General features: G+C 61.3%; 50 protein-coding genes and 1 tRNA gene. 27 read left to right on the top strand and 24 right to left on the bottom strand.

Features of this window, described 5'->3' with window-relative positions:
* The first annotated feature begins 50 nt into the window (after positions 1–50).
* Positions 51–1022 carry a DUF808 domain-containing protein gene (locus A2I95_RS00255; RefSeq protein WP_291726549.1) on the top strand — a complete coding sequence of 324 codons (972 nt, stop codon included), beginning with the start codon at positions 51–53 and terminating at the stop codon, positions 1020–1022.
* A gap of 96 nt (positions 1023–1118) precedes the next feature.
* The gene (locus tag A2I95_RS00260) at positions 1119–1700 is read left to right on the top strand and encodes a hypothetical protein (protein WP_291726551.1); all 582 of its coding nucleotides are present in this window, start codon (positions 1119–1121) and stop codon (positions 1698–1700) included.
* 102 nt (positions 1701–1802) lie between these two features.
* Here A2I95_RS00260 and tkt read toward each other — a convergent pair whose 3' ends face one another.
* The gene (gene tkt / locus A2I95_RS00265) at positions 1803–3824 is read right to left on the bottom strand and encodes a transketolase (RefSeq protein WP_291726553.1); all 2022 of its coding nucleotides are present in this window, start codon (positions 3822–3824) and stop codon (positions 1803–1805) included.
* A 243-nt stretch (positions 3825–4067) separates the two neighbouring features.
* Here tkt and A2I95_RS00270 point away from each other — a divergent pair, with 243 nt between their 5' ends.
* From A2I95_RS00270 to A2I95_RS00285, 4 genes are all read left to right on the top strand, one after another.
* Complete coding sequence (locus tag A2I95_RS00270; protein ID WP_291726555.1) at positions 4068–4901, top strand: colicin transporter; 834 nt, start codon at positions 4068–4070, stop codon at positions 4899–4901.
* A complete protein-coding gene (locus A2I95_RS00275; RefSeq protein WP_027259042.1) occupies positions 4901–5302 on the top strand; it encodes a cell division protein ZapA in 402 nt (133 codons plus the stop codon). Before A2I95_RS00270 ends, A2I95_RS00275 begins: the two co-directional genes overlap by 1 nt.
* Positions 5303–5486: 184 nt before the next feature.
* Positions 5487–6377, top strand: a complete 891-nt coding sequence (locus tag A2I95_RS00280) for a calcium-binding protein (RefSeq protein ID WP_291726558.1) — start codon at positions 5487–5489, stop codon at positions 6375–6377.
* Between the two features lie 183 nt (positions 6378–6560).
* On the top strand, positions 6561–7730 hold the full coding sequence (locus tag A2I95_RS00285) for a calcium-binding protein (protein ID WP_291726560.1): 1170 nt from the start codon (positions 6561–6563) through the stop codon (positions 7728–7730).
* 94 nt (positions 7731–7824) lie between these two features.
* On the opposite strand, the gene grxD is transcribed toward A2I95_RS00285, so the two are convergent.
* The 5 genes from grxD to A2I95_RS00310 all read right to left on the bottom strand — a co-directional run bounded on the left by grxD (position 7825) and on the right by A2I95_RS00310 (position 12959).
* A complete protein-coding gene (gene grxD, locus A2I95_RS00290; RefSeq protein ID WP_291726562.1) occupies positions 7825–8187 on the bottom strand; it encodes a Grx4 family monothiol glutaredoxin in 363 nt (120 codons plus the stop codon).
* 144 nt (positions 8188–8331) lie between these two features.
* A complete protein-coding gene (locus A2I95_RS00295) occupies positions 8332–8568 on the bottom strand; it encodes a BolA/IbaG family iron-sulfur metabolism protein (RefSeq protein WP_019297755.1) in 237 nt (78 codons plus the stop codon).
* A 65-nt stretch (positions 8569–8633) separates the two neighbouring features.
* Entirely contained in the window at positions 8634–9152 is a 519-nt protein-coding gene (locus A2I95_RS00300) for a hypothetical protein (RefSeq protein ID WP_291726571.1), read from the bottom strand.
* 101 nt (positions 9153–9253) lie between these two features.
* Positions 9254–11419 carry a phosphoribosylformylglycinamidine synthase subunit PurL gene (gene purL, locus A2I95_RS00305; RefSeq protein ID WP_291726573.1) on the bottom strand — a complete coding sequence of 722 codons (2166 nt, stop codon included), beginning with the start codon at positions 11417–11419 and terminating at the stop codon, positions 9254–9256.
* Between the two features lie 634 nt (positions 11420–12053).
* Positions 12054–12959: a LysR family transcriptional regulator gene (locus tag A2I95_RS00310; protein WP_291726576.1), complete on the bottom strand. Its 906-nt coding sequence runs from the start codon at positions 12957–12959 to the stop codon at positions 12054–12056.
* Between the two features lie 169 nt (positions 12960–13128).
* On the opposite strand from A2I95_RS00310, the gene A2I95_RS00315 reads away from it, so the two are divergent.
* The 10 genes from A2I95_RS00315 to A2I95_RS00360 all read left to right on the top strand — a co-directional run bounded on the left by A2I95_RS00315 (position 13129) and on the right by A2I95_RS00360 (position 24917).
* Positions 13129–16548 carry an indolepyruvate ferredoxin oxidoreductase family protein gene (locus tag A2I95_RS00315; protein ID WP_291726578.1) on the top strand — a complete coding sequence of 1140 codons (3420 nt, stop codon included), beginning with the start codon at positions 13129–13131 and terminating at the stop codon, positions 16546–16548.
* A 252-nt stretch (positions 16549–16800) separates the two neighbouring features.
* Positions 16801–17679, top strand: coding sequence for a lysophospholipid acyltransferase family protein (locus A2I95_RS00320; RefSeq protein WP_291726580.1), 879 nt, complete (start codon positions 16801–16803; stop codon positions 17677–17679).
* Positions 17680–17688: 9 nt separating this feature from the next.
* Complete coding sequence (locus A2I95_RS00325; RefSeq protein WP_291726582.1) at positions 17689–18498, top strand: glutamate racemase; 810 nt, start codon at positions 17689–17691, stop codon at positions 18496–18498.
* Between the two features lie 114 nt (positions 18499–18612).
* Positions 18613–19641, top strand: coding sequence for an N-acetyl-gamma-glutamyl-phosphate reductase (gene argC, locus A2I95_RS00330; protein WP_291726584.1), 1029 nt, complete (start codon positions 18613–18615; stop codon positions 19639–19641).
* Positions 19642–19683: 42 nt separating this feature from the next.
* Positions 19684–20127: a cytochrome c maturation protein CcmE gene (gene ccmE, locus A2I95_RS00335; RefSeq protein WP_291726586.1), complete on the top strand. Its 444-nt coding sequence runs from the start codon at positions 19684–19686 to the stop codon at positions 20125–20127.
* Positions 20128–20303: 176 nt separating this feature from the next.
* A complete protein-coding gene (locus A2I95_RS00340) occupies positions 20304–20915 on the top strand; it encodes a holin-associated N-acetylmuramidase (protein WP_291726588.1) in 612 nt (203 codons plus the stop codon).
* Positions 20906–21481 carry a holin family protein gene (locus A2I95_RS00345; RefSeq protein ID WP_291726590.1) on the top strand — a complete coding sequence of 192 codons (576 nt, stop codon included), beginning with the start codon at positions 20906–20908 and terminating at the stop codon, positions 21479–21481. The genes A2I95_RS00340 and A2I95_RS00345 overlap by 10 nt, the downstream gene beginning before the upstream one ends.
* A 110-nt stretch (positions 21482–21591) precedes the next feature.
* Entirely contained in the window at positions 21592–23556 is a 1965-nt protein-coding gene (locus tag A2I95_RS00350) for a heme lyase CcmF/NrfE family subunit (protein ID WP_291726592.1), read from the top strand.
* Complete coding sequence (locus A2I95_RS00355) at positions 23556–24032, top strand: cytochrome c-type biogenesis protein (RefSeq protein ID WP_291726954.1); 477 nt, start codon at positions 23556–23558, stop codon at positions 24030–24032. The genes A2I95_RS00350 and A2I95_RS00355 overlap by 1 nt, the downstream gene beginning before the upstream one ends.
* Positions 24033–24137: 105 nt before the next feature.
* On the top strand, positions 24138–24917 hold the full coding sequence (locus A2I95_RS00360; protein ID WP_291726594.1) for an enoyl-CoA hydratase-related protein: 780 nt from the start codon (positions 24138–24140) through the stop codon (positions 24915–24917).
* A 43-nt stretch (positions 24918–24960) separates the two neighbouring features.
* Here A2I95_RS00360 and A2I95_RS00365 read toward each other — a convergent pair whose 3' ends face one another.
* Positions 24961–25770, bottom strand: a complete 810-nt coding sequence (locus tag A2I95_RS00365; protein WP_291726596.1) for a hypothetical protein — start codon at positions 25768–25770, stop codon at positions 24961–24963.
* A gap of 333 nt (positions 25771–26103) precedes the next feature.
* On the opposite strand from A2I95_RS00365, the gene A2I95_RS00370 reads away from it, so the two are divergent.
* The 4 genes from A2I95_RS00370 (at position 26104) to A2I95_RS00385 (ending at position 28385) form a co-directional block, all read left to right on the top strand.
* Positions 26104–26850: a transposase gene (locus A2I95_RS00370; RefSeq protein WP_291726598.1), complete on the top strand. Its 747-nt coding sequence runs from the start codon at positions 26104–26106 to the stop codon at positions 26848–26850.
* Positions 26816–27190, top strand: a complete 375-nt coding sequence (locus tag A2I95_RS00375; protein WP_291726600.1) for an IS110 family transposase — start codon at positions 26816–26818, stop codon at positions 27188–27190. Before A2I95_RS00370 ends, A2I95_RS00375 begins: the two co-directional genes overlap by 35 nt.
* A 375-nt stretch (positions 27191–27565) precedes the next feature.
* Positions 27566–28051 carry a GNAT family N-acetyltransferase gene (locus tag A2I95_RS00380; RefSeq protein ID WP_291726602.1) on the top strand — a complete coding sequence of 162 codons (486 nt, stop codon included), beginning with the start codon at positions 27566–27568 and terminating at the stop codon, positions 28049–28051.
* A complete protein-coding gene (locus A2I95_RS00385) occupies positions 28041–28385 on the top strand; it encodes a glutathione S-transferase N-terminal domain-containing protein (RefSeq protein ID WP_291726604.1) in 345 nt (114 codons plus the stop codon). Before A2I95_RS00380 ends, A2I95_RS00385 begins: the two co-directional genes overlap by 11 nt.
* Positions 28386–28808: 423 nt before the next feature.
* On the opposite strand, the gene A2I95_RS00390 is transcribed toward A2I95_RS00385, so the two are convergent.
* Both A2I95_RS00390 and gltX read right to left on the bottom strand, forming a co-directional pair.
* The gene (locus tag A2I95_RS00390; RefSeq protein WP_027259026.1) at positions 28809–30104 is read right to left on the bottom strand and encodes a citrate synthase; all 1296 of its coding nucleotides are present in this window, start codon (positions 30102–30104) and stop codon (positions 28809–28811) included.
* Between the two features lie 127 nt (positions 30105–30231).
* On the bottom strand, positions 30232–31632 hold the full coding sequence (gene gltX, locus A2I95_RS00395; protein WP_291726606.1) for a glutamate--tRNA ligase: 1401 nt from the start codon (positions 31630–31632) through the stop codon (positions 30232–30234).
* A 79-nt stretch (positions 31633–31711) separates the two neighbouring features.
* Here gltX and A2I95_RS00400 point away from each other — a divergent pair, with 79 nt between their 5' ends.
* Positions 31712–33781, top strand: coding sequence for a ComEC/Rec2 family competence protein (locus tag A2I95_RS00400; RefSeq protein ID WP_291726608.1), 2070 nt, complete (start codon positions 31712–31714; stop codon positions 33779–33781).
* Here A2I95_RS00400 and lexA read toward each other — a convergent pair.
* The 7 genes from lexA to A2I95_RS00435 form a co-directional block, all read right to left on the bottom strand.
* Positions 33775–34482 (bottom strand): transcriptional repressor LexA, encoded by a 708-nt coding sequence (lexA, locus tag A2I95_RS00405; protein ID WP_291726610.1) that lies wholly within the window; start codon positions 34480–34482, stop codon positions 33775–33777. The two genes, A2I95_RS00400 and lexA, sit on opposite strands and share 7 nt — an antisense overlap.
* A 147-nt stretch (positions 34483–34629) precedes the next feature.
* On the bottom strand, positions 34630–35805 hold the full coding sequence (gene glp / locus A2I95_RS00410) for a gephyrin-like molybdotransferase Glp (RefSeq protein ID WP_291726611.1): 1176 nt from the start codon (positions 35803–35805) through the stop codon (positions 34630–34632).
* Positions 35806–36276 (bottom strand): cyclic pyranopterin monophosphate synthase MoaC, encoded by a 471-nt coding sequence (gene moaC, locus A2I95_RS00415; RefSeq protein ID WP_291726613.1) that lies wholly within the window; start codon positions 36274–36276, stop codon positions 35806–35808.
* Positions 36277–36287: 11 nt separating this feature from the next.
* Positions 36288–37100: an indole-3-glycerol phosphate synthase TrpC gene (gene trpC, locus A2I95_RS00420; protein WP_291726956.1), complete on the bottom strand. Its 813-nt coding sequence runs from the start codon at positions 37098–37100 to the stop codon at positions 36288–36290.
* A gap of 11 nt (positions 37101–37111) precedes the next feature.
* Positions 37112–37783 (bottom strand): uracil-DNA glycosylase, encoded by a 672-nt coding sequence (locus tag A2I95_RS00425; RefSeq protein ID WP_291726615.1) that lies wholly within the window; start codon positions 37781–37783, stop codon positions 37112–37114.
* Entirely contained in the window at positions 37780–38799 is a 1020-nt protein-coding gene (trpD, locus tag A2I95_RS00430; protein WP_291726618.1) for an anthranilate phosphoribosyltransferase, read from the bottom strand. The genes A2I95_RS00425 and trpD overlap by 4 nt, the downstream gene beginning before the upstream one ends.
* A complete protein-coding gene (locus A2I95_RS00435) occupies positions 38796–39377 on the bottom strand; it encodes an aminodeoxychorismate/anthranilate synthase component II (RefSeq protein WP_291726620.1) in 582 nt (193 codons plus the stop codon). Before A2I95_RS00435 ends, trpD begins: the two co-directional genes overlap by 4 nt.
* Before the next feature lie 190 nt (positions 39378–39567).
* Between A2I95_RS00435 and A2I95_RS00440 the strand changes: the two genes are divergently transcribed.
* The gene (locus tag A2I95_RS00440; protein ID WP_291726621.1) at positions 39568–41079 is read left to right on the top strand and encodes a polysaccharide deacteylase family 2 protein; all 1512 of its coding nucleotides are present in this window, start codon (positions 39568–39570) and stop codon (positions 41077–41079) included.
* Positions 41080–41164: 85 nt separating this feature from the next.
* Here A2I95_RS00440 and trpE read toward each other — a convergent pair whose 3' ends face one another.
* From trpE to fabI, 5 genes are all read right to left on the bottom strand, one after another.
* Complete coding sequence (trpE, locus tag A2I95_RS00445) at positions 41165–42676, bottom strand: anthranilate synthase component I (protein ID WP_291726623.1); 1512 nt, start codon at positions 42674–42676, stop codon at positions 41165–41167.
* A gap of 15 nt (positions 42677–42691) precedes the next feature.
* Positions 42692–44530 (bottom strand): peptidylprolyl isomerase, encoded by a 1839-nt coding sequence (locus A2I95_RS00450; protein ID WP_291726624.1) that lies wholly within the window; start codon positions 44528–44530, stop codon positions 42692–42694.
* Positions 44531–44648: 118 nt separating this feature from the next.
* The gene (locus A2I95_RS00455) at positions 44649–45824 is read right to left on the bottom strand and encodes an aminotransferase (protein ID WP_291726625.1); all 1176 of its coding nucleotides are present in this window, start codon (positions 45822–45824) and stop codon (positions 44649–44651) included.
* 196 nt (positions 45825–46020) lie between these two features.
* Complete coding sequence (gene gpt, locus A2I95_RS00460; RefSeq protein ID WP_027259012.1) at positions 46021–46524, bottom strand: xanthine phosphoribosyltransferase; 504 nt, start codon at positions 46522–46524, stop codon at positions 46021–46023.
* 72 nt (positions 46525–46596) lie between these two features.
* Entirely contained in the window at positions 46597–47400 is an 804-nt protein-coding gene (gene fabI / locus A2I95_RS00465) for an enoyl-ACP reductase FabI (protein ID WP_291726626.1), read from the bottom strand.
* A 132-nt stretch (positions 47401–47532) separates the two neighbouring features.
* Between fabI and pdxH the strand changes: the two genes are divergently transcribed.
* The 5 genes from pdxH (at position 47533) to A2I95_RS00490 (ending at position 53785) form a co-directional block, all read left to right on the top strand.
* Positions 47533–48138: a pyridoxamine 5'-phosphate oxidase gene (gene pdxH, locus A2I95_RS00470; RefSeq protein ID WP_291726627.1), complete on the top strand. Its 606-nt coding sequence runs from the start codon at positions 47533–47535 to the stop codon at positions 48136–48138.
* A 135-nt stretch (positions 48139–48273) separates the two neighbouring features.
* On the top strand, positions 48274–48813 hold the full coding sequence (locus tag A2I95_RS00475; protein WP_027259010.1) for a cold-shock protein: 540 nt from the start codon (positions 48274–48276) through the stop codon (positions 48811–48813).
* Between the two features lie 43 nt (positions 48814–48856).
* Entirely contained in the window at positions 48857–49294 is a 438-nt protein-coding gene (locus A2I95_RS00480; RefSeq protein ID WP_291726958.1) for a DUF192 domain-containing protein, read from the top strand.
* 43 nt (positions 49295–49337) lie between these two features.
* A tRNA-Pro gene (locus A2I95_RS00485) sits at positions 49338–49414 on the top strand.
* Between the two features lie 726 nt (positions 49415–50140).
* The gene (locus A2I95_RS00490) at positions 50141–53785 is read left to right on the top strand and encodes a vitamin B12-dependent ribonucleotide reductase (protein WP_291726628.1); all 3645 of its coding nucleotides are present in this window, start codon (positions 50141–50143) and stop codon (positions 53783–53785) included.
* A 257-nt stretch (positions 53786–54042) separates the two neighbouring features.
* Here A2I95_RS00490 and A2I95_RS00495 read toward each other — a convergent pair whose 3' ends face one another.
* From A2I95_RS00495 to A2I95_RS00505, 3 genes are all read right to left on the bottom strand, one after another.
* A complete protein-coding gene (locus tag A2I95_RS00495; protein WP_291726629.1) occupies positions 54043–55035 on the bottom strand; it encodes an IS30 family transposase in 993 nt (330 codons plus the stop codon).
* A 152-nt stretch (positions 55036–55187) separates the two neighbouring features.
* Positions 55188–56051 (bottom strand): acyl-CoA thioesterase II, encoded by an 864-nt coding sequence (locus tag A2I95_RS00500; protein ID WP_291726960.1) that lies wholly within the window; start codon positions 56049–56051, stop codon positions 55188–55190.
* A gap of 69 nt (positions 56052–56120) precedes the next feature.
* Positions 56121–57332, bottom strand: a complete 1212-nt coding sequence (locus A2I95_RS00505) for a serine hydrolase (protein WP_291726630.1) — start codon at positions 57330–57332, stop codon at positions 56121–56123.
* Between the last annotated feature and the right edge of the window lie 339 nt (positions 57333–57671).

Raw genomic sequence — 57671 nt, forward strand, 5'->3', positions numbered from 1 at the left:
GAAGCGGGCAGATTGCGCATCAAACGCGGACAGGATTTGAGGGATTTGGCATGAGCGGATTGCTGGCGCTGCTGGATGACGTGGCGGGGATTGCCAAGGTGGCGGCGGCCTCGGTTGATGATGTGGCGGCGGCGGCGGGCAAGGCCGGGGCCAAGACTGCCGGTGTGATCATTGACGATGCGGCGGTGACGCCCAAATACCTGCAGGGCTTTGCGCCCGCCCGCGAGCTGCCGATCATCTGGCGCATCACCCGCGGCTCGCTGTTCAACAAGCTGATCCTGCTGATGCCGGTCGCCATGCTGCTGGCCAATTTTGCGCCGTGGGCCATCACGCCTTTGCTGATGCTGGGCGGGAGTTATTTGTGCTTTGAGGGCGCCGAGAAGATCTTTCACGTGCTGTTTCCGCACGTCAGCCACGCAATTGACGAGGATATGAGCATCAAGGATCCGGGCCATCTGGAGGAACAGAAAATCAAGGGTGCGATCAAGACCGATTTCATCCTGTCGGCAGAGATCATGACCATCGCACTGGCCGCCATCGAGGCGCCGAACGTGTGGATGCAGGCGGCAACTTTGGCGGTGGTGGCCGTTGGGGTGACGCTGGCGGTTTACGGTTCGGTCGCGCTGATCGTGAAGATGGATGATGTCGGGCTGTATCTGACCAAGAACGCGCCGACGCCCGTTGGCCGCGGACTAGGGCGCGGGCTGGTCAAGTTCATGCCGGTGCTGATGAAGATCCTGTCGGTGGTCGGCACCGCCGCGATGCTGTGGGTCGGCGGCTCCATCATCATCCACGGGCTGGAGGTGCTGGGCTTTGTCTGGCTGGGGCACCACATCCATGACTGGGCCTATGCTGTCGGCCACGCGGTGCCTGAGGGCTGGACCGGATTTGCCGAATGGACCACCAAGGCGGCGATGGACGGGGTGTTTGGTGTGGCGCTGGGTCTGCTGCTGATCCCGCTGGCGACCAAGGTGATCGGGCCGGTTTTGGGAATGTTTGGAGGCGAGAAAGCAGGTCATTGAAACCGTCGAGGTTTCGCGAGGCGAATGTCTGCAGTGACCCCAAAGAGTCAAAAGATGCTGGTAGATTTTTCTTATGAAAAGGGCATGCATTAAATAATGCGCCGATTAGATTTTCTTTACACATCAACGGCCGGTACCGTAATAGCTATTATCGTTTTGGGAGTTTACCAACTTACACGAACTGGACTTCCGTCAGCAGACGTCATTGCAGCCACGCAAGCAGCTCATCCAATAATAAACGTCTCGGATTTCGCCCCAGGAGACGTCGAGGTTTTGATTCTTAACGATATTTTTGTTCTAGTCTGGCGCCGCAACGAAGCTGATAAGCGCTTAGCCGCGAGCCAGAACGATCCTTCAGAATGGAAACAAAAACATACAACAATCTACGGACAGCCCGGCCCTGTGTTCGCGGACGACGATAGCTTAACGATAGATGGTGAGTGGTTCATTGCCTTAGCAAGGCCAAGATCAGGGAGGAGAGTCGGAGCTGTCTCAATGAGCCGTGCAGGTGACTTTGGCGGTTTTTTTGAAAATCATTATAGCGCCCACTTTGACTTATCTGGGCGCTTCAGAAGAGGTTATGGATTTGACAATATGGTCGTTGTTTCAGGCGAACTGACTGAAGATCAAAGCGGAATACGACTTGATTTGAGTGGTGTTCCCAAACCTCCCAAGTAGCGATTTTCCGATCCAGTTGAAAATATCCAGTCGGCAAGCCGGAGCTTCACAAAAAACGGGCACCCAATAGGGTGCCCGTTTCTGATTTAGTAGTCTCTGGACTTAGCCCAGCAGCTCTTTGACCTTGGCTACCGTGCCCTCAGCCGTAATGCCGAAACGCTCGAACAGTTCGCCGGCCGGTGCAGACGCGCCGAAGCGGTCCATGCCGACGAAACCCGCCTTCTTCTCCTGGCCGCGTTCGCCCAGCAGCCAGCGGTCCCAGCCGCCGGCGCGCATCGCGGCCTCGATGCCGACGCGCACCGGGCCTGCGGGCAGGACCTTGCGGCGGTAGGCTTCGTCCTGCTGTGCAAACAGCTCCATGCAGGGCATGGAGACGACGCGGGTGCCGATGCCCTCGGCCTCCAGCTTGGCCTTGGCATCCATCGCGACAGAGACCTCGGAGCCGGTGGCGATCAGGATCACCTGGCGCTTGTTCTCGGCCTCGGCCAGCACATAGGCGCCTTTTTCAACCATGTTGGTCAGCTTGTGCTCGGTCCGCACGGTCGGCAGGTTCTGACGAGTCAGGGTCATCACCGACGGCGTGTCCTTGGTGGTCAGGGCAATTTCCCAGGCCTCGGCGGTTTCCACAGTGTCGGCAGGGCGGAACACATAGGTGTTCGGGGTCGCGCGGCAAATCGCCAGGTGTTCGACCGGCTGGTGGGTCGGGCCGTCTTCGCCGACGCCGATCGAGTCGTGGGTCATCACAAACACGGTCGGGATTTTCGACAGGGCGGCCAGGCGCATCGCCGGGCGGGCATAGTCGGTGAAACAGAAGAAGGTGCCGCCGTAAGCGCGCACGCCGCCGTGCAGCACCATGCCGTTCATCGCGGCAGCCATGCCGTGCTCGCGGATGCCCCAGTAGACATAGCGGCCCTTGCGGTTGTCGGTGTCAAAGGTGCCCAGATCGCCGGTCTTGGTGTTGTTGGACCCGGTGAGGTCAGCCGAGCCGCCCACGGTTTCCGGCATCAGGGGGTTGATGACGGCCAGCGCCATTTCCGAGGACTTGCGGGTCGCGACCTTGGGCTGCTCCTCGCTCACCTGTTTTTTCAGCGCCTTGATGGCAGCCGACAGTTTTTTCGGCGCGTCCAGGCTGTAGGCGCGGTTGAAACGGTCCTGCTTTTGCAACGACAATTCGGCAAAGCGGGCTTCCCAGGCTTCACGCTCGGACTTGCCGCGCGCACCGATCTCCTCCCACTGGGATTTGATGTCCGCCGGCACCTCAAAGGCGCCGCCGGTCCAGCCATAGGCGTCTTTGGCCGCCTGCAGCTGGTCTGCGTCGGTCAGCGCGCCGTGGCCCTTGGAAGTGTCCTGCGCGGCGTGGCCCAATGCGATGTGGGTCTTGCAGGCGATCATCGACGGTTTCTTGGACTTCTTGGCGGCTTCGATGGCCTCGTCGATGGCCTTGGGGTCGTGGCCGTCGATTTCCAGCACCTGCCAGCCCGACGCCTTGAAGCGCTGCACCTGGTTGGTGCGGTCCGAAAGCTCAACGGTACCGTCGATGGTGATGTTGTTGTTGTCCCAGAACACGATCAGCTTGCCCAGCTGGTGGCGGCCGGCAAGGCCGATGGCCTCTTGGCTGATGCCTTCCATCAGGCAGCCGTCGCCAGCGATCACATAGGTGTGGTGATCCACGACCTTACGCCCGTAGTGGGCGCGCTGCATTTCTTCGGCCATGGCAAAGCCGACGGCGTTCGAGATGCCCTGACCCAGCGGGCCGGTGGTGGTTTCAACCGCATCCAGCAGGAAGTTTTCCGGATGGCCCGCAGTCAGCGCGCCGGTCTGGCGGAAGTTCTTGATCTGATCCAGGGTGACCTGTTTGTCGCCCACAAGGTACAGCAGCGAATAGATCAGCATCGAGCCGTGGCCCGCCGACAGGATGAAGCGGTCACGGTCCGGCCAGGCCGGGTTGGATGCATCGAATTTGAGGTGCTTTTCAAACAGCACGGTGGCCACATCGGCCATGCCGATCGGCATACCGGTGTGGCCGGAATTGGCGGCGGCAACCGCGTCCAGAGCCAGCGCGCGGATGGCGGCGGCCTTGTTCCAATGGTCGGGATTGGCGGTGCGCAGGGCTGTCAGGTCCACTTGGATCGTCCTTTGGCGTTAACAGGCAATTGCTGCGCTCAATAACAGCGATGCCGCAAAGATCAAGCATGGTTGCGCCTATGTCTGCTATGTTGCGCGAAGTTGGCGCGGCAAGTGGTTGAAAGACAAGGGGGGGTGTTTTATCCCTGAAAGGGAAGAACTGGCCCATGTCGGCGGCAGATGCGCGATTCGCGCGGGCGCCGGAATGAATATGGCACTGATGTGGACGGGTGAGGGACAGGCATGAACCAGATTGAAGAATTGCAAGGCCGCATTCAGGCCGCGCTTGAGCGTATCGGCGCCGGCTCGGTTGCCCTGCAGGACGCGCGCGAAGCGGATAAGGTCAAGGCTGCAGAAGCTGCTGCAGAGGCTGCCAAAGCAGCGGAGGCGGCGGCAGCTGGCGCGGCAACAGCAGAGATTGAGCAGGCGCTGGAAGAAGAAAAGCTTGCCAATGCCCAGCTTGAAGAGCGGCTGAAGGTGTTGCGCACGCGTCTGCTGGAGGCCGAAAACCAGGCTCCCGCCGCAAATGAAGATGTGGCAGCGATGGAAGCCGAGCTGCAGCTGTTGCGCAACGAAGCCGGGGATCCGGCGGAAAAAGAAGCCCTGCGCGGCGAAGTTGCGCGTCTCAAAGGCGAGCTGGAGGCAGCAGCAAATACCGCCGCCAGCGACAAGGAAGCGTTGGAAGACCAACTGTCTGAAGCCCAGGCTGCCAATGACAGCCTGAAGGCCCAGCTGGAGGAAGCCTCGGCTTCTGCGGCAGCGCCAGCGGAAGCAGCCCCCGCCCAGGACATGAGCGCAGAGATCGAACACCAGAATGAAACCCTGCTGCGGCTTGATACCGAACTGCAGCAATTGCGCCAGGCCAATGAGGAGCTGCGTGCCTCCAACACCGCGCTGCGCGACGCAAATGCCCAAGGTCTGGGCGATGCCGGGCTGATCAACACGGCCATGGAAGCCGAGATCGAGGGATTGCGCGCAGCGCAAGCCAGTGACCAGGCCCAGGTCAACGCGGTGCTGGCCAAGCTGGAACCGCTGCTGGCCAATGCCCGCAACCTGCCGGAAGGGGAGGAAGTCTGATGCCCGAAGTGACCATAATGATCGGCGGCCGCGGCTTTGAGGTGTCCTGCCAGGAGGGGGAGGAAAGCTATCTGCATTCCGCTGCCAAGATGCTGGACGACGAGGCGCAGGTGCTGTCGGACCAGATCGGCCGGATGCCCGAGGCCCGGATGCTGCTGATGGCCGGGCTGATGCTGGCTGACAAAACCGCGGCGGTCGAGGACCGGATCAAGGAAGTCGAGGCCGTTCTGGCTGAGCGTGATCAGGAGCTGGCGGATCTGCGGGCCATGCCTGCGCCGGAACCTGAACGGATCGAAGTCCCGATCGTGCCGCCGCAAGTCACTGAGAGCCTGGCCGAACTGGCCGCCCGGACCGAGGCGCTGGCCCAGGAAATCGAAGAAAAAGCCCAGCCGGCAGGTTGAGAATGGCCGGCGCCCGCGCAGGGCGGAAGAAAGCGGCAAAATATTGTTCGGTTTCCGGCCTTTGCCGGACCCGCCGGAAACACTGTTTTTCATGCAATCATGCCGCCCGGCGGTCGTCCGCGGCGGCCGTCTGCGATAGTTTCACCGCCAGGGAAGAAGTCCTGAAGCAGTGGAGCAGCACAGAATGTACGAAGCATTGATCCTGGGAGTCTTGTTGCTGGCCGGCGCCTCGGCAAGTGCTTATGACTTCGACTTGCCGCTGCCGGAAGAGGAGCTGCCGGACACCGAGCCGACGGAACATTCAGACCGCCTGCAGCTTGGCGAGGAGGCCGACAGCATTGATGCCGGCAGCGGCAATGATCAGGTGCGCGCCGGCGGCGGCGATGACACGGTTTCCGGCGGCCTGGGGCTGGACATCCTGCAAGGCGAGGGCGGCTCAGATCAGCTGTCTGGCGGTGAATTCCACGACATTCTGCTGGGCGGCGCGGGCGCGGATGTGCTGGACGGCGACGGCGGCAAGGATATCCTCTTCGGCGGCACCGGCGACGACACGCTGATAGGCGGGGACTGGGATGATGTTCTGGCAGGCGGCGAGGGCTCGGACGACTTGTCCGGCGGCCGCGGCAACGACAATCTCTTTGGCGTCAGTGTTGACCCGGAACCGGATGCCGGGACCCTGAAATCCTTGCGCGACGGCACCGAGCAGGCGGAGAATATTTTTGCCCTGTCGGCAGATGACGAAGCAGACACTTTGGACGGCGGCGAGGGCAATGATTTCCTGGCCTTGGGGGCTGGGGATACTGCCACTGGCGGCAGCGGCAAGGACGTGTTCGAGCTGCACCATGATCCCGATGCAACCGGCATTATCACAATCGAGGATTTTGAGGCCGGAACAGATGCTGTTCAGGTTGCAGGCGGGAATTCCGGCGGTTTCAGCGTTCAGCATGAGGAAGACAGCGGCGACGCACTTGTCTTGAAGGATGGAAAGCTGATTGCAAGGCTGTTGGAGGCCGGGGACAGTTTTGCTTTGGAAAACCTGGGCTTTTCGGGCAGTGCATCCGCAAATGCGGGGTGACCCAGTCTGAAACACCACCTGTTTCGTGCAAGCAATTGCGGGCCTGAAGTTCATTGTTGCTTTTTAGAGAACAAATCGTTTGCGGCAAGTTTTAGGCAAAATAACAACAAAATCTGGACCAATTTGAAGAATTCCCGTAGCTGAGTTGTGATGTATTTCAGCTTTCTACCTTTGGGGGATTAAATGATTGGCGCACTTGTTCTGAGCACATTGGCAGTTGCCGGCCTGGCAATCAGCTTTGATGACGGCGATGATAACGCGCCCGAGCCTGATCCCATTGATGAAAACCCTGAACCTGTACTGCCGGGGACCCTGCCTACGGACGGGCCGGATGATCTGATCCTGGGCGATGAAGACGATGTTCTGGACGCAGGAACCGGGGCCGACCGGGTGCAATCCGGCGGCGGCAATGATCAGATCTCTGGCGGCGAGGGCAAAGACACCATCCTTGCAGGCGACGGCAGCGACACCGTGTCCGGCGGTGCGTTTCATGATCTGATTTACGGTGGCAACGGCAATGACCTCCTGTCCGGCGACGGCGGCCTCGACACGATTTTCGGTGAAGGCGGTAACGATACGCTGGACGGCGGCGACTGGAACGACTCGCTGGTTGGCGGCCTGGGCTATGACAGCCTGACAGGCGGCATCGGAAACGACGTGCTGATTGCCGGCGCCGGAAAAGACGTGGCCTATGGCGGCGAAGGCAATGACACTATCTCCGGCGGCGAGTTTCACGACATCGCCTATGGCGGCGCCGGAAACGACTCACTGGCAGGCGATGGCGGCATTGACGTTCTGTTCGGGGAAGACGGGGACGATACGCTGGACGGCGGTGCCTGGGATGACGACCTGATCGGCGGCAATGGCGCGGATGTTTTGAACGGCGGCGCCGGCAATGATGCCCTGAGCGGCGTGAACCTGACGCGGGATCTGACGCCGGAAGAGATTGCCAGCCTGCGCGACCAGGAGGAAGGCTCAACGCTTGAGGGCGTCGGCTTCTCCACGGCGGATGACGGCGCCGATATGCTGGATGGCGGCGCGGGCAATGACTTCCTGCTGATGGGGGCCGGCGATACCGGAACCGGCGGCGAGGGTCAGGATGACTTCAGCCTGTACATGTCGCAGGACGCAACCGGTGTCATTACCATCACCGACTACACAGCCGGCGAAGACGTGGTTCAGCTGGTTTTTGACAATGGCAGCGAAACCGTGAATGCTGACGACTACAGCGTTGAAAACGATGCAGAAACCGGCGATGCGCTGATCCTGCAGCAGGGCGAGGTTGTGGCCCGGTTGCTGGGGGCGGGCGAAACCTTTACCACCGACGATCTGGTGCTGATCGACGCGGCCTGACCGCCGCAGCAACAAACCGAAAAAGGCCTGCCGCAAGAAATTGCGGCAGGCCTTTTTTTATCAAATCAGGCTTGGCTATTACGCCTTTGCCGACTTAACCGTTGGCTTCGCGGATCTTGTCGGCAGCATCCTTGTCAAAGGTAATGCCGTTCTGATCAAACATGCCATCCAGCTCGCCTGACAGGGTCATCTCGGTGATGATGTCGCAGCCGCCGACGAATTCGCCCTTGATGTAAAGCTGCGGGATCGTCGGCCAGTCGGAGTATTCCTTGATGCCGGAACGGATGTCTTCGTCCGCCAGCACGTTCACATCGGTGTAGTCCACGCCGATGTAGTTCAGAACGCCTGCCACACGCGAGGAGAAGCCGCATTGGGGCATTTCCTTGGTGCCTTTCATGAAGAGCACCACGTCGCTGGCTTTGACGGTTTCGTCGATGCGGGATTTTACGTCGGTCATTGGTTTATGTCCTTTTCGTCGTGCCGCCGTGGGTGGACTGGCAGAAAGTCGTTGAGCGCGAGATATGCCACAATGGGCAGCAATAAAAGGGCCGCAGCCGGAGAAACTTGATTTCCCGCAAACTCAAGCAGCCAATCCATGCCGTTACTCTGGCGCCTTGGTGGTCAGCGCCAGGGCGTGCAGCTCGCCGTCGGGGCCGTCCATCTTGCCTTTCAGCGCGGCGTAGACGGCGCGCTGCTGCTGGACGCGGTTCTTGCCGCGGAAGCTTTCGTCGACGACCATGGCGGACATATGCACGCCGTCGGTGCCGGCCACCTGGATTTCAGCGTCGGGGAAGCTCTCGCGCAGCAGTTCTTCGATTTCGTGGGCTTGCATGGGCATCCGGGGAAGTCCTTTGTCTTGTTTGGTAAAAATGTAGGTTGGCACCGGGGGCTGTGCAAGCGGGATTAACCGCCGTCCTGCGCAAAAGGGGCAAGGGTTTCGACAAATTCCGGCACCGCCGCCAGTGCGTCTTGCACGGCTTCCTCCTCAAAATCCCAGGTGGATGAAGGATCATCCGGGCAAAGCGCGGCAGTCAGGTCTGCGCAGCGGGTTTGCAGGTCCCGCGGCAAGGGCAGAGCGGCGGCCTCCTGAAGCACCAGAAGCGCTTCGTGGATGGGCCGCAGCACCCGCAGGGCATAGGTCATATGGGTCAGCAGGTCAGGATCATCGCGCCAGGTTTCGCCGTCGAACAGCACTTGCGTCACCCGCTGGCCAGCGCCGGCGCAGGAATAGGCCACGCAGCCGCCGAAACCGCAAGTTGCCAGATCGCCGTGGATGGAGCAGCGGAAATCCGGGGTGAGGTTGGGGCAGGGGGTGTCTGCCTGTTTCAGCAGGCCGAAATCCTCATGCGCCTCAAACGGATAGGCGGCACAGCACAGACCTGCGCAGCGGCTGCAATCTTCTGTCAGCTCAGGAAGGGTCATGGGCCGGTCCCCGTGTCAAAAGAAAGGGCGGGACAGCTGCGCTACCCCACCCTAAGTATCAGTCTGCTGCGGCGCCGGGTAAAAGGCGCCGCGTGTTTCTATCAGGCGACAGCAGCAGCAAAGCTGGAACGGAAGACGTCCTTCAGCTCGGCCAGCGGCGCCTCGGAACCACCGATTTTCACTGTGTCGCCACCGAATTTACCGACAGAGGTAATGGTCACGCCGGCCTGGCCGGCGGCCAGCATCAGCCCTTCGGCCTGGTCGAAATTGCAGGCAATCAGGTAGCGCGCCTGATCTTCGCCAAACACTGTCTGGGTGTCGCCCGCGTCGATCTGCACGCCAACGCCGGCCTCTTCGGCCATTTCAAACGCTGCCAGTGCCAGGCCGCCGTCGCCAAGGTCGGTGCAGGCCTTGATCAGCTCGCGGTTGGCGCGGATGAACTCGCCGTTGCGCTTTTCAGCTTCCAGATCAACCGCCGGCGCGTCGCCGTCTTCGCGGTTGAAGACTTCGGCCAGCAGGGCGGACTGGCCCAGATGGCCGATGGTTTCGCCCACCAGCAGGGCCACATGGCCGTCGCGGGCCTCGCCGATGATCGGCTCCTCGCCCGCGGCAATCAGGCCTACGGCGCCGATGGTCGGGGTGGGCAGGATGCCCTTGCCGTCGGTTTCATTATAGAGCGAGACGTTGCCGGAAACGATCGGCATGTCGAGCGCCGCAACCGCCTCGCCGATGCCTTTGATGGCGCCGACGAACTGGCCCATGATCTCGGGCTTTTCGGGGTTGCCAAAGTTCAGGTTGTCAGTTGTTGCCAAGGGCTTGGCGCCTACAGCTGTCAGGTTGCGATAGGCCTCGGCCACGGCCTGTTTGCCGCCCTCGAACGGGTTTGCCTTGACGTAGCGCGGGGTCACGTCGGAGGTGAAGGCCAGTTTCTTATCGGTGCCATGCACCCGGACAATGCCGGAACCCGCACCGGGCCGGCGGGCGGTGTCGCCCATCACGGTGGTGTCGTATTGCTCGTAAACCCACTGCTTGCCCGCGTAGTTCGGCGAGGTCAGCAGAGCCTTCAGGCCGTCAATCGGATCAATTGTGGGCACGTCGGCGTCGGTCAGCGGTTCAGCCGCCGGGGTCGGCACCCAGGGGCGGTCGTACTCCGGCGCGGTAGAGGCCAGTTTCGACAGCACCAGATCGGCCTTCACTTCACCGTTGTGCAGGATCAGGAAGCGGTCTTCGGCAATGGTCTCGCCGACGATAGCAAAATCCAGATCCCATTTTTCGAACACTGCGCGGGCGTCGGCTTCCAGCTCGGGCTTCAGCACCATCAGCATGCGTTCCTGAGATTCCGACAGCATCATCTCATAGGCTGTCATGTTCTCTTCGCGCTGCGGCACATCTTCGAGGTTCAGCTTGACGCCCAGCTTGCCCTTGTCGCCCATTTCCACGGCAGAACAGGTGAGGCCGGCAGCGCCCATGTCCTGGATCGAGATCACTGCGCCGGTCTGCATCAGCTCCAGCGTGGCTTCCATCAGGCGTTTTTCGGTGAAGGGATCGCCGACCTGAACGGTGGGGCGTTTTTCCTCGATGGTGTCGTCGAATTCCGCCGACGCCATGGTCGCGCCGCCAACACCGTCACGCCCCGTTTTGGCGCCGAGGTAAACCACTGGCATGCCAACGCCGGATGCGGCGGAGTAGAAAATGCTGTCGGTCTTGGCCAGACCCGCAGCAAAGGCGTTGACCAGGCAGTTGCCGTTATAGGCCGGGTGGAAGCGGACTTCACCGCCTGCGCACGGCACGCCAAAGCAGTTGCCATAACCGCCGATGCCTTCAACCACGCCGTTGACCAGCTGGCGGGTCTTGTGGTGGGACGGCTCGCCAAAGGACAGTGAGTTCATCGAGGCGATGGGCCGCGCGCCCATGGTAAAGACATCGCGCAAGATGCCGCCAACCCCGGTTGCCGCACCCTGATAGGGCTCGATGTAGGAGGGGTGGTTGTGGCTTTCCATCTTGAACACCACGGCGTCGCCGTCGCCGATATCCACGATGCCCGCGTTTTCGCCGGGTCCGCAGATCACCTGCGGGCCGTCGGTCGGCAGAGTGCGCAGCCATTTCTTGGAGGACTTGTAAGAGCAGTGCTCGTTCCACATCGCCGAGAAGATGCCCAGCTCGGTGAACGTCGGCTCGCGCCCGATGATTTCCAGGATCAGATCGTATTCGTCGGGCTTCAGCCCGTGATTGGCAATCAGTTCAGGCGTGATGGCGGGTTCCTGCATCCGTAAACGTCCCCAATGGCTGCGATTGCGCGCCTTTTAGGGCAAGGAAGGGCGCGGGGGAAGCGGAATCAGCCGGCTTCCGGCCAGATGCCGGCAGAGGCGTCTTTGCGCCGCAGCGGCTGATCCGCTGCACAGGGTTAAGCTTTAGTCTTTTCAAAGCGGTAGATTTACCGGCGCGCAGCCGGCCACACGCTGAAATTACAAGCATGGCGAAAGTCCCCTGCGGCTTGAAAAAGAAAAGAAAAGACTTTGTTTTTTCCGCCTTGCTACCCAAGTGCATGTCCTTCCCCGCCGGAAGGCCGCCGGAAGCTTTATGGATCAGGAGGCGCGGATCCAGGCTGCCTGATGTTCATTAGCCCTTTGGGGTCAATGTGTTACGGCCAAAAAAAAGGCCGAGCACTAAGCTCGGCCGAAGTCCAACAGGGAGGTATGAAGGGGGGCGAAGCCGCCGCCTCCATGAGCTTCATTTAGGGCGCCGGGCCTGCCCCTTCAAGGGGATTAATGTCAAAGAAGGGTCAATGCTGGTATGCGGAAATTGCATGGCTTGCAGCGGCTGCACCGGTTCGAACAATTCAAAACCGGTCCAGCCGCTGCAATGCAGCGCGAATTCGGGCTGCTGAGGCGCCGGCGGGGTTCAGAGTTTACCCAGCTCTTTCATATGCTTCCGATGTGCCATGATTTCGGATTGCACAAAGTCGCGGAACGCGCCGACCCGCTGCGAATGGCGCAGTTCTTCGGGGTAGGCGAGGTAGACCGGCACGCTGTGCTGATCTTCTTCCGGCAGCACCTCGACCAATTGCGGGAATTCCTCGGTCACGTAATCCGGCAGAATGCCGACCCCCAGATTGTGCAGCACGCCCTGCAGCACGCCGAAATAGTTGTTGACGGTCAGCAGCGATCCCGGGTTATGGGCCATCAGCATTTTGCCAAGAACCGCGGCTGAGCCGACTTGGGCGGAGCGCTGGTTCTGGCAGATCAGCCGGTGCTGGGAAATGTCTTCAAAAGTTTCCAGGGTGCCGCGCTGTTCCAGGTAGGTGGGAGAGGCATAAAGACCCATCCGCACCGTCATCAGCCGCTTGCGCACCAGATCGGCCTGGCTGGGCTCCTTCATGCGGATGGCGACGTCAGCCTCGCGCATCGGCAGGTCCAGAACACGTTCCTCCAGCATCAGGTCGATTTTCAGATTGGGGTATTGTTCATACAGTTTGGTCAGACGGGGGGCGAGCCACAGGGTGCCGAACCCGACCGTGGTGGTGACGCGCAGTTCACCGAACACTTCTTCTTCGCTGTCGCGGATGCGGGCAGAGGCGGCCTCAAGCCGGGTGGACATGGATTGGGTGGCGTCAAACAGCAGTTCACCCTGTTCGGTGAGAATCAGTCCGCGCGCATGGCGGTGGAAAAGCGTCGCATTCAGGCTTTCCTCCAGCGCCCGAATCTGACGGCTGACCGCCGATTGCGACAGATTCAGCCTGTCCCCGGCATGGGTCAGGCTGCCCGCATCGGCCACCGCGTGAAATATTCTGAGCTTATCCCAATCCATATGCGTTACTTTCTGTGCGTTTGGGGCCGACTGTATGAAATCTTAGTTATGTATCAGTTTCCGTGACGCAAGCGAGCAAAAACGAAAAAAAAGCGGCTATTCAGGTCAGCAATTATGACCTATTCTTAGGGTCAGAAAGTGCAAGCTAATCCCGGTTGAGGAGGCCACGATGAGCACGCCCAAAATATCACTCAACGACAAGTACGACCTGACGAAATCACCGGTGCTGCTGAACGGCACCCAGGCGCTGGTGCGGCTGATGCTGATGCAAAAGCACCGCGACATGGCTGCAGGTCTCAATACCGCCGGACTTGTCACCGGCTACCGCGGTTCGCCCCTTGGGGCGGTTGATCTGCAGATGAGCAAAGCCGAGAAGCAATTGAAGGCGGCGGACGTCACCTTTCAGTACGGGTTGAACGAAGACCTGGCCGTGACCGCCCTGTGGGGCGCGCAGCAGGCCGAGGTGCGCGGCGAGGGCAAATACGACGGCGTTTTCGGCCTGTGGTACGGCAAGGGTCCCGGCGTTGACCGCTCGGGCGATGCGATCCGCCATGCCAATATGGCGGGTTCGTCAAAACACGGCGGCGTGCTGTTGGCGATGGGGGATGACCACACCGGCGAAAGCTCCACCGTGCTGCACCAGTCGGAATGGTCGCTGCTGGATTGCTATCTGCCGATCGTCAGCCCGGCGGGGGTGCAGGAAATCCTCGACTATGGCATCTATGGCTACGCGCTCAGCCGCTTTTCGGGCCTGTGGACCGGCCTCAAGACCATGAAAGACACGATCGAGGTCACCTCGGTTGTGGACGCCAGCCCGGACCGGATGCAGTTGGTCACACCGGAATTCGACATGCCGGCCGACGGGTTGAACATCCGCCTGGACGACGACCGCTTCCGCCAGGAAGACCGGATCATTGATTACAAGCGTTTTGCGGCCGAGGCGTTTTCCCACGCCAACAAGATGGACAAGCGCATGTGGGGCAAGCCCGGCGCCAAGATCGGGTTTGTGGCGGCAGGCAAGAACTGGCTTGACCTGGTGCACGCGCTGAAGCTGCTGAACATTGACGAAAACATGGCCGAACGGCTGGGGCTGACCACCTATAAGGTGGGCCAGACCTGGCCGATGGACATGAAGGGTTTCCACGATTGGGCCGAAGGGCTGGATCTGATCGTTGTGGTAGAGGAAAAGCGCAAACTGATCGAGATCCAGATCAAGGAAGCGATCTTTGACGACCGCCAGGGCCGCCGGGTTTACGGCTGGTACAAGGGGGGGGCGGGCAGCATGCACCGCGAGGAGCTGTTCCCGACCCGCTACGCGTTGGATCCGATCATGATCGCCGAGAAACTGGGCGGTATCCTGATCGAAGAGGGCCGCGAAACCGAAGCAATCAAAGCAGGCCTTGAAGGCCTGGCAGAGGCGCGCCGCGCCGACAACGCCGAGGAAATCGCCACCCGGCTGCCTTACTTCTGTTCGGGCTGCCCGCACAACACCTCGACGCGGCTGCCGGAGGGATCCCGTGCCTATGCCGGCATCGGCTGCCACTTCATGGTGCAATGGATGGACCGCGAGACCACCGGCTTCACCCATATGGGCGGCGAAGGCGTGAACTGGGTGGGCGAGGCGCCGTTCTCAAACCGCAAACATGTGTTCCAGAACCTGGGCGATGGCACCTATAATCACTCCGGTGTGCAGGCAATCCGCGCCGCGTTGGCCGAAGGCACCAACATTACCTACAAGATCCTCTACAATGACGCGGTGGCGATGACCGGCGGCCAACAGGCAGAAGGCGGCCTGACTGCCCAGCAGATCGCGCATGAGCTGACCGCAATGGGCGTCAAGACCATGGCGGTGGTCTATGACGAAAAGGAAGACGTCGACGCCAAGCTGTTCCCAGCAGGCATGCGGATGCATGAACGCGCCGAGATGATGAAGATCCAGCGCGAATTCGAGCAGGTCGAGGGCGTTTCCGCCATCATCTACATCCAGACCTGTGCCGCCGAAAAACGCCGCCGCCGCAAGAAGGGCCAGTTCCCGGACCCGGACCAGCGGGTGTTTATCAACACCGACGTCTGCGAAGGCTGCGGCGATTGCGGGGTGCAGTCGAACTGTGTGTCCATCGTGCCCAAAGACACCGAACTGGGCCGCAAGCGCGCGATTGACCAGTCCTCCTGCAACAAGGATTTCTCCTGCGTCAACGGCTTCTGCCCGTCGTTTGTGACGGTGGAAGGCGCCAAGATCCGCAAGGAGGCGACAGCCGACATCGACCTGCCGCATCTGCCGATGCCGCAGCTGCCGGAGATTGACGGCACCCACAACGTGGTGATCACCGGCGTCGGCGGCACTGGCGTTGTGACCATCGGTGCGGTGCTGGCGCAGGCGGCGCAGATCGACGGCAAAGGCGCCGGGCTGATGGAAATGGCCGGCCTCGCCCAGAAAGGCGGCGCGGTGCATATCCACTGCCGGATTGCCAACACCCCCGAAGACATCTCGGCGATCCGCGTCGCCACCGGCGAGGCGCACGCGCTGATCGGCGGCGATTTGGTGGTCAGCGCCGGCTCCAAAACCCTGGGCCTCACGTCCACTGGCCAGACCGGCGCAGTGGTGAACAACCACGAAATCATCACTGGCGAGTTCACCAAAAACACCGAGTTCAAGGTGCCGACCGACCGCCTGGAAGTGGCGCTGCAGGCCCGCCTGCGCGACCGGGTGGATCTGTTCGATGCCTCTGATCTGGCCCGCGCCACGATGGGCGACTCGATCTTCTCGAATATGATGGTGTTCGGCGGTGCCTGGCAAAAGGGGCTGGTGCCTGTCAGCTTTGAGGCGATCAAGCAGGCGATCAAGATGAACGGCGCTGCTGTAGAGCGCAACCTGCGTGCCTTTGACATCGGCCGCTGGGCGGTGCTGCACCCGGAAGAGGCCGCCAAGCTGATCCAGCCTCAGGCCGGGAACAAGCCGAAAACGCTTGAAGAAAAAATCAACTTCCGCGCTGATCACCTGGTGGCTTATCAGGGCAAAGGGCTGGCCAGGCGCTACGCCAAGCTGCTGGAAAGCGTCAGCGATTCCGCGCTGAAAGAAGCGGTGGCAAAAGGCTATCACAAGCTGTTGTCCTACAAGGACGAATATGAAGTCGCCCGCCTGCTGCTGGACAGCCGCGCCAAGGCGGAAGCGGAGTTCGAGGGCGACCTCAAGCTGTCCTACCACCTGGCCCCGCCGATGCTGGGCGGTTCTGACCCGGACGGCCGCCCGAAAAAACGCAAGTTCGGCGCGGGCATGGAACGCGGTTTCCGCCTGCTGGCCAAGCTGAAGTCCCTGCGCGGCACCCCTCTGGACATCTTCGGCTACACCGCAGAACGCAAGATGGAGCGCGCGCTGATCAAGCAGTACGAGGCTGACATGAAAGAATGGCTGCCGAAAGCCAGCCCGGAGATCATGGAGCCTCTGCTGGCACTGGCCGAACTGCCGCTGCAGATCCGAGGCTTCGGCCCGGTGAAGATGGCGAACGAGCAAAAGGCCGCCAAACGCCGCGAGGAGCTTCTGACCGCCCTGCGCCAGGGCGGTGTACCGCTGAAACAGGCCGCAGAGTAACCAGGGCCGGGCGGGGCACTCCCGCCCGCTCCGGACCATCCAAAGGATGGCCCTTTCCGGTTGGGCCCGGCGCCGCGCTGACGCGCGGCGTTTGCCGTTCCGTTGCTTCTTTCTGGTCATAAATACCCCGGGGTCCGGGGCAGAGCCCCGGTCCTCCGCTGCCGCAGTCCGTCACACCTCTGTTACGCATCTGTTGCAGACTGCACTCCCGGCCTTATGCGGCCGCTGACACCAGACGGAGACTTCCCGCAGATGCAGGCGCAGCGCCATATTGCCCGTGATATTTCCTATGCCCATTCGGCCTCTACCCGCACAGGCCAGGCGCTGATCCGGCTGATGGAGAACTCCACCGGGCGCCTCAACCTGATCCGCCGCGCCGCAGGCTATGAGCAGGAGGTGGCCTCGGGCCGCAGTTTCTGGTCAGTGATGGCGGACCGTTACGGGCTGTCACTGGACATCGCGGGCGGGTCGCTCAGCAATATCCCGCAGGACCGGCCGGTGATCCTGATCGCCAACCACCCTTACGGCATCCTCGACGGGTTGATGATGGGCCATATCCTGGCGGAAACCCGCAGCGATTTCCGCATTCTGGCGCATCAGGTATTCCGCCGCGCCGAGGACCTGAACAAGGTGATCCTGCCGGTCGACTTCGCCGAGACCAAAGAGGCGATGAGGACCAACCTGGAAACCCGCAAGAAGGCGCTCAGCTATCTGGGGCAGGGCGGCGCCATCGGCATCTTCCCGGGCGGCACGGTGTCCACCGCAGCGCATCCCTTGGGCCACCCGATGGACCCGGGCTGGCGCGGCTTTACCGCCCGGATGATTGCCAAATCGGACGCCGTGGTAGTGCCGGTGTACTTTGACGGCCACACCTCGCGCCTGTTCCAGATCGCCAGCCACCTGCATGCCACCCTGCGCATGGGGCTGCTGATCAAGGAATTCCGCAAGCGCGTTGACACACCGGTCCGGGTGGTTCTCGGCGAGCCCATCGGCCGTGACGTTCTGGACCCTCTGGCCAAAGATACAAAAGCGCTTATGGATTTTCTGCGCAAAGCCACGTATGAGCTGTCTCCAGTACCGCTCAAATCCTTCGGTTACGGGTTTGAGTTCGAAGAGAAACACCGCGCATGAGAGAGCTTTATGGCTGTTGGCATCTTTGATTCAGGCCTGGGCGGGCTGACCGTCCTGGACGCGGCGCAAAAGCGCCTGCCGGATGTGGATTTCCTCTACTACGGCGATAACGACCGCGCGCCTTACGGCGTGCGCGATGCAGAGGACGTCTACCAGCTGACCAAATCCGCAGTGGAGGATATGTGGGACAAAGGCTGCGATCTGGTGATCCTCGCCTGCAACACCGCCTCGGCTGCTGCGCTGCGCCGGATGCAGGAGGGCGGGCTGCCCCAGGGCAAGCGGGTGCTGGGCGTCTTTGTGCCGCTGATCGAGGCGCTGACCGAACGCCAATGGGGCGACAACTCGCCGCCGCGTGAAGTCGCCACCAAGCATGTTGCGCTGTTCGCCACGCCTGCCACCGTCGCCAGCCGCGCCTTTCAGCGGGAACTGGCCTTTCGGGCTATCGGTGTGGACGTCGAGGCGCAGGCCTGCGGCGGCGTCGTGGATGCGATTGAGGACGGCGATCTGATTCTGGCGGAAGCGCTGGTGCGCAGCCATGTAGACGCCTTGAAGCGCAAGATGCCGCATCCGCAGGCGGCGATCCTCGGCTGCACCCATTACCCGCTGATGGAGCAGACGTTTCAGGCGGCACTGGGACCGGACGTCAAAGTGTTCAGCCAGGGCAACCTGGTGGCAGACAGCCTGGCCGACTACCTGACACGGCATCCCGGCATGCAGGGCAATGGTGCTGACGGCTATTTTACCACCGGCGACCCGGGCCGCGTCAGCGACCGGGCGACCCAGTTTCTCCGACGGGAAATCACCTTTCAGGCGGCGTGACCACGAACGCCCTGGAACCTTGTTCCAGGTCAAAGTGCGCAAGCGCAAATCCCCCTAATTCTCTCCGCAGATGGCTGCGGAACCGGCATATCATATCGAAAGACGAGGTCTGACATGACCCATAAAGTGGCTATTCTTGGCGCGTCCGGCTACACCGGCGCCGAACTGGTGCGGCTGATCGCCCAGCATCCGAACATCGAAATCGCGGCGCTCTCGGCTGATCGCAAGGCTGGCATGGCCATGGCCCAGGTCTTTCCGCACCTGCGCCATATGGAATTGCCGGTGCTGTGCAAAATCGATGAGATTGATTTCTCCGGCATTGACCTGTGCTTCTGCGCGTTGCCGCACAAGACCAGCCAGGAAGTGATTGCCGCACTGCCCAAGACCCTGAAGATCGTGGATCTGTCGGCGGACTTCCGGCTGCGCGACCCTGCGGCATATGAAAAATGGTACGGCAACCCGCACAGTGCCCTGGAACAGCAGGAAGAGGCGGTCTATGGCCTCACCGAATTCTACCGGGATGAGATCAAATCGGCACGTTTGGTGGCCGGCACCGGCTGTAACGCGGCGACCGGCCAGTTCGCCCTGCGGCCGCTGATCGCGGAGGGCGTGATCGATCTGGACGACATTATTCTGGACCTGAAATGCGCGGTTTCCGGCGCCGGCCGGTCGCTCAAGGAAAACCTGCTGCACGCAGAGCTGAGCGAAGGCTATCACGCCTATGCCATCGGCGGCACCCACCGGCACCTGGGCGAGTTCGACCAGGAGTTCAGCAAGATCGCAGGCCGCGCCGTAAAGGTGCAGTTCACCCCGCATCTGCTCCCCGCCAACCGCGGCATTCTGGCCACCGTCTATGTAAAGGGCGACGCGCGGACGATCCATGAGACCTTCGCCAAGGCTTACGCAGATGAGCCCTTTATCGAACTTCTGCCCTTTGGCGAGGCGCCCTCGACCCACCATGTGCGCGGCTCCAACTTCTGCCATATCGGCGTGGCGCAGGACCGGATCGAGGGCCGCGCCATTGTGATTGCAGCACTTGATAACCTGACAAAAGGTAGCAGCGGCCAGGCCTTGCAGAACGCAAACCTGATGTTAGGTGAGACTGAGACCGAAGGGCTGATGATGGCGCCGCTGTTCCCCTGATCCGGAGGGCGGCGAAATCAGGGGCCTTGAAATGAGGACACCATGAAGAACCTGAAGAAACAGCGCCGGATCCAAGTCATTGCCGTTGCCGCGGTGGCTTTGGTCGTTGCAACCGCCCTGATCGGCTATGCCATGCGCGACGGGATCAACTATTTCCGCTCGCCCAGCCAGGTGGCCGAGGCGCCGCCGAAACCGTCCGAAGTGTTCCGCATCGGCGGGCTGGTCGAAGAAGGAAGCCTGCTGCGCGGTCAGGGCGAAACCGTGCGCTTTGCCGTCACCGATGGCGGTGCCACGGTGCAGGTCGCCTTTACTGGTGTGCTGCCGGATCTGTTTGAGGAAAACCAGGGCATGGTCGGTACTGGCCGTTATGTGAACGGTGTCTTTGAAGCCTCTGAAATTCTGGCGAAACATGACGAAACCTATATGCCCAAGGAAGTCATGGATGCGTTGAAGGAGCAGGGGGTCTATCAGGAACCTGAAACCTGATTTTTCCCGGCTTTTTTGAGTATAGAAGGCCCCGCAGGACTGGCGTCCTGCGGGGCCTTTTTCGCTTCAGGGCTCCGGGAAACAGAACCTGGGTGTTGCGCGGGCAGCGTACGGTGGTCTCAGCAGATCTTAGCGCTTTCGGGGCAGCATACCTGCGTTGAAAGTGGTGAGGTGCTATGCAGAGTGTACAGGAAATCGCGACGGAAATTGTGGCGCGTGAAGGCGGATTTGTGAATGATCCGGATGATCCCGGCGGCGCCACCAAATACGGTGTGACTATCGGAACATTGCAGCGGCTGGGGCTGGATGCAACCGGCGACGGGAACGTGGACGCAAGGGATGTGAAGGCGCTGAGCCGCGCACAGGCCGTGGACATCTTCATCCGCCACTATTTCGACGCACCCCGTATCGCCAGCCTGCCGGTGTGCCTTCAGGCCACGGTCTTCGATATGTATGTGAACGCGGGCATCAACGCGGTGCGCATTCTTCAGCGCCTGCTGCGGGAGATGGGCTATGCCGTGACCGTGGACGGCGTTATCGGCCCGCAAACCGCATCGGCGGCAGAGCAGGCAGCCTTGGTTGACCCGGACGCCTTGCGCGACGCCTATGGCATCGCGAGGCGCAATTATTACTTCCGTCTCGCGGATCAGCGCCCCGCCAGCCGCAAATTCGCCCGCGCCCGCGACGGCACAAAAGGCGGCTGGATCCGGCGGGCCGAGGAATTCATCTCTGCCCAGTACCATCTGAGCCGCCAGGCGTTTCAGCAAAGGACCGCGGCATGGGGCTGATCGCAGATCTAATTGGCCTGATTTTCGGGCGCCACCGCAATGCTTTGCGGGAAACCGTTGAAGTCTTTCGCGAAAACGCCGAGGCCGGTGCAGTCCGGTCGCATGAAATGCAGACCGCCGCGCTGAGCCAGTTAGCCGCGGAATTCCAGTACGGCGGCAAAAGCCGGTTTGACCGTTTTATGGACGCGGTGAACCGGCTGCCGCGGCCGATGCTGGCGCTGGGAACCTTGGCGCTGCTGGTTTCGGCGCTCTCTGATCCCGTCTGGTTCGCCGCCCGGATGCAGGGACTCGCGCTGGTGCCGGAGCCGTTATGGTGGCTTTTGGGCGTCATTGTTTCCTTCTATTTCGGCGCCCGCCACCAAGTGAAATCGCAGGAGTTCCGGAAAGGGCTGGCCGCCAGCCTGGCACAAGTCCCGCAAGTGGCCGGTAACATTGCCGCGCTGGAGCGGTTGCGGGCAGACTCACCTGCCGCCGCCGTCGCCGGTACCAGCGCTGCCACCCGGATAGAACCCACAGCGAATGAGGATAATCCGGCTTTAAATGCCTGGAAATCCCGCAGAGGCTGATCACAATCTGCACACTGCGGCGGCGTGGCACGGCGAATGCCATTGGCGCCTCCGCCGGACAGGCGTATAGAAAAGCCAGCCTAACAGAGCATGCATGGACACATCGGCACATGATCACAGAACTCGGACATTTCGCCCTAATTCTCGCCTTCATGATCGCGATCGTGCAGGCCGTTATCCCCTTGATCGGCGCGCACAAACGCTGGCCCGGCTGGATGGCCGTGGCGGAACCGGCGGCACAGGCGCAGTTCCTGTTCACCGCCTTTGCGTTCGGGGCGCTGACCTGGGCATTCATCACCTCTGATTTCTCGCTCAAGCTGGTGACGCTGAACAGCCACTCGGCCAAGCCGATGCTCTACAAGATCTCCGGAACCTGGGGCAACCACGAAGGATCGATGCTGCTCTGGGTGCTGATCGTCGCTTTGTTCGGAGCGATGGCCTCGGTCTTTGGCGGCGGGTTGCCGCCAACGTTGAAGGCGCGCGTTCTGGCGGTGCAAGCGGCGATTGGCGTGGCGTTTTATGCTTTTATCCTGTTCACGTCGAACCCGTTCCTGCGCCTGACGGTGCCGCCGTTTGACGGCCAGGATTTGAACCCGCTGCTGCAGGACCCGGGCCTCGCCTTTCATCCGCCGTTCCTCTACCTCGGTTATGTGGGCCTCAGCATGGCGTTTTCCTTTGCCGTTGCCGCCCTGATCGAAGGCCGCATTGATGCCGCCTGGGGCCGGTGGGTGCGCCCCTGGACGCTGGCGGCCTGGATTTTCCTGACCATCGGTATCGGGCTGGGCTCCTGGTGGGCCTATTACGAGCTTGGCTGGGGCGGCTTCTGGTTCTGGGACCCGGTCGAGAACGCCTCCTTCATGCCCTGGCTCTTGGCGGCGGCGCTGCTGCATTCCGCCATCGTGGTGGAGAAACGCGAAGCGCTGAAAAGCTGGACCATCCTGCTCGCGATCCTGGCCTTTGGCTTCTCGCTGATCGGGACCTTTATCGTGCGCTCGGGCATCATCACCAGTGTTCATGCCTTTGCCAATGACCCCGAACGCGGCGTGTTCATCCTGTTCATTCTGGCGTTCTTCACCGGCGGCGCGCTGACACTGTTTGCCGCGCGTGCCCAGGCGATGGAGGCCAAAGGCGTCTTTGGCATGGTCAGCCGCGAAAGCGCGCTGGTGGCCAACAACATCCTGCTGGCGGTCAGCTGCTTTGTGGTCTTCTTCGGCACCGTCTGGCCGATCCTCGCCGAGATGCTGCTGGACCGCAAGCTGAGCGTCGGCCCGCCGTTTTTCAATTCGGCTTTCACCCCCTTTATGGTGGCGTTGGGTCTGATCATGCCGGTTGGCGCCATGCTGCCGTGGAAACGCGGCCGGATCGGGCGCACAGCCTGGCAGCTGCGCTATGTATTTGTGCTGGCGGTGTCTCTGGGCGTGCTGGCCTGGGCGATGCAGACAGGAAAGTCCGCGCTGGGGCCGGTGGGGCTTTTCCTCGGCTCCTGGATGGTGTTCGGCGCGCTGGCCGACCTGTGGCTGCGCAGCGGCAAATCGGGACGCCTGCAGCGGATGCTGCGGCTGCCGCGGGCCGATTGGGGCAAGGCCGTGGCCCATGGCGGGTTGGGCATCACCATCTTTGCTATCGCCGGCCTGACGGCCTGGGAGCAGGAGGATATCCGCGTGGCACGCATCAGCGAACCCTTCGACGTCGGTGCCTTTACGTTGGTGCTGACGGATGTCAGCCGGGAACAAGGACCCAATTACTTCACCACCAAAGGCAGGGTCGAGGTGACGCGCAACGGCCAGCCCGAGGCGGTGATGTTCCCGGAAAAACGCGACTATCCGGTGTCGCGGATGCCGACCACCGAAGCTGCGATTGACTACCGCCTGACCCGTGATCTCTACGTTGTGCTGGGCGACCAGCAGGCCGATGGCAGCTGGACCATGCGCACCTACATCAAACCCCTTGCCAACTGGATCTGGGGCGGCTCGATCCTGATGGCCCTTGGCGGGCTGCTGAGCCTCAGCGACCGGCGCTTCCGCGTCGCTGCAGGCGCGCGTAAATCACCCCAAGCAGGAGTGCCGGCAGAATGATGTTGCGAATACTGATCCTGGCCATGGCCGCGCTTCTGGCCGTCCCGGTGCTTGCTCCGGCGCCGGCCTTGGCGGTGGAGCCGGATGAGGTGCTGGCAGATCCCGCACTTGAAAGCCGCGCGCGGGAGCTGTCCAAGGACCTGCGCTGCCTGGTTTGCCGCAATGAGAGCATTGATGAGTCCAATGCCGAACTGGCCCGCGATCTGCGCGTCCTGGTGCGCGAGCGGCTGGTGGCGGGCGACAGCGACCGCGAGGCGATGGATTTTATCGTCGACCGTTATGGTGAGTATGTGCTGCTGCGCCCGACAACCGGCGGCGCCAACTGGCTGTTGTGGGCTGCTGGCCCGCTGATGCTGCTGGCCGCGCTTGTGATCGCTGCCTTCTATGTGCGGGGACGCGCCCGCGCACCCAAGGCCGCGGAGCAGGGGCTGAGCGCTGACGAGCAGGAGCGCCTGCGCAAAATCCTGAAGGATTGACGCCGGGTCCGGCTTTCCGGCGGGCGGGCTTTCCGTCACCATACCGGTAAACGGCCAGGCGGAAGCGTCTCTGGCTTCTGAACGCAAGCTTTGTGAGGCACTCTGATGGACTATAAGGAAATCCTGTTTTCTCTGCAGGACGGGCTGGCGGTTGTCACCCTGAACCGCGAAGCGCGGAAGAATGCGCTCAACAGCCGGATGCGGTCCGAGATCACCCATGCGATGCGCATGGCCTCTTCCGAGGCCCGCGCTGTGGTGCTGACCGGGGCTGGCGATGCGTTCTGCTCGGGCCAGGATCTGAGCGACGCGGGCAGCAATGGCGGCCAGCTGGATCTGGAGCGCACGCTGCGCGACGAATACCTGCCGATGCTGCAGGCGATTTATGATTGCCCGGTGCCGGTTGTGGCGGCCGTCAACGGTGCCGCTGCCGGAGCAGGGGCAAATCTGGCGCTGGCCGCCGATGTGGTGATCGCTGCCGAGAGCGCGTTTTTCATGCAGGCCTTCAGCAAGATCGGCCTGATCCCAGATGCCGGCGGCACCTGGTTCCTGCCGCGCCAGATCGGCCTGGCAAAATCGATGGGGGCAGCCCTGTTTGCCGACCGTGTCAGCGCCCGGCAGGCCTGCGACTGGGGCATGATCTGGGAAGCGGTGCCGGATGCGGATTTTGACGCCCATTGGCGCGCGCGCGCGGAGTATCTGGCCACCGGCCCCAGCAAGGCCTTTGCCGCCACAAAATCCGCCCTGCGTGAAAGCTTTGGCCGCACATTGGCAGAGCAGCTGTCGGAAGAGGCGCACCTGCAGGGCCAATGCGGCAAGACCCGTGATTTCCTGGAAGGCGTGACAGCTTTCATGGAAAAGCGCCCCGCGAAATTCGAGGGGCGCTGAGAGGCGGGCAGGGGCGACAGAACCTATAGGTCTTCAGATCTTCCTAAGTGACGGTTTGAACAAATACCGAATTGGCTGAAATTAGGCCTCCGGCGCCTTGAAGGCGGGCGAACACTTGGCCGTCCGCCAAAAGCAGGGCGTCCTGCTCATCGCCGGATTCTCCCTCGACCGTTTCGACGGAAATTTCAGGTTCAGGGCCTTCACCGTCATGATAATAGTAGATGCTGTCATGATCCCGGTCAAAATCAGTCAGGATAACGGGGTCGTCGCCGGCTTCGATCCAGTCGCCGAGTGACAGGTCATCGTAGCCTTCGCCCAAGGTTACAATATCCCCTCTTCCGGCGAGAACATTGTCCTCCCCGTAACCTGCAAGGATAACGTCAGGGGCATCGTCCGTGTCAATTTCAGTATCGTAACCCAATATGAGCGCTTCATCCGCGGTGTCTTCATTGGCAAGCCACTCTCTCGCGGTCGTAAGCACCTGCTCTGGCGAGAAAGCACTTGTTGAAGCAATTACGTCATTACCTGCATCACCGATCAGAGTATCGCTGCCTTCCCCATCAATAATGAAGTCGTGATCTGCTCCTCCCCGAAGGAAATCGTTGCCGTCTCCGCCGACAATCACGTCTGACCCCTCTTGACCGAAGAGCCGGTCATTTCCGCTATTTCCGGCCAGCACATCTGTGCCGCCCCCGGCAAAAATTATGTTGTCACCAGAACCGCCGGACAGATCATCGGGACCAGCCGTTGCATCTGCAGATGTATCAGATTGAGGCTCGGAATCATCGTCGTCGTCCAGAACAGCGACAGTTCCGACGGTCAGGGCAAGCCCCAGCAAAACCAAAAGTTCCATTCCAAGAATCCCGTTTTTTCTGGAAAACACCCAGACAAGATTTTCCTTGCGGGGTGACTCTGCCAGAAGGCGGCAGTAATGGACTTTTAACTAATTAGTTGAGAGGATTTAGTCAACATTTTCAGGGTATTGCGCAACGTAAGCGAAAAGTTGTCCGGAATCTCCAGCATTGTCGACACTCACGGGGCAATTCTCAGATTGGGGGGCGATGCCGGACCGGGACTAAACCTTCTTAGCGGCCAGCTCAGAAATAGCCCAGAAAAATACCATGCTGGACGGCGGCGCGGCTGACTGCTGCGATGCCGGGGTTTTCCAACCCCAGGAGTTTCCAGCATGGTCAAGAAAGCAACGCGGATTTCGCGGTTCGTCGCCGCCGTTGAGGACCGGCCCGCCTATGTCGGGCTGGACGTTCACGAGAAAACCTATTCGGTCGCTCTGTTCGAACCGGTAGACGGGGTGGTGGAGACCGACACCTGCCCGTCCGGTGAAGAGGCTCTGGCCGAACAGTTGACTGGTCTCAGATGCCAGATTGCACATGTGGTCTACGAGTCCGGGCCAACGGGGCTCGCTCTTGCCCGAGCTTTGGAACGAGCGGGCTTGGCGGTTTCGGTGATCGCCGCTTCGCGTATCCCGCGCGGCTATTCGGCGGCGGCCAAGTCTGACCAGCTCGACGCAGTGCGGCTGGCAAATTACTTCGCACGCGGTCTGCTCCGGCCCATCGCCATTCCCGCCATTGAACAGGAAGGCTATCGCGCTCTGGTCCGGCGGCGGAAGCGGATCGCGGAGAGCCGCGGCAAGATCAAACAGAAGATCAAGGGCTTCCTGCTCGCCTCGGGCATCGAGGAACCGGCCAGCCTGCAAAAGTGGTCTCTGGCCGCATCGGCGACCTGTCGGCGCTGTCGATCCCGCCGGAACACCGTATGGCGCTATGGTGCGCGAGTATCTGTTCCTGCTTGCCGAGGACAAACTGCTGAGGGCCGAGATCAGGGCTGCAACCATGCGGATGCACCCGGACCGGTTCAAGCGCCTGACGCCGGTCATCGGAGTGGGGGAGACGGCGGCTGCGCATTTTCTGGCTGAGCTGTTCTCACCCGAACGCGTCAACCGCCCGGAAGAAGTCACCTCATACCTTGGCCTTGCACCTGTTGTTAGCCAGAGCGGCAGCAGCCCGGTCCGGGCAAAGCTGCGCCCGGTCGGCCAGAAACGCCTGCGCGGCATCCTGGTCGAAGCCGCATGGCAATGGACCTGGCGCGACCCTGAGGCCAAGTCCATCTGCAACCACCATTTCGCGAAGCACGGGATCGGGCAAAAGGCTATTGCGGCGGTCGCCCGAAAGCTCGCGATCAAACTCTGGCGCATGACGGTGGAAATACCGCCGTTGCCAGCCGGGGGTGCCACGTGCGGGGCACGGTCGGGATAACCGACAGCAAAAAAAGGGCGGCACCCTCATCAACCGGCGCGTACCGAAAACGGTACTTGGTGATCCTGCATCCAGACAGGCACGAATAAGAAAAGGCTTACGCGAAGCCGGTGAACAGCTTTGGAATGGCCCCAAACCTGCTGCGAGAGTCGCGTGCGGGAAGGGGATTGCGTTCCAAATTCAGGATTTAGCATTCAGGGACAACCTTTTGCTGACAAACTCTACAAAAACACAATTAGTCCACCCCATAGACCTAACCCGTAGTCACTCGAACACCTATTATCACCGCCTCATCTGAGCGCGGCACTTTCACGTTACTCAATGCCGCCGTAGGGTGGCGCATAGTTTGGGCTCCTGCGGTTTAAGGAGCTCAAAATGGAAGAAACCTCACTCCCTTTGAACACCTCGTTCGGGTCCATCCGCGAGGCCGAATTGTCCGACGCTGAAGAAATTCTGCGCATGGTCGAGCGCATGGCTGCGCATCATGACGATACAAGCACTCTCCAAGCCGGCACTCTTGCCCGAGATGTTTTCTCTGACAACCCTTGGGTTCACCTCCTGGTCGCGGAGGCAGAATCTCGTTTGGCAGGCTACGCCGCTCTGTGTGGGCTAGCGCAACTCCAGTTTGGTGTCCGGGGCTTCGACGTGCATCACCTTTTTACGGAAGCCGGTTTTAGAAGGCGTGGCGCCGGAACAAACTTGGTGAGGGCCAGCATCCACAAATCAAAGTCACTTTCTTGCAAGTACCTGTCGGTTGGAACCCATCCCGACAACTTGGAAGCGCAGGCTTTTTACGCCTCACTTGGCTTCAAGCGCCGTGAGGCCTTCCCGCCTAGGTTCGTCATACGGCTTGAAGAATGAAAAATCTGTTGTGCTTCGTGGCTACCAGTTCAGTGTCTGCAATCGCATTGCGCGCGTGGCGCTGCACGAAAAGGGCATCCCGTATGAAACAGAGGAAATTGATCCTTTTGCCGCCGATATTCCTAAAGACTATTTGAAGCGACATCCGTTTCGTCGTGTGCCGGTATTGAGCCATGGCGAATTTGACGTCTACGAAACACCGGCAATCCTTCGCTACATCGACGCTGCTTTCGAGGGTCCGGACCTCATGCCGGTCGAGGCCGAAGCCCTCACTCGTGTGGCGCAGGTTGTTTCGATTGTGGACAGCTGCGGCTACCGTCCCATGGTCCGTTAGGTGTTCGCACATCGCGTATTCCGCCGGGCAGTTGGCGAAGAGAGCACTGAAGCCGGGATTGCGGCCGGTATCGAAGAATCGCTGCCAGTTCTAGGCGCACTAGACGCGTTAGCTTCAGAAGGCCATGTCCTCGATGGTCAGACTTTTACACTTGCTGATTGTCACTTCGCACCGATGGTTGCCTTTTTGTCCAAGCGCCTGACGGTGCAGCGGCTCTGAGCGAGTATTCAGCACTTGCCAAATGGTGGGCAAGCGCCGCACAGCGACGAAGCGTTATAGAAACTGATCCCGGACTTCCGTCTGGAAAAGATCTTCGAGGACGGATTGAGGACCAGCAGTATTAACCGCACCGCTTGACAGTCGTCCACATAAGAAAACGCCCCGCGGAATGCGGGGCGTTTTGACGTTCGTCGCAATTGGCGGTCAGCGCTTTTCGATGTCGATGTAGTCGCGCATGGTCTCGCCCAGATACAGCTGGCGCGGGCGGCCGATCTTGTTCTGCGGATCGGCGATCATCTCCTTCCACTGCGAGATCCAGCCGACGGTGCGCGACAGCGCAAAGATCGGCGTGAACATCGACGTCGGGAAGCCCATCGCCTCGAGAATGATGCCCGAGTAGAAATCGACGTTCGGGAACAGCTTCTTCTCGATGAAGTAGGGATCGTTCAGCGCGGTCTGCTCCAGTTCCTTGGCAACCTGCAGCAGCGGGTTGTCCTCGACGCCGAGCAGGTCCAGAACCTCGTCCGCGGATTGCTTCAGCACGGTCGCGCGCGGGTCGGTGTTCTTGTAGACGCGGTGGCCGAAACCCATCAGGCGGAACGGATCGTTCTTGTCCTTGGCGCGTGCGATATACTCGGGGATGCGGTCGACCGAGCCGATTTCCTTGAGCATTTCCAGGCAGGCCTGGTTGGCGCCGCCGTGGGCCGGACCCCAGAGGCAGGCAATGCCAGCTGCGATACAGGCAAACGGATTTGCACCGGAAGAGGACGCCAGACGCACGGTCGACGTCGAGGCGTTCTGCTCGTGATCCGCGTGCAGGGTGAGGATGCGGTCCATCGCCCGGCTCAGGATCGGGTTCACGTGGTATTCCTCAGCCGGAACCGAGAAGCACATGTGCAGGAAGTTGGCTGCGTAATCCAGATCGTTCTTCGGATACACAAACGGCTGGCCGATCGAGTATTTATAGGCCATCGCAGCGATAGTCGGCAGCTTGGCGATCAGGCGGACTGCCGCAACCTCGCGCTGCCACGGATCGGTGACGTCCAGCGAGTCATGGTAGAAGGCTGACATTGCGCCGACCACGCCAACCAGGGTTGCCATCGGGTGCGCATCGCGGCGGAAGCCGCGGAAGAAGTTGTGCATCTGCTCATGCACCATGGTGTGACGGGTCACACGGGTCTCGAAATCCTCCAGCTGTGTCACGGTCGGCAATTCGCCGTAAAGCAGCAGATAGCAAACCTCGAGGTAGTGCGATTTCGATGCCAGCTGGTCGATCGGGTAGCCGCGGTGCAGCAGTTCGCCCTTGTCGCCGTCAATATAGGTGATGGTGCTGTCGCAGCTGGCGGTCGAGGTGAAGCCCGGGTCATAGGTGAACACACCTGCCTTCGCGTAGAGCTTGCGGATGTCGAGAACATCGGGCCCGGCCGTCGGCGAGAAAATGGGCAGCTCGTAGGTTTCGCCATTCAGGCTGAGCGTGGCAGATTTCTGTGTCTCGGTCATGGGTGTCCCTTCCTGTTACAGGCACGAGAGCGGCCGTGCAGGCGTCTTCATGCGGGGCAGCGCCTGCGCGGAGTCGCGCAGGGGTTGTCGTATCAAAACAGGCTTACCCGGGAGTTAAGGACCGGACTCAGCCTGTTGCGTCTTTGAGCCGGGCGAGAGTTTCCTCGCGGCCCAGAATCAGCATCATGTCGAACACCGAAGGCGTTACCGCCCGGCCCGCCAGCGCCGCCCGCAAAGGGCCTGCCAGCTTGCCGAACTTGGTATCATGGGCTTCTGCAAATGCGTTCAGAAGCGCCTCCAGATCGTCACGGACCCAGCTAGCATTTTGCAGCTGCGGCGTCAATTCTTCCAGTATACCATCGGATACAGAAGATAGCGCCTTTTCAGCCTTCGCATCCCGGTCAATTGGCCGTGATGCAAGGATAAAATGCGCTTTTTCAAGCAGTTCAGGGAAGGTGCGTGCCCGGTCCTTGAGGCAATACATCGCAGCTTCCAGCCCCTGTGACTGCGCGTCAGTCAGGGCGGTTTCTCCGGCTGCGCCTAAGTAGCCGCTGATTTCTTGCCGCAGTGCGGCGTCGTCGCTAACGGCGATATGCTGACCGCTGAGATTCTCCAGCTTCTTGGTGTCGAACCGGGCCGGGCTTTTGCCGATACCGTCAAAGTTAAACCACGCCTTGGCCTGATCGTCCGTAAAAAATTCGTCATCGCCGTGCGACCAGCCCAAACGGGCCAGGTAATTGCGCATGCCGGCCGCCGGATAGCCCATCGCCTGGTATTCCTGCGCGCCCAAGGCACCATGGCGTTTGCTGAGCTTTTTACCGTCCGGCCCGTGGATAAGCGGGATATGGGCCCAGACCGGCACGTCCCAGCCCATCGCCTCATAGATCATCATCTGGCGGGCGGCGTTGTTCAGGTGGTCATCGCCGCGGATCACATGGGTGACGCCCATATCGTGATCGTCGACCACAACCGCCAGCATGTAAACCGGCGTACCGTCCGAGCGCAGCAGGATCATGTCATCAAGCTGATCATTCTTGATGGTGACGTCGCCCTGAACCTCATCTTTGATAACGGTAACGCCGCTTTGCGGCGCCTTAATGCGGATCACATAGGATGCATCCGGGTGGCTGGACGCATCGGCGTCGCGCCAGGGCGAGCGGTAGAGGGTGGACTTGCCATCGGCCTTGGCCTGATCACGGAAGGCGGCGATTTCGTCCTGGGTGGCAAAGCATTTATAGGCCTTGCCCTCGGCCAGCAGCTGCCTGGCCACCTCAGCGTGGCGGCCTGCACCCTCGAACTGGCTGATCGCCTCGCCGTCATGATCCAGGCCCAGCCAAGCCATGCCTTGCAGGATGGCGGCGGTCGCCTCAGGCGTGGAACGCTCGCGGTCGGTATCCTCGATCCGCAGCAGGAACTTGCCGCCGCGGCCGCGGGCATAAAGCCAGTTGAACAGCGCGGTGCGGGCGCCGCCGATGTGCAGAAAGCCGGTGGGAGAAGGCGCGAAACGGGTGACAACCGGTTGGGTCATGAGCAGGATTTACCTTTTGGAAACCATGTGAGGTTTAGAGTTTCAGCCTGTCTACCGGGCCAGAAGGCGGGGGGCAAGCATGCGGCTGAGCGCAACCATCGCAGACCTGCTGCAGGCGCAGCGGGGGAATCTGTTCCCCTGGACCCCGGTATTTCTCGGGGCTGGGATCGGAGCCTATTTTTCGTTGAAATCAGAGCCTGGCGCCGCCGTGTTTGCCGGGTTGGCGACCTGTGCGCTGCTGATGGCAGCCGGCGCTATGTCCCGGCGGCCGCTGGCATTTTTGCTGTGGGCGCCTGCGCTTGCAGCAGCGGGGCTTTGCCTGGCCGGGGCACGGGCGCACCGGGTGTCGGCTCCGGTTTTGGATTTCCGCTATTACGGGGCGGTGGAGGGACGTGTCGTGGCTGTTGACCGCTCGCCGACTGACGCCCTGCGGCTGACCCTGGATCAGCTGCGGCTGGACCGGGTGGTGGCGGAAAACACGCCGGCCCGTGTCCGCATTTCGCTGAAAGCGCAGGAACAGGTGCCGCCGCCGGGCGCCAGGGTCATGACCACCGCGCATTTGCTGCCGCCGCAGGGGCCTGCCGAACCAGGCGGGTTCGATTTCCGCCGCCACGCCTGGTTCAAGCAGTTGGGCGGGCTGGGATACACGAGGGTTCCGGTGCTGCTGGCAGAGGCACCTGACCAAAGCCTGCCAGTCGAACGCCTGCGCCGGAACGTGGCGCATGGCTTGCAAGACCGTATAGCAGGAGAGACTGGCGGGTTTGCAGCCGCAATCACCACCGGCGACCGCAGCGGCGTGGGGCAGCAAACGCTGACTGCCCTGCGGCAAAGCAACCTGGCGCATCTGCTGGCGATCTCCGGATTGCATATGGGACTGCTGACCGGATTTGTCTTTGCAGCGCTGAGAGTTGTGTTCAATCTGATACCTGTCCTGGCCCTGCGCTGGCCGGTTAAGAAACTGGCAGCACTTGCGGCACTGACTGCCGGCGCGGGGTATCTTGCCCTGTCAGGCGGCAATGTGGCGACAGAACGGGCCTTTGTCATGGTTGCGGTGATGTTTGGCGCTGTGCTGCTGAACCGGCGTGCGATAACCCTGCGCGCGGTGGCTGTTGCTGCTTGGATTGTGCTGCTGCGGCGGCCGGAAAGCCTGCTGAGTCCCGGTTTCCAGATGAGCTTTGCCGCGACGGCCGGGCTGGTTGCGGTCTTTGCTGCGCTCAGAGACAGGGAGGTGCCGCTGGGGCCGCGCTGGTTGCGGCCGGTTCTGGCGCTGGTGATTTCATCTGCGGTGGCCGGGGCGGCAACCGCGCCTTTTGCAGCGGCGCATTTTAACACAGTGCCGCACTATGGGCTGCTTGCGAACCTGCTGTCTGTGCCGGTCATGGGCTCGGTCGTCATTCCGGCTGCGGTTCTTGCGCTGTGCCTGGCGCCGTTTGGCCTGGAAGTGATCGGGTTGACGGTTATGCGATGGGGGCTGGACTGGATCCTGACAGTTGCGCAGGCTGTCTCAGAATTCGAGGGGGCGCTGTCGCATGTGCCGGCACCGGGCGCCTGGGTTCTGCCGCTGTTTGCTGCGGGCATGCTGTTTGCAGTGATCTGGCAAGGACGGCTGCGGCTGGCAGGGCTGCTGCCGGCAGCATGCGCGCTGTTGATGTGGGGCGCGGCAGAGCGCCCTGTTGTCCTGATTGCTGATTCCGGCGGGCTGGTTGGCGTGATGGCGCCGGAAGGCCGGGCCTTGTCCCGGGCCAAAGGGCAGGGGTTTACCGCGAAAATCTGGCTGGAGAACGATGGCGACCCGGCAGGACAGATCGCCGCCGCGGAGCGCTGGAGGGGTGAAACAGAGGCTTTGCCGATTTGGCAAGGGCCGGGATTCCGGCTGGTTCATGCGCCTGGGAAACGTAAGCTCGCGCAGGCAAGTACCTGTAAAAAGGGAGATATCATCGTTTCCACAGTCACGGCGCAAACGCCGGAAAACTGTCTGCTTCTGACACCGGCAGTGATGCGTCAAACGGGCAGCATCGCCGTGACCGCGACAGGCGGTTTGCGGACATCCCGCAGCGTTTCGGGACAGCGGTTGTGGACGGGGTGGAAACCGGAGGGAGCTGAAATCAACCGCCTCCGGAGAATTCTCGGTCAGGAAAACACTCAGTAAGTGCGGATCAACCCAACCAGTTGGCCTTGAATCTGCACCTGATCTTCGGGGTAGTGCCGGGTTTCATAAGCCGGGTTGGCGGCTTCCAGCGCGATCATGCTGCCCTGGCGCTGGTAGCGTTTCAGCGTGGCCTCGTGCCCTTCGACCAGTGCAACGACGATATCGCCGTTATCTGCGGTGCCGGTTTCACGGATCACCACGATGTCGCCGTCATTGATGCCGGCTTCAATCATCGAGTCGCCCTTTACCTCCAGCGCGAAATGCTGGCCGTTCGGCGCGATCATGCCGCCCGGAACCGCCACCTGATGCGACACCTGGCTGATCGCCTCAATCGGCACACCGGCGGCGATGCGGCCCATCACCGGCAGTTCAACTGCAGCCTGGCGCATTGGGTCTGCGGCGGCAGGTGCGGGCGGCGCGGATTGCGTTTGACCGCCGTCAATCACCTGTGGCGCAAAGCCTTGCGCGTCCGGCGCACCGCCCAGGCTGTCCGGCAGGCGGATAATCTCAATCGCGCGGGCGCGGTGCGGCAGGCGGCGGATGAAGCCGCGTTCTTCCAATGCCGTGATCAGCCGGTGGATGCCTGATTTCGATCGCAGGTCCAGTTCGACCTTCATTTCATCGAAACTGGGCGGCACGCCGTCACGCTGCAGACGTTTGTGAATGAATTCCAGCAGTTGCAGTTGCTTTTTTGTGAGCATCGCCGCTCCCTCCGCGCCTCGTGTTTTCTTTTGTTCTACGCATGTTCCCGTTTTGTGTCAATATCGCAGTCCCCGGCATGGCGTAAAAGAGAACGCGCCTGGGGCGCGTGCCTCCGGCGGGAGTATTTTTGCAAAGGTGAAGGGGGTTTAGATCGGCAAGTATTGCACAGTATCGCCTGCGCTGCGCGCGCCGTCCTTGGGGGGGCGGACCAGCAGGGCGTTGGCATCAGCTAAAATGGTGAGCAGTGAGCTGTCCTGATTGTCAAAGGCAGTCAGCAGGCCGTTTTGCACATTTGCGCGCATATAGTGCTCGCGCGGGCCATTGGCCGTCAGGGGGGCGCCAAGGGCGGCCGTCAGCAGCTGCTCCTGCGCCGGTGCAGGCAACCCGAGCATGGATTGCACCATAGGGGCCAGAAACACGTGGCCGCAGACCATGGCCGATACTGGGTTGCCGGGCAGGCCAACCATGGCAGCGCCATTCATCCGGCCGGCCATCAGCGGTTTGCCGGGGCGCATCGCAACCTTGTAGAAACTGCGTTCCATCCCAAGATCCTGCGCCACCTTGCCGACCAGATCGTGATCGCCGACGGAGGCGCCGCCGATGGTGACAACCAGATCAGCGCCCTCGGCCAGTTCAAAGGCTGTGCGCAGGGAGCTTTCGGTGTCACGGGCGATGGGCAGGATGCGGGCGTGGGCGCCAAGGTCTTCGAGCATGGCTTTGAGGCCGAAGGTGTTGGAGGCGATGATCTGGTCCGGTCCAGGCGTGCCGCCGGGCATCACCAGTTCATCGCCGGTGGAGATCAGGGCGATCTCCGGGCGGCGGGTGACGGGTATCGCGGGGATGTTCATTGCCGCCAGCAAGGCGATGTCAGCCGGTGTCAGGCGCTTGGGGGCCGTGACGGTCTGGCCATCGGTGAAATCGCCGCCGCGGGGGCGGATGTTGTGATTGCTGCCGGGCGCATCGGTGATTGTGATAAGGTCACCGTTTCGGGTCACATCCTCTTGAATAACAACGAAACTGGCGCCTTCCGGCACTGGTGCGCCGGTAAAGATGCGCACCGCCTGTCCCGCGCCCATGCGGCCCTGAAATGCGTGGCCTGCGGCGGCCTCGCCGATCACCTTGAACATGGCGTGCAGTTCGACCTCAGCGGCGTTTACAGCATAACCATCCATGGCCGAGGCTGAGAACGGCGGCTGGTCGCGGCGCGCTTGCAGGTCGGCTGCCAGCACCCGGCCTGCAGCCTGTGCCAGCGGCACCTGTTCGGTTTCCAGCTGTTGAACAAGCGCCAGAAGATGCGCGCGGGCTTCGCTGACCGGGATCATTTACGCCTCGTACCTGCCTGATTTTCCGCCATCTTTCAGCGTCACGCGGATGCCGCCGATCTGCATCGCTTTATCCACGGCCTTGGCCATATCATAAACAGTGAGCGCGGCGGTGGAGACGGCTGTAAGCGCTTCCATCTCAACCCCGGTCTGGCCGGTGGTCTTGACTGTCGCCTCGACCCGCACGCCGGGCAGGTCCGGATCCAGTGCCAGCTCCACCGCGACCTTGGTCACCGGCAGAGGATGGCAGAGCGGGATCAGATCGGGTGTCTTCTTGGCGCCCATGATTCCGGCCAGGCGGGCCACGGACAGGACATCACCCTTTTTGGCGCGGCCTTCAGAAATGATATCAAAGGTTTCCTGCGCCATGGTGATGTGGCCCTCGGCGGTGGCCACGCGCGCGGTCACTGCCTTGTCCGAGACGTCGACCATATGGGCGTCGCCCTTGGTGTCGAAATGGGTGAGGCTCATGGGTGCCCTCCTTACATCATGCCCGGCATCAGCGGGTTCGCAAGCAGCGCGCGGGTGGCACCGGCGACATCCTCCTGGCGCATCAGGCTTTCGCCGATCAGGAAGGTGCGAGCGCCATAGCGGGCCATATCGCTCAGATCCTCAGGTGTGAACAACCCGCTTTCGCAAACAATCGTGCGGTCGGCAGGCACCATACGCGACAGTTCGCGGGTGGTGTCCAGTGTGGTCTCAAACTTCTTGAGATTGCGGTTGTTGATGCCCATCAGCGGCGATTTCAGGTTGCAGGCGCGTTCCAGCTCCTCGGCGTCATGGACCTCCAGGAGCACATCCATGCCCCATTCAACGGCGCTTTCCTCCAGCTCCTGCGCCTGGGCGTCAGAAACGGATGCAAGAATGATCAGGATGCAATCGGCCCCCAGCGCACGGGCCTCGGCCACCTGATAGGTGTCGTACATGAAATCCTTGCGCAGCGCGGGCAGGGAGCAGGCGCCGCGGGCCTGGGTGAGGAAGTCCTTGGCACCCTGGAAGCTGGGGGTATCGGTCAGGACAGACAGGCAGGTGGCGCCGCCGTCCTCATAGGCCTTGGCCAGTTCCGCCGGTTCAAAATCAGGACGGATCAGGCCCTTTGAGGGGCTGGCCTTCTTGATCTCGGCAATCAGGCCGTAACCGCTGCGGTTGGCCTGCATCAGGCTTTCGGTGAAGCCGCGCACCGGGGAAGCTTCGCGCGCTTCGGCCTCGACTGCCTCCAGCGGTTTGGCGGCCTTGTCGGCGGCTACTTCTTCCAGTTTGTAGGCCTTGATCTTGTCGAGCACGTTTTCGGTCATACCAGTTCCACTCATGCCTGGGCCTCCGTTCCTGCGTTCCAGTCTATGGCAGTTTCACCGCGGGCGGCGAGCCAATTGTTTACTTGTGAAAAGGGCCGGGACCCGAAGAAGCCGCGCCGCGCCGACAGGGGCGAGGGATGGGCGGTCTTCAGGATCAGGTGATCGCCCGGTTTGATATGTTTTTCAAGCTTTTGCGCCGCATTTCCCCAGAGAATATATGCGGTGGGAGTTGCCGAGGCCAGTTCCAGCACCTGATGCACCAGGTGATGCCAGCCGAGGTGTTTATGGCCGTTTGCCTCGCCTGCGGGAACTGACAGTGCAGTGTTCAAAAGCAAAACGCCCTGGCGCGCCCAGCCGTGCAGATCCGCGTTTGGGCGGGTGATGCCAAGATCATCCTCCAGCTCCTTGTAAATATTGGACAAAGAGCGGGGCAGAGGGCGAACGTTCGGCTCAGCTGAGAAGGCAAGCCCGTGGGCGTGGCCTGGTGTGGGATAGGGATCCTGGCCCAGGATCACAACGCGGGTGTACTCTGGCTGGGTCAGCTCCAGCGCAGCGAACCGCTGGTGCGCGGGCGGCAGGATGTTCCTGGGATCCTTAGCAATTGCGGCTGAGATCCCGGGCCAATGGTCTGTAAAAAAAGGCAGGTTGGACCAGGCGCCCAGCCCTAAGGGTAAATCGGTCATGCGGCTGAGGTAATCCGCGCCAGTGCCTCGACCTTGGATTTGGCTGCGCCGCTGTCGATGGACTCGGCAGCACGCGCGACGCCTTCCTTGAGGTCGGCAGCCTTGCGGGCAACCACCAGAGCCGCCGATGCGTTCAGCAGAACCGCGTCGCGGTATGCCGAAGGCGTGCCCTGCAGCAGCACCCGGAAGGCCATCGCATTTTCTTCAGGGGTGCCGCCGACAATCTTGTCAAAGCCGTGCACCGGCAGGCCTGCGTCTTCGGGGTGGAGTTCGACATCGCGGATACTGCCGTCTTCCTCCAAAGCGGAGACCCAGCTGACACCGGTAATTGTCAGCTCGTCCGTGCCGTCAGAGCCATGCACCAGCCAGGCGCGTTCAGACCCGAGCGTCTTGAGCGTTTCGGCCATCGGGCGGATCATCTCGCGGCTGAAGGCGCCGGTGAGCTGGCGTTTGACGCCGGCCGGATTGGTAAGGGGTCCGAGGATGTTGAAGATGGTGCGGGTGCCAAGTTCGGACCGGGTTGGCATCACGTGGGCCACGGCAGGGTGGTGCATCGGTGCCATCATGAAACCGATACCGGCTTCATTGATCGCCTTTTCAACCACTTGCGGGCCAACCATCACGTTGATGCCCATCTGGGACTGCATGTCAGCAGTACCGGATTTGGAGCTGAGGTTTCGGTTGCCGTGTTTGGCAACCACCACTCCTGCGCCTGCGGCGACAAAGGCGGTCGCGGTGGAGATGTTGAGGGTGTTCTTGCCGTCACCGCCGGTGCCGACGATGTCCATTGCACCTGCGGGCGCCTTCACCGGGTTGCATTTGGACCGCATCACGGCGGCGGCGGCGGCGTATTCATCCACGCTTTCACCGCGGGTGCGCATGGCCATCAAGAGGCCGCCGATCTGGCTGGGTGTTGCCTCGCCCTCGAACAGCAGGGTGAAGGCGGTTTCAGCTTCTTCGCGGGTCAGGGACCGTTCCGCCGCAGCGCCGATCAACGGTTTCAGGCGGTCGCTCATGCGGGCACCTGCATCACGTCGAGAAAGTTTTTCAGCAGCGCGTGACCATGTTCCGAGGCGATGGATTCGGGGTGGAACTGCACGCCATGGATCGGCAGCTCCTTGTGCTGCAGGCCCATGATGGTGCCGTCTTCCAGCTCGGCCGTGATCTCCAGGCTGTCAGGGAAGCTTTCGCGTTCCACCACCAGGGAGTGGTAGCGGGTTGCGTCAAATGGTGTCGGCAAGCCTTTGAAAACACCGGTATCCTTGTGGTGCATTTTGCCCATCTTACCATGCACGATCTCGTGGCAGCGGATCACTTTGCCGCCAAAGGCCTGGCCTATCGTCTGATGGCCCAGGCAAACGCCCAGAAGCGGCGTCTTGGTTTCAGCCGCCGCTTCGGTCAGCGCCAGGCAAATGCCGGCCTGATCCGGGTCGCAGGGGCCGGGCGACAGCAGGATGCCCGAGGGCTTCATCGCCATGGCTTCCTGCACGTTGATGGCGTCGTTGCGGCGCACTTCCATTTCCGCGCCCAGCTCACCCAGATAATGGACGAGGTTGTAGGTAAAGGAATCGTAGTTGTCGATCAGCAGCAGCATCGTAGCGGGCTCTTTTAAGGGTGGCGGGCGAGGTGCGCGCCGCAGTATAGTGGTCGCAACATACATGTTCAGGGATACGGGGCAGCGTCAAGGGCAGGATAAGCGATTGCCAGGGTGAACAGAAACAGGGTTCGCTCAGGCACGCTGGAACGGCGCGGTACCGAAAAACGGATTGAGAGGCAAAACAGGCATGCGTGGATTTCTGGGCGGCGTGAGTGTCGGGGCATTGCTGGCCGCGGGCGGGCTGGGGATGCTGTCTTTGTCGGTGCCCTTGCCGGATACAGGGGCCGATACGGCAGCGGTGCCTGCGCCTGCCGCGCATGATCCTGGCGATGCGCCGCAGATGCCAAACGGCGGCACTGACGCCGCCGAGGCGCCCGGCAGCAGCCAGGGACGTGATGCGGATCTTGTTGAAGCACAGCCGGCCGCGCCGGCCGAAACCGATGGCGGCGATGACCTGAACGCGCTTTCCGGGGCGGATACCGCGCCGGCCGGTAAACCTGAGGTCGGGCAGGCAGCCGCGCTTCTGGCTTCCGGGGGCCCGGAAACACCGGCCGCGCCCGGTTTGACGAAGGGACCAGACGCACCTCAGCCGCAGGCCGTTCAGCCGTCCGTGCCGCAGGCCCCGGGCGCCGAGTCCGCCGTTATAGCTGCCACTGAGCCTGCACCGGAACCCGCGCCCGAGCCGCCCGCAGAAGCGCAAGAGGATGCGGCAGCCGCTGTGCAGCCTGAGGCTGAGGAGGAGCCGGCGCCTGCGGAAACGCCTGAAACTTCCGCCGTTCTGGCCCCGGATATCGGCAGTGCGCCGCAGGCAACCACGCTGCCGGTCATCGGTGCGGCGCCGGTTCTTCCAGAGGCTGGCGGCGACGGTGATGAGAGTATCTCTGACAGCGAAACAGGTCTGGAATCTGCGGTTGCAGGGCAAGAGGCTCTGGCGCCAGGCATCGGCACGCCGGTTGTTCCGCTGACCGACCGGGACAAGCCGCAGGAAGCCGGGTTTGCCGCTGCGGGGGTAGCGGACCAGCCGCCGTTTACGGCCCATGCCGAACCCTTTGACAATCCGGAAGACCGGCCGCTGATGTCGATTGTACTGATCGACGGCGAAGGGGCGGTCGGCGCCGAAGCGCTGGCGGAATTCCCTTATCCGTTGAGCTTTGCCATTGATCCGGAAGACCCGCAGGCTGCGTCCAAGATGGCCGCGCGCAGGGCGGCGGGGTTCGAAGTGCTGATGCTGGCGGATCTGCCGCGATCGGCCTCGCCGCAGGACGCGGAGACGGCGCTGGAGGTTTGGCGCGGCAAACTGCCGGAGGCCATGGCGATCCTTGAAGGCATCGAGACCGGGGTGCAGGGCAACCGGCCGCTGGCGGATCAGGTTGCAGCAGTTGCGGCCTCGGCGGGCTACGGGCTGGTGACCCAGAACAGCGGGCTGAACACGGTGCAGAAGCTGGCGCTGCGCGACGGCGTGCCGGCGGGCATTGTGTTCCGCGATTTTGACGGCGCCGGGCAGAACCCGCGGGCAATCCGGCGGTTTCTGGATCAGGCTGCGTTCCGGGCCGGGCAGGAAGGCGCGGTGATCATGCTGGGACGGTTGCGCCCGGATACGATTTCGGCGCTGCTGATCTGGGGCCTGCAGGACCGGGCCGCCCGGATTGCACTGGCGCCGGTCTCGGCCAGTTTGGAAGCAAACCTGCCGGCAAAGTGAAACGGCGCCCAAGGCGGGCGCCGCGCCTTCGGCGAGGGTATTTTGAACCAGAAAGAAGCCGCAGAGCAGCCCTGCGCTGCAAGTCCTAGCGGTTGCCGTTGCCGGTAAAACGGGCAGCGTCCGCTGCCGCGCGGCGGATGGCGTTGGATTTATGGACAGTCTCCATATATTCGGCTTCCGGATCGCTGTCATAGACCACGCCTCCGCCGGCCTGGATATAGAGGTTCTGATCCTTGACGATGGCAGTGCGCAGGGCGATGCACATATCCATGTCGCCACCCGCCGAGAAGTAGCCGACACCACCGCCATATACGCCGCGCTTTTCCGGCTCCAGCTCGTCGATGATCTCCATCGCGCGCACCTTGGGTGCGCCCGAGACGGTGCCCGCGGGCATGCCGGCAAAGAAGGCGTCCAGCGCGTCCTTGTCCTCAGCCAATTCGCCGACGACATTGGAGACGATATGCATCACATGGCTGTAGCGCTCGATGATGAATTTTTCCGTCGGGCGCACGGTGCCGATTTTGGCAACCCGGCCGGTGTCGTTGCGGCCCAGATCCAACAGCATCAGATGCTCGGCGAGTTCCTTTTTATCCGCTAGGAGGTCCGCTTCCAGTGCTTTGTCCTCTTCGGGCGTGGCGCCGCGGGGGCGGGTTCCGGCGATGGGGCGGATAGTAACCTCCTGCCCGAAGACGCGCACCAGGATTTCCGGGGAGGCGCCGACCACCTGAAAGCCGCCGAAGTTGAAGTAGAACATGAAGGGCGACGGGTTGGTGCGCCGCAGCGAGCGGTAAAGCGCAAACGGCGGCTGGCGGAATTCCTGGGTCCAGCGCTGTGCCGGCACCACCTGAAAAATGTCGCCTGCGCGGATGTAGTCCTTGGCCTTTTCCACCGCGGCCATATAGCCGTCTTTGGTGAAGTTCGACACCGGCGGCGCGACCTCATCCGCGTCGCCCAGATCACGGCTTTCGGCGGGCATGGCGCGTTCCAGATCGCGCACCGCGTCCATCACCCGCTCGGCGGCCTGGGCATAGGCGGCTTTGGCGGTCTGGCCGTCGCTGGACCAGACGGGCGACACCACAGTGACCTCGCCCTTGACCCCGTCCAGCACCGCAATCACCGAGGGGCGCAGCATCAGCGCGTCGGGCAGGCCGAGCGGATCAGGGTTCACATCGGGCAGGTGCTCCACCAGGCGGATCATGTCATAGCCGAGGTAGCCGAACAGGCCGGCTGCGGCCTGGGGCAGATCGTCGGGCAGATCAATCCTGGTTTCCGCAATCAGCGCCCGCAAATTGTCCATCGGGTTGCCGTCCTGCGGGGTGAAATCATCCGCATCGAACCGGGCGGATCGGTTCAAGGCCGACTGCTCCCCATGGCAGCGCCAGACCAGATCCGGCTTCATGCCGATGATCGAATAGCGCCCGCGCACCTCGCCGCCGGTGACGGACTCCAGCATGAAGGCGTCCTTTTGGGCGCCGGTCAGCTTGAGCATCAGCGAAACAGGCGTGTCGAGATCAGCGGCAAGGCGGGTATAGACGACCTGGTTCTCGCCTGCCTCATAAGCCTTGGAGAACGTGTCGAAATCGGGGGTCAGAGCCATTGGTGCTTGCCTTGATTAATGGAAGTTCGCCTGCGCTGCGTTCAGCGCCTGCTGGTCGACACGGGGTTCGGCGCGGGCCTGGACGTCCTGCACATAGGCCTGGAACACCTCCTGTGCCAGCGCCTGGTCCAACTGCGCCTGCAAAGCCTGAGCGAGAAGGTTCATGTCATCGCTTGCTTCCGGCGGCAGGATGCCGTCGAGGCGGACAACCACAGCCGACTCCGCATCCTGCACCAGACGGAAGTTTCCGGCCTCCATTTCAAAGACCTGGGTGACCAGATCTGCGGGCACTGTGTCGATGTATGCGGTGCGGGTCAGGCCGGCCTCGGTTTTGACCTCTGCATCTTCAGCAAAGCCGGCGCTCTCTGCTTGGGCCAGAAGCGCCTCGCCCTGCTCACGCAGCGCTGTGCTCAGGCGGTCGGCCTGCCAGGCGGCGAGGACCTTGTCGCGGGCATCTGCAAAGGGTTCCGGACGCTCGGGCAGAACCTCGTCCAGGCGCAGCGCAAACAGGCTGCCATCGTCCAGGAAGTCCACAGCCGGGAAGTCCTCGGCGGTGACGGCGGCAGCGGCGGTGCGGAAACCCTCATAAGCCGCGATGCCGTCGCTGGCATTGTCCGTCCAATGGATCTGAACCAGCTCCAGCCCGCTTTCTGTCGCCAGTTCTTCGAGCGTGGCGCCGCCGGCCAGCAGATCGTCGATGTCTTCGGCCTGGGCCTCTACCAACCGGCGGGTGCGGTCGGACGCCAGTTCTTCGCGCAGGTCCGGCATTGCCTGTTCAAAGGTGGTGATCTGCGCCTCCAGACGGCCGTTCACACGGTAGAGCGCCGGGCCGAGATCAGAAGGCAGGGGGCCGGCCACATCGCCGACCTGCGCCGCAAACACATCTGTGCCGGCAGCCCCCAGATCGCCCATGGTCACGTCGCCCATGTCAATGTCCTGCAGGGTCAGGCCGCGGGCATCGACCAGGCTTTCGAAAGTCGCACCGCCGGTTTCCAGCTGTGCCTTGGCGCTGGCAGCTGCATCGTCATCGGCAAACACCAGGCGTTCCACCAGCCGGCGCTCGGGCACTTGGTACTGGCTGGAGCGGTCATCGAACAGCCGGCGCAGGGCGGCCTCGTCGATCTCCACCTCATCCAGCAGCATCGAGGGGCGCAGCGCGGCGTAGGTGATCACCTTGGTTTCCGGCAGCATGAACTGGTCCTGCGCGGCGTCATAAAAGGCTTGCAGCTCGGCATCCGCAGGAACTTGGACTGTCAGCGCGATGTCAGCGGCGTTGATCTGCACATAAGAAAAGCTGCGGCGCGCGCCGATGAAGCCGGTCAGGGTTTCGGTCAGGATCCCAGGCATTTCAGTGCCGGACAGAACTGCGTTCTGGACGATGGTGCGGGCGGCCTCGCGGCGCAGGTCCTCTTCGAATTCTTTTTCCGACAGACCTGCGTTGCTGAGGGCAAAACTATAGGCTTCGCGGTCGAATGCGCCGTTCACGCCTTGAAAGGCATCGATCGAGCCCAGCTCTTCGATCAGGTTTTCGTCACCGATCGACAGGCCCAGGTCCTTGGCTTCGTGATCAAGGGCTGCCAGCGAGATCAGGCGGCCAAGGACCACCCGGTCAAGGCCAAAGGCGCTGAGCTGTGCCATCGAAACGGCCTGGCCGGTCTGCGCCTGCAGCGCACGCTGTTCCCGCTGCAATTCCCGCACATAGGTGCCGATGCTGACTTCCTCGTCGCCGACACGGGCAACCGAAGAGGCGGAGCTGGTGAAATTCACCGCGCCAAATCCGGCGAGGCCGACGATCAGCATCCCCATCAGGATCCAGATGAAGGTTTTGGATAGCTGTTTCATGCCTGCGGCCATGATGCCCTCTTTATTGTTCTGCCGTGCAAGGGGTCGCCTTGCGGCGGGAAATGCCGCTGACTGAATACGCGGCTGCCCGCAGAGGGGCAAGATGGTTGCGGATCAAACTGCTGGGTGATCAGGGATTAAAGGCCGCCAGCCGGTCAAACAGCACACCGATGCCTGACCGGTCCACATTGGCAAAGGCAATGCGGAACTGGCGCGCGCCGGCCGGATCATCTGCGGGCATGAACATAGAGCCCGGCAGCATCAGCACGGAGGCATCCGCCACCAGCCGTTTGGCGACGTCTTCCGACGGCAGGTCGAACGGGTGCTCGACATAGGCAAAGTAGGCGCCGCATCCGAGCAGCTTCCAGCCCTTGGCGGCCAGCACCGGAAACCCGTCTTCAATCGCGGCGCGGCGGTCGAGAATTTCCTGGCGCTCCCCGGCCAGCCAGCCCTGCAGGTTTTCAATTCCCCACAGGGCACCGGCCTGGCCCAGCTGCGAAGGGCAGATGGTGACCGCGTCCAGAAACTTCTCCATTTCGAACATCTTGTCCGGCGAAGCTGCAACAGCGCCGACCCGGTGGCCGGTTAGCCGGTAGGCTTTGGAGAAGGAATAGAGGTGGATCAGGGTCCGGTCCCAGTCTTCCAGCTGGAAAAGCCCATGCGGAGCGCCTTTGCGGCTGTCAAAATCGCGGTAGGTTTCGTCCACGATCAGGGCAATACCCCTGGCCCGGGCCAGATCAAAGAAGGCCTGCACCAGCCCGGAAGGGTACTCCACGCCGCAGGGATTGTTCGGGGTGACCAGCACGATGGCGCGGGTGCGGGGGCTGATCAGCGCCTCCGCAGCGGCCAGGTCCGGCAGCATGCCGTTGCCAACCGGCAGCGGCATGGCGGAGACGCCGGCCATGTCCAGCCACATCTTGTGATTGAAGTACCAAGGGACAGGGATAATCACCTCGTCGCCTTCGCTGCACAGCGCAGCAATCGCTGCAGCAAAGGCCTGATTGCAGCCAGACGTAATGCCAATCTGATCTGCTTGCACATCGGCGCCGTAATGACCCGAGATCTGACGGGCCAATGCCCGGCGCAGCGGATCACTGCCGAGGACAGGCCCGTAGAGATGCGCCTCGGCATCGTTCAGGGCAGCATCCGCGAGCGCCTGGCGCAGGCCTTGGGGCGGTGCTTCTGCCGGCGCGGCCTGGCTGACGTTCAGCAGCGGGCGCTCTGGCGGAAATTCAACCCCGGCCACCCAGCGGCGCGATTCGACGATGGGCGAGACAAAGGTGGCTTGGGTGCGGGAAAGGGGCATGAAAGGCTCCGGGCGCCGGAAAAAGGAAGATGGTCAGGCGCAGCGGGTTGCGCGCCGGACTATGTCTGGCACGGCGTTTCCGGCTTCTCAAGCGGTTATGCCTGACCGGAGCGGCGGGTGCTTCGGCCGGAGGTGCACAAACGGAAAAAGGCGCGCCTTGCAGCGCGCCCTTCAGGGGAATTCCATTCGCTGCGGCTCAGTCTTTGCCGCGGTAGGGCTCCACATATTGCAGCGCCATATCCCAGGGGAAGAAAATCCAGGTGTCCTGGCTGACTTCGGTGATGAAGGTGTCCACCATCGGCCGCCCCTTGGGCTTGGCATAGACGGTGGCAAAATGCGCCTTGGGGTACAGCTGGCGCACCAGATCCAGGGTTTTGCCGCTGTCCACCAGATCGTCGATGATCAGGATGCCTTCACCATCCCCCATCAGATCGGCATCGGGTGCCTTCAGCACTTCGGCTTCGCCTTGGGATTGATGGTGGTAGGACCGCACCGAAATGGTGTCGACGGTGCGGATGTCCAACTCGCGGCTGACAATCATCGCCGGCGCCATGCCGCCGCGGGTGATCGCCACCACAGCGCGCCAGGCGCCATTGTCAGGGCCTTGCCCGTCCAGCCGCCAGGCCAGGGCGCGGCTGTCGCGGTGGATCTGGTCCCAGCTGATGTGAAAGCCTTTTTCGTGCGGCAGTCGATCGGTCATGTTACTTGCTCCCCGCGCAATCGCGTCAGCTTGCTGAGGCCTGTCCAGCTGCCCAGGCCTCAATGCATTCAATTATTTAGAGATATCCGGCGCATCCACCGCCTTCATGCCCACCACGTGATAGCCGGCATCCACATGCAGGTTCTCTCCGGTCACACCCGAGCTGAGGTCGGACAGCAGATAAAGCGCTGATTTGCCGACATCATCAATGGTCACATTGCGGCGCAGCGGCGAATTGTATTCATTCCACTTCATAATGTAGCGGAAATCACCGATGCCGGAGGCGGCCAGGGTCTTGATCGGGCCGGCCGAAATCGCGTTGACGCGGATGCCGTCCTTGCCCAGGTCTTCGGCCAGGTATTTGACCGAAGCCTCCAGCGCGGCCTTGGCAACACCCATCACATTATAGTGCGGCATCACTTGCTCGGCACCGTAGTAGGTCAGGGTCAGCAGCGAGCCGCCTTCGCTCATCATCTTCTCGGCGCGGTTTGCAACAGCCGTGAAAGAGAAGACCGAGATGTCCATGGTCATCTGGAAGTTGCTGCGGCTGGTGTCGACATAGCGGCCGCGCAGTTCGTTCTTGTCGGAAAAGCCGATGGCGTGGACAACAAAGTCCAGCTTGCCCCATTTGGCTTCCAGCCCGGCGAACAGAGCATCAATCGAAGCCTCGTCCGAGACGTCGCAAGGCAGCACGATATCGCTGCCCAGCTGCGCCGCCAGCGGGTCGACCCGCTTTTTCAGTGCGTCGCCCTGATAAGAAAAGGCAAGCTCGGCGCCGGCATCGGCGCAGGCCTTGGCAATCCCCCAAGCGATGGATTTGTCATTGGCCAGGCCCATGATAAGGCCGCGCTTGCCGGCCATCAGGTGATTAGACATGCAGGTTCTCCGCCTGTGATCTGTGAATTACGCGGTGTTTAGTATGCCGCGCGTGCCGCTTCAAGGGTGCACGCCCTTGTCGCAGGGCAGGAAGCTGCATAGGTTGCATCGAAATCCGCAAAGAGGTGCCCGATGACCGACCGTACAGGTATATTTGCAGGTGACGATCCGTTTGCCATCGCCCGGTCCTGGCTGGGAGAGGCGGAACAGGCCGAACCCAACGATCCCAACGCCATTGCCCTGGCCACGGTGGATGAGACAGGAATGCCCAACAGCCGCATGGTTCTGCTCAAGGAAATCGAAGACGGCGCCTTTGTGTTCTACACCAATTACGAGAGCGCCAAAGCGCAGGAGCTGGATCAAGCCGGCAAGGCGGCCTTTGTCGTGCATTGGAAGTCGCTGCGCCGCCAGATCCGGGTGCGCGGCACGATCACACGCGAAGACGGGCCGCAGGCGGATGAATACTACAAGTCCCGTTCGCTCAAGAGCCGGCTGGGGGCCTGGGCCTCGAAGCAATCACAGCCGCTGGACAGCCGCGGCACGCTGATGGCCGAGGTGGCGAAGGTAACAGCCATGAAGGGTCCGAACCCGGACCGCCCGCCGTTCTGGGGCGGTTTCCGCCTGGTGCCGGTTGAAATAGAATTTTGGGCAGATGGCGCATTCCGGCTGCATGACAGGTTTCGCTGGCGCCGCATGAATGCAACTGCGGAATGGGAAATTCTGCGGCTCAATCCTTAAGTGGAAAAGGCAATGGCTTACCTAGGGTCAATAGCAGTTTCGTGACAATTTCAAGTCTTTTTAGCTTGAAATCCAAGGTCAGAATCGCGCATCAGGGCACCATCAAAATAAAAAAAACGCGGTAGGGAAAAGTACGTGGCAGAAGATCTCAGCAGCTTGCAGCAAATTCAGGGGCTGGTGAAGTGGTTTGATCCAGCCAAAGGGTACGGATTTGTCGTATCTGACGAGGGCGGCGCGGATATTCTGCTCCATGTGAATGTATTGCGTAATTTCGGCCAAAGCTCTGTCGCGGACGGCGCCAGGATCGAGATCGTCACCCACCAGACCGGCCGTGGTGTTCAAGCAGTTGAAGTGATCTCCATTCAGCCGCCCGAACGTGATGATACCCCGGTGCTGAGCGATTTCGCCGAATTGGATATGACCAGCCTGCAGAACGAACCGCTGGAGCCTGCCCGGGTCAAATGGTTCGACAAGGGCAAGGGGTTCGGCTTTGCCAATGTCTTTGGCCGCGGCGAGGATGTTTTCCTGCATGTCGAAGTGTTGCGGCAGTCCGGGCTGGCGGATCTGCAGCCCGGGGAAGCTTTGGCAATGCGGGTGATCGACGGCAAACGCGGCCGAATGGCGGTTGAAGTGCTGGCCTGGGAGGCTGCAATGCTCCCTGGCGACGAGGACTAAGGTCTTGATGCGGCGCCTGCTTCAATGGAGCTTGGGCGCCTGCATGACCCTTGCCGCAGGCACCGCCCTGGCGTCTGATTGCCAGCTTGCACAGGCCGATCTGCGTGGGGACTGGGGGCAGGCGGGGTTCACCGTTGAAATTGCCGATACAGAGGCGGAACGCGCCCAAGGGCTGATGTTCCGCAAAGACCTGCCGCGCGGCGCAGGGATGCTGTTTGTGTATGACAGCCCGCAGCCTGCGGCGTTCTGGATGAAGAACACGCTGATCCCGCTTGATATCATTTTCCTGAATGAACACGGTCTGGTGACCTCGGTTCACGCGAACGCCGTGCCTGGTGACCTGACTCCGATTCCGGGCGGTGACGCTGTCTTTGCGGTGCTGGAAATCAATGGCGGGCTTGCCCGCAAATACGGTATCGCGGCAGGCTCGCAGATGCGCCATGAAATTTTTTCCCGCAGCGGCGCAGTTTGGCCCTGTTAGGGGTTTCCAAATCAGTTCGGCAGAGATAGGAAGGCGCACGGTCCGGGGCGTGGCGCAGTCTGGTAGCGCACCTGTTTTGGGTACAGGGGGTCGTGAGTTCGAATCTCGCCGCCCCGACCACACTTCTTCAATAAGTTGCAGCGAATCTTTGCCGGTATCAGCCGGAGCAGAGATTCGTTTCCCGCATTTGATGAGCTGAAGCTGCTCTGTTCAATCGACGGTGTTAATACTTCTTTAACGCACTGTTAAGGCACCCTTAACCAATTGCCGCCGAGCCGCATCAGAAGGTTAACCGGAGACTGGCTGTCCGAAGGTCTGCGGCACGGGACCGCAAGAAAATCGCTTCTAAGATGTGCGCCCTGTTTTCAGCCAGTGCAGCTGCATGGTTTTACACATTCATCACTTCCGGCCGGTACGGCCGCTTTCGTTCTGCAAGGCAGCAAGTCACTCAGCGGCCAAAGGAAATCCGAACAGGCGGCGGTGCAGACCGAAGGCGTTGAACGGGGCAGGGCCTGTGGATGAATCAATGACCTGCCGCAGACCCTTCAATCCGCTGAAACCGTCAACAGCAAAGATAGTTGCCAAAGTGTAAATTTTGCGTTGACCCTTAGTGTCCGAATACGCCAAATTGTGGACACCGGTTGAGACGGCACTAGATCTGGTGGGTAACAGAGCCGAAGCAACAACGCTGAAAACAGCAAACAGTCCTGTGAGAATGGCCGGCGAGGGCCGCAAGCGCGCTATATGCGGCGTGCGCCGGGTGTTTGTGTGTTCCGTGACCGGATCTGACTGGCGCTTGGGGGCGCCGCGACAAATAGACGACGAATGCTTGAAAAGGGGCTGAGCATGAAGATCGAACGGAAGTTCACAAAACCCGGACAGGATGCCTATGCTGATCTGGCCTTTATCTCGGCCACATCGGAGATCCGCAATCCGGACGGGACCATTGTTTTCCGGCTCGACAACATCGAAATTCCAGCATCCTGGAGCCAGGTCGCCAGCGATGTCATTGCGCAGAAGTATTTCCGCAAGGCCGGGGTGCCGTCGCGGCTGAAAAAAGTCCGTGAAAAAGGCGTTCCCGAGTTCCTGTGGCGCTCGGTCCCCGCTGACGGCGCCGTGCTGGGCGGCGAAGTCTCCTCTAAGCAGGTGTTCGACCGTCTGGCCGGCGCTTGGGCCTATTGGGGCTGGAAGGGCGGCTATTTCTCCTCCGAGGAGGACGCCCGTGCCTATTACGACGAGATGCGTTACATGCTGGCAACCCAGCGCTCGGCCCCCAATTCGCCCCAGTGGTTCAACACCGGTCTGCATTGGGCCTATGGCATCGACGGCCCGGCCCAGGGCCACCACTATGTCGACTACAAGACCGGCAAGCTGACCAAGTCCGACAGCGCCTATGAGCACCCCCAGCCGCATGCCTGCTTCATCCAGTCGGTCTCGGATGATCTGGTCAAAGACGGCGGCATCATGGATCTGTGGGTGCGTGAAGCGCGGCTGTTCAAATACGGCTCCGGCACCGGCACCAACTTCAGCCATCTGCGTGCCGAGGGCGAGCCGCTGTCAGGCGGCGGCAAGTCTTCCGGACTGATGGGCTTCCTCAAAATCGGCGACCGTGCAGCGGGCGCCATCAAATCAGGCGGCACAACCCGTCGGGCAGCTAAAATGGTGATCGTGGACGCCGATCACCCTGATATCGAACAGTTCATCGAGTGGAAGGTTCTGGAGGAGCAGAAGGTTGCCTCCATCGTTGCCGGGTCCAAGATGCACGAGAAGATGCTGAACGGCATTTTCGAGGCCATACGCAGCTGGGACGGCGCGGAGGCGGATGCCTATGATCCGGCGGTCAACACCAGGCTGAAAGGCGCGATCCGCGAAGCCAAGAAGGTGGCGATCCCGGAAACCTACGTCAAACGGGTGCTGGATTACGCCAAACAGGGCCATACGTCGATCGAGTTCCCGACCTATGACACCGACTGGGACTCCGAGGCCTACAGCTCTGTCTCGGGGCAGAACTCCAACAACTCGATCCGGGTCACCAACGCCTTCCTGCACGCGGTGGAAAAAGACGCCGATTGGCAGCTGTTGAACCGCACAGACGGCAAGATTGCCAAGGTGGTCAAGGCCCGCGACCTGTGGGAGAAGGTCGGCCACGCGGCCTGGGCCTGCGCCGATCCGGGAATCCAGTTCCACGACACCGTCAATGAGTGGCACACCTGCCCGGAAGACGGTGAGATTCGCGGCTCAAACCCCTGTTCGGAATACATGTTCCTGGATGACACCGCCTGCAATTTGGCGTCGCTGAACCTGCTGAGCTTCCTGAAGGACGGGCTGTTCCAGGCCGATGACTTCATGCATTCCTGCCGCCTGTGGACGCTGACGCTGGAAATCTCGGTGATGATGGCGCAGTTCCCGTCCAAGGAAATCGCGCAGCGCTCCTATGATTTCCGGACGCTGGGACTGGGCTATGCCAATATCGGCGGGCTCTTGATGAACATGGGTTACAGCTATGACTCGGATGAGGGCAGGGCGCTGTGCGGGGCGCTGACCGCGCTGATGACCGGCGTGTCCTACGCCACCTCGGCCGAAATCGCCGCGGAACTTGGGCCCTTCCCAGGTTATGCAAAAAACACAGACCACATGCTGCGTGTGATCCGCAATCACCGCAACGCTGCAAAGGGCAACGCCGACGGCTACGAGGCGCTGTCGGTCACACCGGTGCCGCTGGATATCTCCAATTGCCCGGATGCGCTGCTGGCCGATCTGGCCGCCAGCGCGTGGGACGAGGCGCTGGAACTGGGCGAAAAGCACGGTTACCGCAACGCCCAGACCACGGTGATTGCTCCGACCGGCACCATCGGCCTGGTGATGGATTGCGACACCACCGGAATTGAGCCGGACTTTGCCCTGGTGAAGTTCAAGAAGCTCGCTGGCGGCGGTTATTTCAAGATCATCAACCGCTCCGTGCCTTCAGCGCTGGAGGGGCTGGGCTACAGCTCTGCCCAGATCGAGGAAATCGTCTCCTACGCGGTCGGCCACGGCTCCATCGGCAACGCGCCGGGGATCAACCACACTTCGCTGGCCGGTCACGGTTTCGGCCCCAATGAGCTGGCCAAGGTGGACGCCGCACTGGAATCGGCCTTTGATATCCGGTTTGTGTTCAACCAGTGGACCCTGGGCGAGGATTTCTGCACCGGCGTTCTGGGCATCCCGGCGCCCAAGCTGAACGATCCGACCTTTGACTTGCTGCGCCACCTCGGCTTTACCAAGGCGGACATTGACGCAGCCAACGACCATGTCTGCGGCACCATGACCCTGGAAGGCGCGCCGCATCTGCAGGAAGAACATTATTCGATCTTTGATTGCGCCAACCCCTGCGGCAAGAAAGGTAAGCGTTTCCTGAGTGTTGACAGCCATATCTACATGATGGCCGCAGCCCAAAGCTTCATTTCCGGTGCGATCTCCAAGACTATCAACATGCCGAATTCGGCGACCATCGAAGACTGCCAGAAGGCTTATGAGCTGAGCTGGAGCCTGGGTGTGAAAGCCAACGCGCTCTACCGCGACGGCTCCAAGCTGAGCCAGCCGCTGGCGGCTGCGCTGGTTGAGGATGACGACGAGGCTGCCGAGGTGCTGGAAAGCGGTTCAACGCAGGAAAAGGCCGCGGTTCTGGCCGAAAAGATCATCGAAAAAGTAGTGGTCAAGGAGCTGGTCCGCAACCACCGCGAGAAGATGCCCCAGCGCCGCAAAGGCTATACGCAAAAGGCGGTTGTCGGCGGCCACAAGGTCTACCTGCGCACCGGCGAATATTCCGATGGCACCCTGGGTGAGATCTTCATCGACATGCACAAGGAAGGCGCTGGCTTCCGGGCGATGATGAACAATTTCGCCATCGCGGTGTCGGTCGGCCTGCAGTACGGCGTGCCGCTGGAGGAATTTGTCGATGCCTTCACCTTCACCAAGTTTGAGCCCGCGGGCATGGTCCAGGGCAACGACTCGATCAAGAACGCAACCTCGATCCTCGATTACGTGTTCCGGGAGCTGGCGGTCAGCTATCTGGACCGTACCGATCTGGCGCATGTGAAGCCTGAAGGCGCAAGTTTCGACGACCTCGGCCGTGGTGAGGAAGAAGGCGTATCGAACCTGAGCGAGCTGAGTGAAAACGCGGCCTCGCGGTCGCTGGAAGTGCTGAAGCAAATCTCCTCAACCGGCTATCTGCGCAAACGGCTGCCGCAGGAACTGGTGGTGCTGCAGGGCGGTCAGACCGCTGCAGGCGCCGTTGCAACCGGGACCGATCCCGTTGCCGCGCTGCAATCGCTGGTGCCGGAGACAGGTGATGCAACGGTGCAGCCCGGTGGCGGCATGGACGCACGCGTTAAGGCAAAAATGCAAGGCTATGAGGGCGAAGCCTGCGGCGAATGCGGCAACTACACACTGGTGCGCAACGGCACCTGCATGAAATGCAACACCTGCGGCGGGACTTCCGGCTGCAGCTGAAGGACATCGTCTGCGCCTCTGATTTTTTCCCTCGGTGGCGCAGACGGAAGCTGGGAGCAGAATAACTGCTTCTGACACTATCAGGAACGGGTGCGCCCGTTCTGAACACCGCGAAGGCCCAGGTAAGAAAACTTTCGGGCAGTCAATGAAGGAGCCTGACCGGTGATAACTGGCTTCCTCTGGTTTCAGAGGAAGCCATTTTCTTGACTGCAGGGGGATTGCTTGTGGAGGCTCAAGGGTCGTTGCGGCGTTTCCTGCTATCTCAGCTTCATGAGTTCGCCCCTGAAGGCTTCAGCCGGTGTGCGCCATCCGAGGCATTTTCTGGGTGTGCCGTTCAAGCGGTCGCAAATCGCCTTCATTGAGCGGTTTGAGAGCGCGGCCACAGGCGTCTCCCGCGGCAGGTACCGGCGCGCCCGTTTGTTGAGGTTTTCGACGGATCCTTTTTGCCAGGGGGCTTGGGGGTCGCAGAACCACGCCTCCGTTCCAATCCCAGGCTTGAGTTTGCGCCAGTTCCGGAACTCGATCCCTCTGTCGAAGGTGATGGGACGCCGTGCCGGCTGGGGCAGGGGGTCCATGACGTCCATCAGCCGGTTCATCAGGTGCGTGGTGCTTCTGTCGTGGTTCCTGAATAGGACGGCAAACCGCGTCTTGCGCTCCACCAGCGTGGCGACGTTGGCATTGCCTTGGGCGCGCTCGAAGATCATCAGATCGCCTTCCCATTCGCCGAATGTCTCGCGGGACTTCACATGCTCCGGGCGCTGATGGATTGAGCGCTCCGGCGGGAAAACAAGACCGCGCGGCCTGCGTGCATAGCGCGGCTGCCGTTTCTTGCGCCGGCTCGGCAGGTGGCGTGCCAGTTCTTCGGATTGGCCATCGGGGCCGTAAATGTAAGCGTAAATTGTCTCGTGGCTCACACGCACCGGTTGGCCTTCAAAGCCAAGCCGGCCGGCGATCTGCTCTGGCGACCAGCCTTCTTTCAACTGGGTGATCACTGCCTGGCGCAGGTCTTTCAATCGCACCGGCTTGCGGCGGCGCGCGCATCTGGCTTCTGCAGTTCTCTGCGCATTCACACCGTAGTAGCCGCTCAGATACGGCAGCTCGCGGTCTTCGAAGCGGTTGCGCTTGATCTCGCGATAGACAGTGGAGCGGTGCCTGCCGAGCGCGGCCGCGATCCTGGTCACAGGCATCTTTGCGTTCAGCATATCCTCAATTGCGCGCCGTTCATGCAAATCCAGCTCTGTATGGGCCATCTTCCATTCTCCTTGCTTTCCAGCAAGATAGGGGAATTGGCGCAACGCAGATTAGAATGTGCCCTGTGCAGAGATCAATATCTCATAATGAGAGTTATGTTAATTTTATATCTATCAAAGCACTGCGTCAGAGCGGTTAAAAATAATAATATTCAAGCGCTTATCGGGCGCAGCAAACCTTCCTGGGCAACGCTGGCGATCAGCTGCCCGTCCTCTGTGTAGATAGATCCACGATTGAAACCACGGCCGTTGCCCGTAAACGGTGCATCCATTGTGTAAAGATGCCAGTTCTCAAAATGGACCGGTGCATGAAACCACATCGCATGATCCAGGCTTGCGGTCATGGCGCCGGGTTTGTGAAACGTCAGCCCATGCGGCCGCATCGACGATCCGAGCAAGCCAAAGTCCGACGCATAGGCCATCAGAATATGCTGCAGCTCAGGACCGGCTCCTTTAGCGGCTTCCATTCTGATCCACATATGGTTGATGTCAGAGGTTTCTTCCGGTTCCAGCGGATCCCGCGGCGCAACTTCGCGGATCTCGAATGGCCGCGGTCTGGTGAATTCATCGCGTTTGGCCGGGTCAACCCGGAACGCATTTCGCAGCAGAATTTTGTCACGCGGCTCCAGCACGGCAGGCGCTGGTACATCCGGCATTTGGTGTTGATGCTCCCAGCCAGGTTCCGGCGCATGGAAGGAAGATGCCAGGTTCAGGATTTGCTTGCCGTTCTGCATGGCCACCACCCGCCGGGTGGTAAAACTGCGGCCGTCCCGGGCCGGGTCAACCTCGTAAATGACCGGCCTTGACGGGTCGCCCGGACGAATGAAATACGCATGAAGAGAATGGCATAACCGCCCGGAAACAGTTGCATATGCTGCCGTCAGCGCCTGTGCGATCACCTGGCCGCCATAGATGCGGGTCGGCGTTTCGCCACCGGAACCGGATCCGCGGTAGAGATTGGTATCGAGCGCTTCCAGATCCAGCAGATCAAGGAGAACTTTGGCGGTATCCGGCATTTGCAGCGCTTTCATTGGTCATTCTTTGTACAGAACGCTTATCTTACCTGGAACTGCGGCAGTTGGAAGTCACTCGGCAATGGCGCCGTGGACCAGCGCCTTGAGTTCCGGCCGTGACGGGTACGAGCTGGAGGGCGCAAGCTGCGTCAGAAACACCACCGACATATCAAGCTGCCGGTCCAGCCAGAAGAACGTCGACGCAATGCCGCCCCAGCTGAAGTCGCCAACGGATCCGGGGCACCGCGCCCGTGCCGGGTTCAGAACAACAGCGCCGCCAAGGCCAAAACCCATGCCTTCCATCGGTTGTTCAGCAAAGCTTTGCGGACCCATAGAGGCAATATCGCCTGTGAGGTGATTTTGCATCATGAAATCAGCAGTTTGCGGGCTAATGATAAAGCCGTCTGAGCAGCGGCCGCGGCACCGGAGCATTTCGGTGAATTTCATATAGTCGTCGATCGTGCCGATCAATCCGCCGCCGCCAGAGTGCATTTCAGCCTGCCAAAAGGGAGAGTGCGTGTAACTGTCGGTCAGGCGCAGGCTGTCAGTGCCGGTCTCCGCGGAATTCAGCGCCATGGCATCACCCGCCAGCGGGGTATAGAGAGAGGCAAACCGGCTCCCTGCCCCGCTGGGCGGCTGGAACCCGGTCTCCGCCATTCCCAGCGGCTCAAAGATCACCTCCTGCAAAAGCCGGCCCAAGGGCTTGCCTGAAACAACCTCGGCAACGCGGCCCAGCACATCGGTTGCAACGGAATACTCCCAACGGGTTCCTGGCTGAAAGGCCAACGGCAGGCGCGCAAGCCGCGTCACCATCGGGGCCAGTGATCCGTGGTCCGGCTTAAACAGCAAATCTTCCTTGGCCATTGCTTCCGGCAGGAGGCCGGGATTGAACGGGTAACTCAGCCCGCTGGTGTGGGTCAGCAACTGGTGCAGCGTCGGAGCAGCGCAAGGCTCGGTCTGGCTGATATGCCCGGCTCCGGGTGCCAGCGCCTGCATATTATTGAATTCCGGAAGAAAATCACAGACAGGGGCATCCAGGTGGAACAGTCCCTGCTCCAGAAGAGACATCACAGCCACTGATGTCACTGGTTTGGTCATTGAATAGAGGCGCACCAGCGTGTCACGGGTGAATGCCAGGTTTTCTTCGATGTTGCGCAGGCCGGCCGCGTGGAAATACTGCTCCTCGCCGCGGCGGCGGATCAAAAGAGAGCTTCCCGGATATTTCCCTTCATCCACATAGCGTTGCTGCCAGCGCCCGATGCGTTCCAGCCGGTCTGATCTCATCGCTGCGCCCTCTTACTGCTCTGCCTCATCCATCCGGACTGTATACTGTGGTTCTAAAGGACACGAGCCGGGAGACGTTGCGTTTCAGGGTTCGGGGCGCAAGTGACGGAATACAGACAGAATGAAATTCAAAAGCCCCGATGACCGTGCTGACGGGAAATAGAAGCGCCCAATTTGGAAATGGTTTGGAATAGAAGGCTTCTGTAAGTGCCGGGCAAACGCTTGCAGCAGCGGGTTCAGTAAATTCCAAAATTTGAATTTTTCCAATCTATGGGCGTTTGCGTGTTCGCATTTGCAATAAATTTGTCTTAGAAGTTCAAAGGGAAGGACGAAAAGGAA

The sequence above is a fragment of the Leisingera sp. F5 genome, from assembly GCF_001593695.1.

Coding starts and splice junctions, on each gene's coding strand:
- A2I95_RS00255 (WP_291726549.1), top strand. CDS start 51: ATGAGCGGATTGCTGGCGCTGCTGGATGACGTGGCGGGGATTGCCAAG.
- A2I95_RS00260 (WP_291726551.1), top strand. CDS start 1,119: ATGCGCCGATTAGATTTTCTTTACACATCAACGGCCGGTACCGTAATA.
- A2I95_RS00270 (WP_291726555.1), top strand. CDS start 4,068: ATGAACCAGATTGAAGAATTGCAAGGCCGCATTCAGGCCGCGCTTGAG.
- A2I95_RS00275 (WP_027259042.1), top strand. CDS start 4,901: ATGCCCGAAGTGACCATAATGATCGGCGGCCGCGGCTTTGAGGTGTCC.
- A2I95_RS00280 (WP_291726558.1), top strand. CDS start 5,487: ATGTACGAAGCATTGATCCTGGGAGTCTTGTTGCTGGCCGGCGCCTCG.
- A2I95_RS00285 (WP_291726560.1), top strand. CDS start 6,561: ATGATTGGCGCACTTGTTCTGAGCACATTGGCAGTTGCCGGCCTGGCA.
- grxD (WP_291726562.1), bottom strand. CDS start 8,187: ATGACCGACGTAAAATCCCGCATCGACGAAACCGTCAAAGCCAGCGAC.
- A2I95_RS00295 (WP_019297755.1), bottom strand. CDS start 8,568: ATGCCCATGCAAGCCCACGAAATCGAAGAACTGCTGCGCGAGAGCTTC.
- A2I95_RS00300 (WP_291726571.1), bottom strand. CDS start 9,152: ATGACCCTTCCTGAGCTGACAGAAGATTGCAGCCGCTGCGCAGGTCTG.
- purL (WP_291726573.1), bottom strand. CDS start 11,419: ATGCAGGAACCCGCCATCACGCCTGAACTGATTGCCAATCACGGGCTG.
- A2I95_RS00310 (WP_291726576.1), bottom strand. CDS start 12,959: ATGGATTGGGATAAGCTCAGAATATTTCACGCGGTGGCCGATGCGGGC.
- A2I95_RS00315 (WP_291726578.1), top strand. CDS start 13,129: ATGAGCACGCCCAAAATATCACTCAACGACAAGTACGACCTGACGAAA.
- A2I95_RS00320 (WP_291726580.1), top strand. CDS start 16,801: ATGCAGGCGCAGCGCCATATTGCCCGTGATATTTCCTATGCCCATTCG.
- A2I95_RS00325 (WP_291726582.1), top strand. CDS start 17,689: ATGGCTGTTGGCATCTTTGATTCAGGCCTGGGCGGGCTGACCGTCCTG.
- argC (WP_291726584.1), top strand. CDS start 18,613: ATGACCCATAAAGTGGCTATTCTTGGCGCGTCCGGCTACACCGGCGCC.
- ccmE (WP_291726586.1), top strand. CDS start 19,684: ATGAAGAACCTGAAGAAACAGCGCCGGATCCAAGTCATTGCCGTTGCC.
- A2I95_RS00340 (WP_291726588.1), top strand. CDS start 20,304: ATGCAGAGTGTACAGGAAATCGCGACGGAAATTGTGGCGCGTGAAGGC.
- A2I95_RS00345 (WP_291726590.1), top strand. CDS start 20,906: ATGGGGCTGATCGCAGATCTAATTGGCCTGATTTTCGGGCGCCACCGC.
- A2I95_RS00350 (WP_291726592.1), top strand. CDS start 21,592: ATGATCACAGAACTCGGACATTTCGCCCTAATTCTCGCCTTCATGATC.
- A2I95_RS00355 (WP_291726954.1), top strand. CDS start 23,556: ATGTTGCGAATACTGATCCTGGCCATGGCCGCGCTTCTGGCCGTCCCG.
- A2I95_RS00360 (WP_291726594.1), top strand. CDS start 24,138: ATGGACTATAAGGAAATCCTGTTTTCTCTGCAGGACGGGCTGGCGGTT.
- A2I95_RS00365 (WP_291726596.1), bottom strand. CDS start 25,770: ATGGAACTTTTGGTTTTGCTGGGGCTTGCCCTGACCGTCGGAACTGTC.
- A2I95_RS00370 (WP_291726598.1), top strand. CDS start 26,104: ATGGTCAAGAAAGCAACGCGGATTTCGCGGTTCGTCGCCGCCGTTGAG.
- A2I95_RS00380 (WP_291726602.1), top strand. CDS start 27,566: ATGGAAGAAACCTCACTCCCTTTGAACACCTCGTTCGGGTCCATCCGC.
- A2I95_RS00390 (WP_027259026.1), bottom strand. CDS start 30,104: ATGACCGAGACACAGAAATCTGCCACGCTCAGCCTGAATGGCGAAACC.
- gltX (WP_291726606.1), bottom strand. CDS start 31,632: ATGACCCAACCGGTTGTCACCCGTTTCGCGCCTTCTCCCACCGGCTTT.
- A2I95_RS00400 (WP_291726608.1), top strand. CDS start 31,712: ATGCGGCTGAGCGCAACCATCGCAGACCTGCTGCAGGCGCAGCGGGGG.
- lexA (WP_291726610.1), bottom strand. CDS start 34,482: ATGCTCACAAAAAAGCAACTGCAACTGCTGGAATTCATTCACAAACGT.
- glp (WP_291726611.1), bottom strand. CDS start 35,805: ATGATCCCGGTCAGCGAAGCCCGCGCGCATCTTCTGGCGCTTGTTCAA.
- moaC (WP_291726613.1), bottom strand. CDS start 36,276: ATGAGCCTCACCCATTTCGACACCAAGGGCGACGCCCATATGGTCGAC.
- trpC (WP_291726956.1), bottom strand. CDS start 37,100: ATGACCGAAAACGTGCTCGACAAGATCAAGGCCTACAAACTGGAAGAA.
- A2I95_RS00425 (WP_291726615.1), bottom strand. CDS start 37,783: ATGACCGATTTACCCTTAGGGCTGGGCGCCTGGTCCAACCTGCCTTTT.
- trpD (WP_291726618.1), bottom strand. CDS start 38,799: ATGAGCGACCGCCTGAAACCGTTGATCGGCGCTGCGGCGGAACGGTCC.
- A2I95_RS00435 (WP_291726620.1), bottom strand. CDS start 39,377: ATGCTGCTGCTGATCGACAACTACGATTCCTTTACCTACAACCTCGTC.
- A2I95_RS00440 (WP_291726621.1), top strand. CDS start 39,568: ATGCGTGGATTTCTGGGCGGCGTGAGTGTCGGGGCATTGCTGGCCGCG.
- trpE (WP_291726623.1), bottom strand. CDS start 42,676: ATGGCTCTGACCCCCGATTTCGACACGTTCTCCAAGGCTTATGAGGCA.
- A2I95_RS00450 (WP_291726624.1), bottom strand. CDS start 44,530: ATGGCCGCAGGCATGAAACAGCTATCCAAAACCTTCATCTGGATCCTG.
- A2I95_RS00455 (WP_291726625.1), bottom strand. CDS start 45,824: ATGCCCCTTTCCCGCACCCAAGCCACCTTTGTCTCGCCCATCGTCGAA.
- gpt (WP_027259012.1), bottom strand. CDS start 46,524: ATGACCGATCGACTGCCGCACGAAAAAGGCTTTCACATCAGCTGGGAC.
- fabI (WP_291726626.1), bottom strand. CDS start 47,400: ATGTCTAATCACCTGATGGCCGGCAAGCGCGGCCTTATCATGGGCCTG.
- pdxH (WP_291726627.1), top strand. CDS start 47,533: ATGACCGACCGTACAGGTATATTTGCAGGTGACGATCCGTTTGCCATC.
- A2I95_RS00480 (WP_291726958.1), top strand. CDS start 48,857: ATGACCCTTGCCGCAGGCACCGCCCTGGCGTCTGATTGCCAGCTTGCA.
- A2I95_RS00490 (WP_291726628.1), top strand. CDS start 50,141: ATGAAGATCGAACGGAAGTTCACAAAACCCGGACAGGATGCCTATGCT.
- A2I95_RS00495 (WP_291726629.1), bottom strand. CDS start 55,035: ATGGCCCATACAGAGCTGGATTTGCATGAACGGCGCGCAATTGAGGAT.
- A2I95_RS00500 (WP_291726960.1), bottom strand. CDS start 56,051: ATGCCGGATACCGCCAAAGTTCTCCTTGATCTGCTGGATCTGGAAGCG.
- A2I95_RS00505 (WP_291726630.1), bottom strand. CDS start 57,332: ATGAGATCAGACCGGCTGGAACGCATCGGGCGCTGGCAGCAACGCTAT.